At 65.5% G+C, this 54,103-nt stretch carries 56 protein-coding genes (2 of these 56 only partly in view); 26 read left to right on the top strand and 30 right to left on the bottom strand.

Annotation, left to right across the window (positions count from 1 at the left end):
• The 6 genes in view from nuoL to BLQ85_RS11420 are tightly spaced (at most 30 nt apart) and all read left to right on the top strand, a layout consistent with a single transcriptional unit that may run on beyond the window.
• On the top strand, window positions 1-1,462 hold the 3' portion of the coding sequence (gene nuoL / locus BLQ85_RS11445) for an NADH-quinone oxidoreductase subunit L (RefSeq protein ID WP_074577069.1). 563 nt of this gene lie to the left of the window's left edge; the window shows 1,462 of its 2,025 coding nt (coding positions 564-2,025); its start codon lies off the left edge, out of view; its stop codon occupies window positions 1,460-1,462.
• A gap of 30 nt (window positions 1,463-1,492) precedes the next feature.
• Window positions 1,493-2,968 (top strand): NADH-quinone oxidoreductase subunit M, encoded by a 1,476-nt coding sequence (locus BLQ85_RS11440; protein WP_074577066.1) that lies wholly within the window; start codon window positions 1,493-1,495, stop codon window positions 2,966-2,968.
• 27 nt (window positions 2,969-2,995) lie between these two features.
• On the top strand, window positions 2,996-4,498 hold the full coding sequence (gene nuoN, locus BLQ85_RS11435; RefSeq protein ID WP_074577064.1) for an NADH-quinone oxidoreductase subunit NuoN: 1,503 nt from the start codon (window positions 2,996-2,998) through the stop codon (window positions 4,496-4,498).
• Window positions 4,495-4,797 (top strand): DUF2818 family protein, encoded by a 303-nt coding sequence (locus tag BLQ85_RS11430; RefSeq protein WP_074577062.1) that lies wholly within the window; start codon window positions 4,495-4,497, stop codon window positions 4,795-4,797. Before nuoN ends, BLQ85_RS11430 begins: the two co-directional genes overlap by 4 nt.
• Window positions 4,794-5,414, top strand: a complete 621-nt coding sequence (locus BLQ85_RS11425; protein WP_074577060.1) for an NUDIX domain-containing protein — start codon at window positions 4,794-4,796, stop codon at window positions 5,412-5,414. The genes BLQ85_RS11430 and BLQ85_RS11425 overlap by 4 nt, the downstream gene beginning before the upstream one ends.
• Before the next feature lie 21 nt (window positions 5,415-5,435).
• Entirely contained in the window at window positions 5,436-5,951 is a 516-nt protein-coding gene (locus tag BLQ85_RS11420; protein ID WP_074577057.1) for a DUF1178 family protein, read from the top strand.
• 4 nt (window positions 5,952-5,955) lie between these two features.
• Here BLQ85_RS11420 and BLQ85_RS11415 read toward each other — a convergent pair whose 3' ends face one another.
• From BLQ85_RS11415 to BLQ85_RS11405, 3 genes are all read right to left on the bottom strand, one after another.
• A complete protein-coding gene (locus BLQ85_RS11415) occupies window positions 5,956-6,447 on the bottom strand; it encodes a hypothetical protein (RefSeq protein ID WP_074577055.1) in 492 nt (163 codons plus the stop codon).
• Window positions 6,447-7,757 (bottom strand): Glu/Leu/Phe/Val family dehydrogenase, encoded by a 1,311-nt coding sequence (locus BLQ85_RS11410; protein ID WP_074577053.1) that lies wholly within the window; start codon window positions 7,755-7,757, stop codon window positions 6,447-6,449. Before BLQ85_RS11410 ends, BLQ85_RS11415 begins: the two co-directional genes overlap by 1 nt.
• Window positions 7,758-7,918: 161 nt before the next feature.
• On the bottom strand, window positions 7,919-9,739 hold the full coding sequence (locus tag BLQ85_RS11405; protein ID WP_074577051.1) for an ABC transporter transmembrane domain-containing protein: 1,821 nt from the start codon (window positions 9,737-9,739) through the stop codon (window positions 7,919-7,921).
• A gap of 119 nt (window positions 9,740-9,858) precedes the next feature.
• On the opposite strand from BLQ85_RS11405, the gene BLQ85_RS11400 reads away from it, so the two are divergent.
• From BLQ85_RS11400 to BLQ85_RS11375, 6 genes are all read left to right on the top strand, one after another.
• The gene (locus BLQ85_RS11400) at window positions 9,859-10,392 is read left to right on the top strand and encodes a MarR family winged helix-turn-helix transcriptional regulator (RefSeq protein WP_074577048.1); all 534 of its coding nucleotides are present in this window, start codon (window positions 9,859-9,861) and stop codon (window positions 10,390-10,392) included.
• An 88-nt stretch (window positions 10,393-10,480) separates the two neighbouring features.
• Complete coding sequence (locus BLQ85_RS11395) at window positions 10,481-11,953, top strand: efflux transporter outer membrane subunit (protein ID WP_074577741.1); 1,473 nt, start codon at window positions 10,481-10,483, stop codon at window positions 11,951-11,953.
• Window positions 11,954-12,011: 58 nt separating this feature from the next.
• A complete protein-coding gene (locus BLQ85_RS11390) occupies window positions 12,012-13,394 on the top strand; it encodes an HlyD/EmrA/EmrK family protein (protein ID WP_074577046.1) in 1,383 nt (460 codons plus the stop codon).
• 77 nt (window positions 13,395-13,471) lie between these two features.
• A complete protein-coding gene (locus tag BLQ85_RS11385) occupies window positions 13,472-15,040 on the top strand; it encodes a DHA2 family efflux MFS transporter permease subunit (protein WP_074577044.1) in 1,569 nt (522 codons plus the stop codon).
• Between the two features lie 137 nt (window positions 15,041-15,177).
• A complete protein-coding gene (locus BLQ85_RS11380; protein ID WP_074577041.1) occupies window positions 15,178-15,666 on the top strand; it encodes a hypothetical protein in 489 nt (162 codons plus the stop codon).
• Window positions 15,667-15,703: 37 nt separating this feature from the next.
• On the top strand, window positions 15,704-16,366 hold the full coding sequence (locus tag BLQ85_RS11375) for a DUF1281 family ferredoxin-like fold protein (protein ID WP_139200954.1): 663 nt from the start codon (window positions 15,704-15,706) through the stop codon (window positions 16,364-16,366).
• 36 nt (window positions 16,367-16,402) lie between these two features.
• On the opposite strand, the gene BLQ85_RS11370 is transcribed toward BLQ85_RS11375, so the two are convergent.
• From BLQ85_RS11370 to BLQ85_RS11345, 6 genes are all read right to left on the bottom strand, one after another.
• Complete coding sequence (locus BLQ85_RS11370; protein WP_254806412.1) at window positions 16,403-16,849, bottom strand: PaaI family thioesterase; 447 nt, start codon at window positions 16,847-16,849, stop codon at window positions 16,403-16,405.
• Between the two features lie 64 nt (window positions 16,850-16,913).
• Entirely contained in the window at window positions 16,914-17,519 is a 606-nt protein-coding gene (locus BLQ85_RS11365; protein WP_074577035.1) for a hypothetical protein, read from the bottom strand.
• A gap of 97 nt (window positions 17,520-17,616) precedes the next feature.
• Complete coding sequence (locus BLQ85_RS11360; RefSeq protein WP_074577033.1) at window positions 17,617-17,910, bottom strand: YciI family protein; 294 nt, start codon at window positions 17,908-17,910, stop codon at window positions 17,617-17,619.
• Between the two features lie 39 nt (window positions 17,911-17,949).
• Window positions 17,950-19,056 carry a lipocalin-like domain-containing protein gene (locus BLQ85_RS11355; protein ID WP_083336834.1) on the bottom strand — a complete coding sequence of 369 codons (1,107 nt, stop codon included), beginning with the start codon at window positions 19,054-19,056 and terminating at the stop codon, window positions 17,950-17,952.
• Window positions 19,057-19,064: 8 nt separating this feature from the next.
• Window positions 19,065-20,147: a PLP-dependent cysteine synthase family protein gene (locus tag BLQ85_RS11350; RefSeq protein WP_074577029.1), complete on the bottom strand. Its 1,083-nt coding sequence runs from the start codon at window positions 20,145-20,147 to the stop codon at window positions 19,065-19,067.
• Between the two features lie 42 nt (window positions 20,148-20,189).
• Window positions 20,190-20,456 (bottom strand): DUF1127 domain-containing protein, encoded by a 267-nt coding sequence (locus BLQ85_RS11345; RefSeq protein ID WP_074577027.1) that lies wholly within the window; start codon window positions 20,454-20,456, stop codon window positions 20,190-20,192.
• Between the two features lie 135 nt (window positions 20,457-20,591).
• Between BLQ85_RS11345 and BLQ85_RS11340 the strand changes: the two genes are divergently transcribed.
• Window positions 20,592-21,485, top strand: coding sequence for a LysR family transcriptional regulator (locus BLQ85_RS11340; protein ID WP_074577024.1), 894 nt, complete (start codon window positions 20,592-20,594; stop codon window positions 21,483-21,485).
• 8 nt (window positions 21,486-21,493) lie between these two features.
• Here the strand turns inward: BLQ85_RS11340 and BLQ85_RS11335 are convergent, their stop codons facing one another.
• On the bottom strand, window positions 21,494-22,168 hold the full coding sequence (locus BLQ85_RS11335) for a glutathione S-transferase family protein (RefSeq protein WP_074577022.1): 675 nt from the start codon (window positions 22,166-22,168) through the stop codon (window positions 21,494-21,496).
• A 21-nt stretch (window positions 22,169-22,189) separates the two neighbouring features.
• Window positions 22,190-22,615: a DoxX family protein gene (locus BLQ85_RS11330; protein WP_074577020.1), complete on the bottom strand. Its 426-nt coding sequence runs from the start codon at window positions 22,613-22,615 to the stop codon at window positions 22,190-22,192.
• A 100-nt stretch (window positions 22,616-22,715) separates the two neighbouring features.
• Here BLQ85_RS11330 and BLQ85_RS11325 point away from each other — a divergent pair, with 100 nt between their 5' ends.
• Window positions 22,716-23,606 (top strand): LysR family transcriptional regulator, encoded by an 891-nt coding sequence (locus tag BLQ85_RS11325; protein WP_254806411.1) that lies wholly within the window; start codon window positions 22,716-22,718, stop codon window positions 23,604-23,606.
• A 13-nt stretch (window positions 23,607-23,619) separates the two neighbouring features.
• Here BLQ85_RS11325 and BLQ85_RS11320 read toward each other — a convergent pair whose 3' ends face one another.
• From BLQ85_RS11320 to BLQ85_RS11310, 3 genes are all read right to left on the bottom strand, one after another.
• Window positions 23,620-23,859, bottom strand: a complete 240-nt coding sequence (locus BLQ85_RS11320) for a hypothetical protein (RefSeq protein WP_074577016.1) — start codon at window positions 23,857-23,859, stop codon at window positions 23,620-23,622.
• Window positions 23,860-24,060: 201 nt separating this feature from the next.
• Window positions 24,061-24,525 carry a hypothetical protein gene (locus tag BLQ85_RS11315; RefSeq protein ID WP_074577013.1) on the bottom strand — a complete coding sequence of 155 codons (465 nt, stop codon included), beginning with the start codon at window positions 24,523-24,525 and terminating at the stop codon, window positions 24,061-24,063.
• A gap of 183 nt (window positions 24,526-24,708) precedes the next feature.
• Complete coding sequence (locus BLQ85_RS11310) at window positions 24,709-27,258, bottom strand: FtsX-like permease family protein (RefSeq protein ID WP_139200953.1); 2,550 nt, start codon at window positions 27,256-27,258, stop codon at window positions 24,709-24,711.
• Window positions 27,259-27,408: 150 nt separating this feature from the next.
• On the opposite strand from BLQ85_RS11310, the gene BLQ85_RS11305 reads away from it, so the two are divergent.
• Window positions 27,409-28,380 (top strand): threo-3-hydroxy-L-aspartate ammonia-lyase, encoded by a 972-nt coding sequence (locus BLQ85_RS11305; protein ID WP_074577739.1) that lies wholly within the window; start codon window positions 27,409-27,411, stop codon window positions 28,378-28,380.
• A gap of 316 nt (window positions 28,381-28,696) precedes the next feature.
• A complete protein-coding gene (locus tag BLQ85_RS11300) occupies window positions 28,697-29,233 on the top strand; it encodes an AP2 domain-containing protein (protein WP_074577008.1) in 537 nt (178 codons plus the stop codon).
• 19 nt (window positions 29,234-29,252) lie between these two features.
• Here BLQ85_RS11300 and BLQ85_RS11295 read toward each other — a convergent pair whose 3' ends face one another.
• From BLQ85_RS11295 to mutL, 8 genes are all read right to left on the bottom strand, one after another.
• Window positions 29,253-29,900 carry an ABC transporter ATP-binding protein gene (locus BLQ85_RS11295; protein WP_074577006.1) on the bottom strand — a complete coding sequence of 216 codons (648 nt, stop codon included), beginning with the start codon at window positions 29,898-29,900 and terminating at the stop codon, window positions 29,253-29,255.
• A gap of 238 nt (window positions 29,901-30,138) precedes the next feature.
• Window positions 30,139-31,596: a mechanosensitive ion channel gene (locus BLQ85_RS11290; RefSeq protein ID WP_074577004.1), complete on the bottom strand. Its 1,458-nt coding sequence runs from the start codon at window positions 31,594-31,596 to the stop codon at window positions 30,139-30,141.
• Between the two features lie 104 nt (window positions 31,597-31,700).
• Window positions 31,701-32,618: a tRNA (adenosine(37)-N6)-dimethylallyltransferase MiaA gene (gene miaA / locus BLQ85_RS11285; RefSeq protein WP_254806428.1), complete on the bottom strand. Its 918-nt coding sequence runs from the start codon at window positions 32,616-32,618 to the stop codon at window positions 31,701-31,703.
• Window positions 32,619-32,674: 56 nt separating this feature from the next.
• A complete protein-coding gene (locus BLQ85_RS11280) occupies window positions 32,675-33,919 on the bottom strand; it encodes a multidrug effflux MFS transporter (RefSeq protein ID WP_083336832.1) in 1,245 nt (414 codons plus the stop codon).
• Between the two features lie 54 nt (window positions 33,920-33,973).
• Window positions 33,974-34,327: a hypothetical protein gene (locus BLQ85_RS11275; protein WP_074576998.1), complete on the bottom strand. Its 354-nt coding sequence runs from the start codon at window positions 34,325-34,327 to the stop codon at window positions 33,974-33,976.
• 24 nt (window positions 34,328-34,351) lie between these two features.
• Window positions 34,352-35,530 (bottom strand): ammonium transporter, encoded by a 1,179-nt coding sequence (locus BLQ85_RS11270; RefSeq protein WP_254806410.1) that lies wholly within the window; start codon window positions 35,528-35,530, stop codon window positions 34,352-34,354.
• Window positions 35,531-35,864: 334 nt separating this feature from the next.
• Window positions 35,865-36,707 carry an alpha/beta hydrolase gene (locus BLQ85_RS11265; protein WP_074577737.1) on the bottom strand — a complete coding sequence of 281 codons (843 nt, stop codon included), beginning with the start codon at window positions 36,705-36,707 and terminating at the stop codon, window positions 35,865-35,867.
• Between the two features lie 95 nt (window positions 36,708-36,802).
• Complete coding sequence (mutL, locus tag BLQ85_RS11260) at window positions 36,803-38,722, bottom strand: DNA mismatch repair endonuclease MutL (RefSeq protein WP_074576996.1); 1,920 nt, start codon at window positions 38,720-38,722, stop codon at window positions 36,803-36,805.
• Window positions 38,723-38,829: 107 nt separating this feature from the next.
• Between mutL and BLQ85_RS11255 the strand changes: the two genes are divergently transcribed.
• The 5 genes from BLQ85_RS11255 to BLQ85_RS11235 are packed head-to-tail and all read left to right on the top strand — an operon-like array spanning window position 38,830 to window position 43,095.
• Window positions 38,830-39,504, top strand: a complete 675-nt coding sequence (locus tag BLQ85_RS11255; protein WP_074576993.1) for a hypothetical protein — start codon at window positions 38,830-38,832, stop codon at window positions 39,502-39,504.
• A 41-nt stretch (window positions 39,505-39,545) separates the two neighbouring features.
• A complete protein-coding gene (locus BLQ85_RS11250; protein ID WP_074576991.1) occupies window positions 39,546-40,190 on the top strand; it encodes a VTT domain-containing protein in 645 nt (214 codons plus the stop codon).
• A gap of 30 nt (window positions 40,191-40,220) precedes the next feature.
• A complete protein-coding gene (locus tag BLQ85_RS11245; RefSeq protein ID WP_074576989.1) occupies window positions 40,221-41,228 on the top strand; it encodes a PfkB family carbohydrate kinase in 1,008 nt (335 codons plus the stop codon).
• Window positions 41,229-41,287: 59 nt separating this feature from the next.
• Window positions 41,288-42,607, top strand: a complete 1,320-nt coding sequence (locus BLQ85_RS11240; protein ID WP_074576987.1) for an aromatic ring-hydroxylating dioxygenase subunit alpha — start codon at window positions 41,288-41,290, stop codon at window positions 42,605-42,607.
• Complete coding sequence (locus BLQ85_RS11235; RefSeq protein WP_083336829.1) at window positions 42,604-43,095, top strand: aromatic-ring-hydroxylating dioxygenase subunit beta; 492 nt, start codon at window positions 42,604-42,606, stop codon at window positions 43,093-43,095. The genes BLQ85_RS11240 and BLQ85_RS11235 overlap by 4 nt, the downstream gene beginning before the upstream one ends.
• 47 nt (window positions 43,096-43,142) lie before the next feature.
• On the opposite strand, the gene BLQ85_RS11230 is transcribed toward BLQ85_RS11235, so the two are convergent.
• The 3 genes from BLQ85_RS11230 to tsaE form a co-directional block, all read right to left on the bottom strand.
• Window positions 43,143-43,355 carry a glycine zipper 2TM domain-containing protein gene (locus BLQ85_RS11230; protein ID WP_074576984.1) on the bottom strand — a complete coding sequence of 71 codons (213 nt, stop codon included), beginning with the start codon at window positions 43,353-43,355 and terminating at the stop codon, window positions 43,143-43,145.
• Window positions 43,356-43,553: 198 nt separating this feature from the next.
• The gene (locus BLQ85_RS11225; protein ID WP_074576982.1) at window positions 43,554-44,942 is read right to left on the bottom strand and encodes an N-acetylmuramoyl-L-alanine amidase; all 1,389 of its coding nucleotides are present in this window, start codon (window positions 44,940-44,942) and stop codon (window positions 43,554-43,556) included.
• The gene (gene tsaE, locus BLQ85_RS11220) at window positions 44,939-45,457 is read right to left on the bottom strand and encodes a tRNA (adenosine(37)-N6)-threonylcarbamoyltransferase complex ATPase subunit type 1 TsaE (protein ID WP_074576980.1); all 519 of its coding nucleotides are present in this window, start codon (window positions 45,455-45,457) and stop codon (window positions 44,939-44,941) included. Before tsaE ends, BLQ85_RS11225 begins: the two co-directional genes overlap by 4 nt.
• Window positions 45,458-45,472: 15 nt before the next feature.
• Here tsaE and queG point away from each other — a divergent pair, with 15 nt between their 5' ends.
• Both queG and BLQ85_RS11210 read left to right on the top strand, forming a co-directional pair.
• Window positions 45,473-46,525, top strand: a complete 1,053-nt coding sequence (gene queG, locus BLQ85_RS11215; RefSeq protein ID WP_175456115.1) for a tRNA epoxyqueuosine(34) reductase QueG — start codon at window positions 45,473-45,475, stop codon at window positions 46,523-46,525.
• A gap of 45 nt (window positions 46,526-46,570) precedes the next feature.
• Window positions 46,571-46,924 (top strand): hypothetical protein, encoded by a 354-nt coding sequence (locus tag BLQ85_RS11210; RefSeq protein ID WP_074576975.1) that lies wholly within the window; start codon window positions 46,571-46,573, stop codon window positions 46,922-46,924.
• Window positions 46,925-46,948: 24 nt separating this feature from the next.
• Here BLQ85_RS11210 and BLQ85_RS11205 read toward each other — a convergent pair whose 3' ends face one another.
• The 3 genes from BLQ85_RS11205 to BLQ85_RS11195 all read right to left on the bottom strand — a co-directional run bounded on the left by BLQ85_RS11205 (window position 46,949) and on the right by BLQ85_RS11195 (window position 49,285).
• Complete coding sequence (locus BLQ85_RS11205) at window positions 46,949-47,683, bottom strand: J domain-containing protein (RefSeq protein ID WP_074576973.1); 735 nt, start codon at window positions 47,681-47,683, stop codon at window positions 46,949-46,951.
• 50 nt (window positions 47,684-47,733) lie between these two features.
• Window positions 47,734-48,204 carry a hypothetical protein gene (locus BLQ85_RS11200; protein WP_074576970.1) on the bottom strand — a complete coding sequence of 157 codons (471 nt, stop codon included), beginning with the start codon at window positions 48,202-48,204 and terminating at the stop codon, window positions 47,734-47,736.
• A 175-nt stretch (window positions 48,205-48,379) separates the two neighbouring features.
• Complete coding sequence (locus BLQ85_RS11195; protein WP_074576968.1) at window positions 48,380-49,285, bottom strand: AEC family transporter; 906 nt, start codon at window positions 49,283-49,285, stop codon at window positions 48,380-48,382.
• A 113-nt stretch (window positions 49,286-49,398) separates the two neighbouring features.
• Between BLQ85_RS11195 and BLQ85_RS11190 the strand changes: the two genes are divergently transcribed.
• The 3 genes from BLQ85_RS11190 to BLQ85_RS11180 all read left to right on the top strand — a co-directional run bounded on the left by BLQ85_RS11190 (window position 49,399) and on the right by BLQ85_RS11180 (window position 52,379).
• Window positions 49,399-50,379, top strand: a complete 981-nt coding sequence (locus BLQ85_RS11190) for a tripartite tricarboxylate transporter substrate binding protein BugE (protein WP_074576965.1) — start codon at window positions 49,399-49,401, stop codon at window positions 50,377-50,379.
• 75 nt (window positions 50,380-50,454) lie between these two features.
• Window positions 50,455-51,357 (top strand): site-specific tyrosine recombinase XerD, encoded by a 903-nt coding sequence (gene xerD / locus BLQ85_RS11185; RefSeq protein ID WP_074576963.1) that lies wholly within the window; start codon window positions 50,455-50,457, stop codon window positions 51,355-51,357.
• A gap of 35 nt (window positions 51,358-51,392) precedes the next feature.
• Complete coding sequence (locus tag BLQ85_RS11180) at window positions 51,393-52,379, top strand: Bug family tripartite tricarboxylate transporter substrate binding protein (protein WP_074576961.1); 987 nt, start codon at window positions 51,393-51,395, stop codon at window positions 52,377-52,379.
• An 80-nt stretch (window positions 52,380-52,459) separates the two neighbouring features.
• Here the strand turns inward: BLQ85_RS11180 and BLQ85_RS11175 are convergent, their stop codons facing one another.
• Both BLQ85_RS11175 and BLQ85_RS11170 read right to left on the bottom strand, forming a co-directional pair.
• On the bottom strand, window positions 52,460-53,746 hold the full coding sequence (locus tag BLQ85_RS11175; RefSeq protein WP_175456104.1) for a class I SAM-dependent methyltransferase: 1,287 nt from the start codon (window positions 53,744-53,746) through the stop codon (window positions 52,460-52,462).
• 101 nt (window positions 53,747-53,847) lie between these two features.
• Window positions 53,848-54,103 carry the 3' portion of a ferritin-like domain-containing protein gene (locus BLQ85_RS11170; protein ID WP_074576959.1) on the bottom strand. The gene runs 557 nt beyond the window's last position, so 256 of the gene's 813 nt are visible here — the last part of the coding sequence; its start codon lies beyond the right edge, outside the window — the gene reads right to left on this strand; its stop codon occupies window positions 53,848-53,850.

Raw genomic sequence — 54,103 nt, 5'->3', positions numbered from 1 at the left:
CTTCGGCTTCATCCTCGGCATTGGCCTGATCGCCGCCTATGCCGGCACGCTGAATTACGCCGAAGCGTTTGCCAAGGCCGATGAACTCTCCAAGCTGACGTTCCCGGGCACCGGCTGGATGCTGGTCACCGTGGTCTGCATCTGCCTCTTCATTGGTGCCATGGGCAAGTCGGCGCAGTTTCCGCTGCATGTCTGGCTACCCGACTCCATGGAAGGCCCGACCCCGATCTCCGCGCTGATCCATGCTGCCACCATGGTGACGGCCGGCATCTTCATGGTGGCGCGCATGTCGCCGCTGTTCGAACTCAGCGACACCGCGCTGAGCTTCGTCATGGTGATAGGCGCCATCACGGCCCTGTTCATGGGCTTTCTCGGCATCATCCAGAACGACATCAAACGCGTGGTCGCGTATTCCACGCTGTCGCAGCTGGGTTACATGACGGTGGCGCTGGGCGCTTCCGCTTATTCCGTCGCGGTGTTCCACCTGATGACGCATGCCTTCTTCAAGGCGCTGCTGTTCCTGGCGGCTGGCTCGGTCATTATCGGCATGCACCACAACCAGGACATCCGCTGGATGGGCGGCGTGCGCAAGTACATGCCCGTCACCTGGATCACTTCGCTGCTGGGCACGCTGGCCCTGATAGGCACGCCCTTGTTCGCGGGTTTCTATTCCAAGGACAGCATCATTGAAGCCGTGCATGAGAGCCACCTGGCGGGTGCCGGCTTCGCCTACTTCGCGGTGCTGGCGGGCGTCTTCGTGACGGCCTTCTACTCCTTCCGCCTGTATTTCCTGGTGTTCCACGGCAAGGAGCGCTTCGACCAGAATCCCGACGCGCACCACCATGGCCACGACGACCACGGCCACCATGGCGAGCACCATGCGCCGCACGAGTCCCCCTGGGTGGTGACGGTGCCGCTGATCCTGCTGGCGATTCCGTCGGTGGTCATCGGTTTCATGACGATTGAGCCCATGCTGTACGGCGGATTCTTCAAGGACGCCATCTTCGTGAACCTCGAAAAACACCCCGCCATGGAAGAGCTCAAGCAGCTGTTCCACGGACCGGCGCAGATGGCCTTGCATGGGCTGATGGCGCCGCCGTTCTGGCTGGCCCTGTCGGGCTCGGTGCTGGCCTGGTATATGTACATGGTCAACCCGGCCCTGCCGGCCGCGATCAAGCGCATGTTCATGCCTGTGTTCACGTTGCTCGACAACAAGTACTACTTCGACTGGTTCAATGAAAACGTGCTGGCCCGCGGCACCCGCCTGCTCGGCACCGCCCTCTGGAAGGGCGGCGACCAGAAGCTGATCGACGGCGCGCTGGTCAACGGTTCGTGGAAGCTGGTCGGCTGGGTTTCCGGCGTGGTGCGCCGGCTGCAGTCCGGCTACATCTACCACTATGCCTTCGGCATGATTGTTGGCGTGTTTGTGTTGATGACGTATTTCGTCTGGCTCAATCGCTGATCAGTTCAACAAAATCAAGGAAGAACAAGAATGGGTTTGTTGAGTCTTGCGATCTGGACACCGATTGTTTTTGGTGTAGTTCTGCTGGCGCTGGGCCGTGACGAGCAGGCGCGCAGCGTTCGCTGGGTCGCGCTGATAGGCGCGGTCGTCAGTTTCCTGGTCACGCTGCCTTTGTACGGCGGCTTCGAACTGGGTACCTCGGCCATGCAATTCGTGGAGAAGGGCAGCTGGATCCAGCGCTTCAACGTCAACTACCACCTGGGTGTCGACGGCATCTCGCTGTGGTTCGTGCTGCTGACGGCCTTCATCAACGTGGTGGTCGTCATCGCCAGCTGGGAAGCCATCACCACGCGCGTGAACCAGTACATGGCCTCCTTCCTGATCCTGAGCGGGCTCATGATCGGCGTGTTCTCGGCGCTGGACGGCATCCTGTTTTACGTGTTCTTCGAGGCCACGCTGATCCCGATGTACCTGATCATCGGCATCTGGGGCGGCCCCAACAAGATTTACGCGGCTTTCAAGTTCTTCCTCTACACCTTGCTCGGCTCGCTGCTGATGCTGGTGGCGCTGATCTACCTGTACAACAAGTCGGGCGGCAGCTTCGACATCCTGACCTGGCACAAGCTGCCGCTGGGCGGGACTATACAGACGCTGCTGTTCTTCGCCTTCTTCGCGGCCTTTGCCGTCAAGGTGCCTATGTGGCCGGTCCACACCTGGCTGCCCGACGTGCACGTCGAGGCTCCCACGGGCGGCTCCGCCGTGCTGGCGGCCATCATGCTGAAGCTGGGCGCTTACGGTTTCCTGCGTTTTTCCATGCCTATCGCCCCGGACGCTTCGCATGAATGGGCCTGGCTGATGATCGCGCTGTCCTTGATTGCCGTCGTCTACGTGGGGCTGGTGGCCCTGGTGCAACAGGACATGAAAAAACTGGTGGCCTACTCGTCGGTGGCCCACATGGGTTTTGTCACGCTGGGCTTTTTCATCTTCAACGACCTCGGTGTTTCCGGCGGCCTGGTGCAGATGATTGCCCACGGCTTTGTCTCGGGCGCGATGTTCCTGTGCATAGGCGTGCTCTACGACCGCGTCCATTCGCGTGAGATCGCCAGCTACGGCGGCGTGGTGAACACCATGCCCAAGTTCGCGGCTTTTGCTTTGCTGTTCGCCATGGCCAACTGCGGCCTGCCGGCCACGGCCGGTTTTGTCGGCGAGTGGATGGTGATCCTGGGCGCCGTGAAGACCAACTTCTGGATAGGCGGTGCCGCGGCGACCGCGCTCATTTTCGGCGCGGCCTACACCCTGTGGATGTACAAGCGCGTTTACCTGGGCCCCGTGGCCAATGAGGACGTCAAGGCGCTCACCGACATCAACAGCCGCGAGTTCCTGATGCTGGCCCTGCTGGCCATTGCCGTGCTGTACATGGGCATCTATCCCAAGCCCTTCACGGACGTGATGAACACGTCGGTCGCCGACCTGCTCAAGCATGTCGCAGTCTCCAAGCTGAACTGAAGCCGGCCCCAACTACAAAGAATTCAGATGATAGACAAACTCTCCTGGATCGCGGTTTATCCCGAACTCATACTCCTGACCATGGCCTGCGTGATCGCGCTGGTGGACCTGGGCGTCAAGACGCCGCAGCGCACGCTCACCTATGTGCTCACCCTGCTGACGCTGGCCGTGGTGGCCGCCATGGAAGCCGCCTACGCGGTGGGCGGGCAGACTTTCTACGGTTTCGGCAACATGGTGGTCGTTGATCCCATGGGTGGCTGGCTCAAGTGCTTTGCCTGCATCACGCTGATGATCACGCTGGTGTACGGCCGGCCTTACGCCGCGGACCGCGAGATGCTGCGCGGCGGCGAATTCTTCACGCTGAGCCTGTTTGCGTTGGTGGGCATGTTCGTCATGATCTCGGGCCACAACTTCCTGGTGATCTACATGGGCCTGGAGTTGCTGACGCTGTCCAGCTACGCGCTGGTGGCCCTGCGCCGCGACAACGCCATCGCCACCGAAGCGGCCATGAAGTATTTTGTGCTGGGCGCGCTGGCCTCGGGTTTCCTGCTGTACGGCCTGTCCATGCTCTACGGCGCGACCGGCTCCCTGGACCTCAACGACGTGTTCAACGCCATCGCCAGCCGCCAGGTCCGCCACCAGGTGCTGATTTTCGGCCTGGTCTTCATCGTGGCCGGCCTGGCCTTCAAGCTCGGTGCCGTGCCTTTCCACATGTGGCTGCCCGACGTTTACCAGGGCGCGCCCACGGCGGTGACGCTGCTGATAGGCGGTGCGCCCCAACTCGCGGCCTTCGCGATTTGCATACGCCTGCTGGTCGAGGGCCTGCTGCCGCTGGCGATCGACTGGCAGCAGATGCTGGCCCTGATGGCGATAGGCTCGCTGCTGGTCGGCAATCTGGCCGCCATCGCCCAGTCCAACCTCAAGCGCATGTTGGCCTTCTCGACCATTTCCCAGATGGGTTTCCTGCTGCTCGGCCTGCTGGCCGGCGTGGTCAACGGCAACCAGCTCAACACCGAGTCCGCCTACAGCGCGGCGATGTTCTACGCCCTGACCTATGTGCTCACCACCCTGGGCGCCTTCGGCATCATCATGCTGCTGGCGCGCGCCGGCCATGAGTCCGAGGACATCGTCGACCTGGCCGGCCTGAACCAGCGCAGCCCCCTCTACGCGGGTGTGATGGCCATCTGCATGTTCTCGCTGGCCGGCCTGCCGCCGCTGGTGGGCTTTTATGCCAAGCTGTCTGTCCTGCAGGCGCTGGTTTCGTCGCAACAAGCCAGCTACATCGCATTGGCCGTGTTTGCCGTGGTTATGTCTCTGGTCGGCTCCTTCTACTACCTGCGCGTGGTCAAGGTCATGTACTTTGACGCGCCGCTGGCCCACAACGCCCAGCCGGTTTCCGGACCGACGGACGCCAAGGTGGTGCTGGCGATCAACGGCGCGATGATCCTGATCCTGGGCATGTTGCCCGGCGGCCTGATGACGCTGTGCTCCCAGTCGATCAGCAGCATCGTCAAGTCCCTGGGTTCATGACACAAACGGCTTCGGTCTGGCTGGTGGTGTTGCTGGCCCTGCTGGCGGCCAACCTGCCTTTCGTCAGCAACCGCCTGTTCGCGGTCTACGCCCTCAAGCAGCCCAAGAACCTCGCCATCCGGCTGGGGGAGATGGTCGTCTGGTATTTCCTCATAGGCGGCCTGGGCCTTTACCTCGAGCAGCGCGGTGGCCAGATCGCACCGCAGGGCTGGGAGTTTTACGCCATCACCGGCGCGCTCTTCATCACCTTCGCCTTTCCGGGTTTCACTTGGCGCTACCTGTTCAAGCACCGGTCATGAAAAAAGCCGCGGTACCGGGCGACCCTGAAGCCGGCAAGCCGGCCGATGCGCATCTTGTGGAGACCCGGCTGGCTTCCACGGAAATCCTCAAGGGTAATTTCCTCCACGCCATGCGCGACACGGTCAGCCTGCCCGACGGCACGCAGGCGACGCGCGAATACATCATCCACCCCGGCGCCGTGATGATCGTGGCCCAATGCGACGACGGTCGCCTGGTGCTGGAGCGCCAATACCGCTACCCGGTGCAGGCCGTCATGGTCGAGTTCCCCGCGGGCAAGCTGGACCCGGGTGAAGCCTCGCTGGCCTGCGCGCAGCGCGAACTGCTCGAGGAAACCGGCTACACCGCGCGCGAGTGGGCGCGCGCCGGTGTGTTGCACCCGGTGATCTCCTATTCAACCGAGTTCATCGACATCTGGTTCGCGCGCGGGCTGGCACAGGGCCCGCGCAAGCTCGACGCCGGCGAATTCCTCGATGTCTTTACCGCCACGCCCGCCGAATTGCTGGCCTGGTGCGCGAACGGGCAGGTGACCGATGCCAAAACACTGACGGGCGCGCTGTGGCTGCAAAACGTGCTGTCGGGCGCATGGGCTTTGGACTGGCAGCCCGCCATTGCCTGACGCCCCGGCGATAATCCGCCCATGAAGGTCCTGAATCTCCAGTGTTCGCACCAGCATGTATTTGAAGGCTGGTTTGCGTCCGAAGACGATTTCCAGAGCCAGCTGTCGCGCGGCCTGGTCGAGTGCCCGCTGTGCGCCGACAAAAGCGTGCAAAAACTCCCAAGTGCACCGCGCCTGAACCTGGGCGGCCGCCAGGACCCGGATGCGTCCGCAAAACAGTCCCCATCGCCTTCCACCACCGTGAATGCGCAGGAAGACGCTGCGGGGCGCAACGTGGCCGCCGTCGCGGGCGCACCGGCCGGCGCCAGCCAGGCGCAGCAGGCTGCATTCCTGCAGGCCCTGCGCCATGTACTGGCCAATACCGAGGATGTGGGAACGCGTTTTGCCGACGAGGCACGGCGCATGCACTACGGCGAGCAGGAAGCGCGCAGCATACGCGGCCAGACCAGCGTGCGCGAAGCCGTCGAGTTGCTCGAAGAAGGCATTGAGGTCATGCCCTTGCCGCTGCCGGCGGCGGTCAAGGAAACGCTGCAGTAGCAGCTCAGCCGGGCACTGCCATCCGGCGCCGCCGCACCATACGGCTCGCCGCATAAAGCCCCAGGGGGATGGCGACAAAATGCGGCCAGATGAAATAGGCCGGCTCATAACTGACCCAGCTGAACGGGCTTTCGCCGACGGCCATGGAGTCCAGGGTGCCTGTCACGACAACATAGAGCAGCCATGGCAGGCTGCTGATCGTCACCAGGGCGAGCGAGGTGTTTTTGAGCAGCCTGTAGACCATATTGCCGGCCGCCACCGCGAGCAGGAACATCGGCAGGTGGCGTATGGCGATCAGCGCGAAGGCGGCGCGCAGGTTTTCGTCTTCATAACTTTGCACGCTCCACCGCGCGATGGCCGGGCCGTCAAGCAAAGGCCCCAGCAGCGCCGCGAGGACCGCCACCAGGGCCCCCAGAAACAGCGCGGCCGCGGGCCGGCGAAAAGCGGCCATCGCGGGCCGTCCGTCGCCGGGGCCGTCGGGCGCGCCGTTGTCCATCAGGGGTAGAGGCCGCGCAGCTCGCGCGTGTGCAGTATGCGTTTGCAGGCCACGATAAAGGTCGCGGTGCGCAGGCTGACCTTCTGGTCTTGCGCCACATGCCAGACGCCGGCGAAAGCGTCCTTCATGATCTTGACCAGGCGCTTGTTGATTTCTTCCTCGTCCCAGAAGAAGCTGGAGAAATCCTGCACCCATTCAAAGTAGCTGACCGTCACGCCGCCGGCGTTGGCGATCACGTCCGGCAGCACCAGGATGTTGCGGTCGTGCAGGATGTCGTCGGCGGCCGGCGTGGTCGGGCCGTTCGCGCCTTCGATGATCATGCGCGCCCTGATGCGGCCGGCGTTGGCTTCGGTGATCTGCTGCTCGAGCGCGGCGGGGATCAAGATGTCGCACTCAACGTCCCAGAACTTGTCGTTGGCGATGACTTCGGCCTCTTGGAAACCGGCGACGCTGCCGTTGGCTTCCACATGCCGGAGCAGGGCCGGCACGTCCAGGCCGGCTTCGCGGTAAATCGTGCCGCCGTGGTCCTGCACCGCCACCACGCGTGCGCCGGTTTCGGCAAACAGCTTGCCCGCCACGCCGCCCACGTTGCCGAAGCCCTGCACCGCGATGCGCGAGGTCGCGATGTCCAGGCCTATGTGCTTGGCCGCTTCCACGCCCACGGTGTAGACGCCGCGGCCCGTGGCTTCACGCCGGCCCAGCGAACCGCCCAGGTCCACCGGCTTGCCGGTGACCACGCCGGTCGAGGTGGAGCCGGTGTTCATTGAGTAGGTGTCCATCATCCAAGCCATGATCTGGTCGTTGGTGTTGACGTCGGGCGCCGGGATGTCCTTGTTGGGGCCGATGATGATGCCGATCTCGCTGGTGTAGCGGCGCGTCATGCGCTCGAGCTCGCCACGCGAGAGCTTCTTGGGATCCACGCGTATGCCGCCCTTGGCGCCGCCGTAAGGCACGTTGACCGCCGCGTTCTTGACGGACATCCAGGCCGACAGGGCCATCACTTCCGACAGCGTGACGTCCTGGTGGAAACGCACGCCGCCCTTGCCGGGGCCGCGCGAGACGTTGTGCTGCACGCGGTAGCCCTCGAAGTGGGCGACGGTGCCGTCGTCCATGTGGATGGGCACGTCCACGATCAGCACGCGCTTGGGGCGCTTGAGGGTCTCGGCCCAGCGGGCCAGGCTGCCCAGGTGGGGGATGACGCGGTCGACCTGCTGCAGGTAATTGCCCCAGGGGCCGAGGTTGTCGGCCTGGAGGTAGGAGGGCAGGGGGTGGGAGCCCGCGGGGACGGGGCCGGATGAGGCGTGCGACATGAAAAAACTCCTTGTGGGATTTCTTGGTGAAACTCAGTGCACGGAGCTTAAAAGCCCGCTCCCGAATAGTCCAAGGCATTGTGCACCACGATCTATGCAAATAATGCATATCGCCGGGCTTGAATTCAGCCGCCGGGCCCGGGCGGGCGGCGCGGCCGGCTTCATACCGTGAATTGCAGGGCGGCCAGCCGCGCGTAGACGCCGCCACGGGTCACCAGTTCGGTGTGGGTTCCCTGTTCCACCAGCCGGCCGTGGTCCAGCACCAGGATGCGGTCGGCCTGCTGCACGGTGGCCAGGCGGTGGGCGATCACCAGCGTGGTGCGGCCCTTCATGGCCGACTCCAGCGCCGCCTGCACCATGCGTTCGCTTTCGGCGTCCAGCGCGCTGGTGGCTTCGTCGAGCAGCAGCAAGGGCGAGTTTTTCAGCATGGCGCGCGCGATCGCGATGCGCTGGCGCTGCCCGCCCGACAGCCGCACGCCGCGCTCGCCCAGAAAGGTGTCGTAGCCCTCGGGCAGGGCCGTGATGAACTCGTGCGCGAAGGCGGCTTTTGCGGCGGCGCGGGTCTCCTCGTCGCTGGCCCCGGGCTTGCCGTAGCGGATGTTTTCGAGCGCGCTGGTCGAGAAGATCACCGCGTCCTGCGGCACGATGCCTATGCGCTGGCGCAGGTCCTCCAGCGCCATGGCGTCCGTGCGCACGCCGTCAAGTTCTATGCGGCCCGAAGCCGGGTCGTAAAAACGCAGCAGCAGCTGGAACACCGTGCTCTTGCCCGCGCCGCTGGGCCCGACGATGGCCACGGTTTCACCGGGTGCCACGCTGAGGCTGAAGTCGCTGAGCGCGGCCTGCGCAGGGCGCGAAGGGTAGTGAAAGTTCACCGCCTCAAACCGGATGGCGCTGCCCGCTTGCGTCAGCCGGGCCGGCACAGGCTGGGCCGGCGAGCTGACGGGCGAGCGCGAGGCCAGTAGCTCCATCAGCCGCTCCGTCGCGCCCGCCGCGCGCAGCAGGTCGCCATAGACTTCGCCCAGCACCGCCGAAGCGCTGGCCAGGATGATCACGTAGACCACGGTCTGGCCCAGGTGGCCCGCCGTGATGTCGCCGCGCATCACAGCCTGCGTGCCTTGGTACAAGCCCCACAGCAGGGCCGCCGAGGTCGCGATGATGATGAAGGCCACCAGCACCGAACGCGCCCCGGCGCGGCGCACGGCGGTGTTGAAGGCCCGGGTGGTCGACTGGTCGAAACGCCCGGCTTCGCGCGCCTCGGCCGTGTAGCTTTGCACCACGGGAATCGCATTGAGCACCTCGGCGGCGATGGCGCTGGAGTCGGCCACGCGGTCCTGGCTGGCGCGCGAGAGCTTGCGCACGCGCCGGCCGAACCACACCGAGGGCGCGACGATCAGCACCAGCACGCCCAGCACCTGCACCATCAGATAGGGGTTGGTATAGACCAGCATGCCCAGCGCGCCCACGCCCATCACGGCATTGCGCAGGCCCATGCTCAGCGACGACCCCACGACGGTCTGCACCAGCGTGGTGTCGCCGGTCAGGCGCGACAGCACCTCGCCGGTCTGCGTGGTCTCGAAAAACTCCGGGCTTTGCCGCAATACATGGGCATAGACCGCGTTGCGCAGGTCGGCCGTCACGCGCTCGCCCAGCCAGCTCACCATATAGAAACGGCCCGCTGAAAAAAGCCCCAGCGCGGCGGCCACGGCAAACAGCTCGAAGAAATGCGTGCGCAAGGCCATCAGCTGCTCACCTTTGCCGGCCGGGCTGAAGCCGCCGTCGATCAGGCCGCGCAAGGCCAGCGGGAACACCAGCGTCGCTACCGCGGCCAGTACCAGGAAGACCGCGGCCAGCAGGATGCGGCCGCGATAGGGGGCGAGGAAAGGCAGCAGGCCGGAGAGTGAACGGGGTGAGCCTTTGGTGCCGCTGGCACTGGGGGAGAGGGATAAAGAAGGGGAGGAAGGGGAAACAGAGCGGGTGGCCATGCCGCGAGTTTAGTCATAAAGCGCTTAACAGATTGCCTTAACAAAGGCATCCCAGGCAAAAGAAGCCTGCACAAACACAGCCTTGACATTATTTGTCTAGGCATGTATTATTCGAACCCATGAATGCCAAATCCCCCCGCCCGGAAGCTCCCGGCCCCGCACTTTGCGGCGTACCGGCCGAGTTTTACTGTGCGAACGACTACGACGCAGGCCAAAGCACCGGCTATTTGATGCGCCAGATCATCAACAGCGTCTCCCAGCAGGTCGCGCGCGAGCTCGAGCCCCAGGGCCTGACCAACGCCCAATGGGTGCCCATGCTCAAGCTCTACCTGGGCAAGGCCTCCACCGTGGCCGAACTGGCGCGCCAATGCCAGCTCGATGCCGGCTCCATGACCCGCCTGCTCGACCGGCTCGAAGCCAAGGGCTTTTGCCGCCGCATCCGCTCCAGCGACGACAGGCGCGTGGTGAACATCGAGCTCACGCCCGAAGGCCGCGAAGCCGCCAAGGAAATCCCCGCCGTGCTCAGCCGCGTGCAGAACGCCCACCTGGCCGGCTTCTCGGTCGAAGAATGGCAAAACCTCAAAGGCTATCTGCGCCGCATCCTTGAAACCGCGCACACCCTCCAAGCAGCGAATGAACAACATGACAAATAACACCTGTGACTTTCCCCGGGCCTCGGCCCCCGGCGTGACGCCGGGCAATGCCGGCCAAAACCTGCCGGTCTGGCGGGCATCCTTTCGCATGGCCCTGGTGGCCGCCGCCAGCGTGGTGGCCGTGGGCCTGATGGCGACCGGCCTGACCGGCTGCGCCGACATGTCCGGCATCACGCCACAAGCGAGCCTGCGCGACGCGCCTTCGCTGGGCCTGAAGGCCAACCCAGACTCCGGCGCGCAGGCCACGGCGCAGGCGCCGCTGGTCGCCGAGTGGTGGCGCGACTTCGGCGACGAGCAGCTCAACACCCTGGTCGCGCAAGCCCTGCAAACCAGCCCCAGCCTCAAGCTCGCGCAGGCCCGTCTGGCGCGCGCGCAGGCCGTGATCGAGGTGGCCGACGCCGCCACCTTGCCGCAGCTCACCGGCCAGCTGGACCTGACCCGCCAGCGTTATACCGCCAACGGCGCGGTGCCGCCGCCGCTGGCCGGCTCCATCCGCGAAAGCGGCACGGCCCAGCTCAATGCCAGCTGGGAGCTGGATTTCTTCGGCAAAAACCGCGCGGCACTCGACGCCGCGCTGGGCAGCGCCAATGCCGCCGAGGCCGACGCCCAGGCCGCGCGCCTGCTGCTGGCCAGCAATGTCGCGCGCAGCTACTTCCAGCTGATGCGCCTCAATGAACAGGCCAACGTGGCGCGCCGCACCCTGGCGCAGCGCGAGGAAACCCTGAAGCTGGTGCGCGACCGCGTCGACGCCGGCCTGGACACCCGCCTCGAACTGCGCCAGAGCGAGGGCGGCCTGCCCGAGGCCCGCCTGCAGCTCGAAACCCTGCTCGAGCAGATGGCGCTCACGCGCAATGCGCTGGGCGCGCTGGTCGGCCAGCCCGACGGCGCCGCGGCGCTGGCACCGTCCGCGCAAGCCGCGATCAAAAATGTCGCGGTGTCCGCCACCATCCCCGCCGACCTGCTGGGCCGCCGCGCCGACATCGCCGCCGCGCGCTGGCGCGTCGAGGCTTCGTCCAAAGATGTGGCCAACGCCAAGACCCAGTTTTATCCCAACATCAACCTCGTCGCCTTCGCCGGTTTTTCGAGCATAGGCCTGGGCAACCTGCTCGACTCGGGTAGCCGGCAGTGGGGCGTGGGCCCGGCGCTGCGCCTGCCGATTTTTGACGCGGGCCGGCTGCGCGCCAACCTGCGCGGCAAGACCGCCGACCTTGATGCCGCGGTCGAGAGCTACAACGCCGCCGTGATCGACGCGGTGCGCGACGTCGCCGACCAGGTGGCTTCCTCGCAGGCCATTGTTCGCCAGCAAACCGAGCAGCGCGCCGCCCAGGACGCCGCCGAAAGCGCTTACGACATCGCCGTGCAGCGCTACAAGGCCGGCCTGGGCAACTACCTCAATGTGCTCACGGCGGAAACCAGCGTGCTGGCCCAGCGCCGGCTCGCGGTAGACCTCTCGGCCCGTGCGCTGGACACGCAGGTCGCGCTGATACGCGCACTGGGCGGTGGCTACACCCCCGGTCAGTCGGTGCCCGCTGAACGCCAGGCAGCCCTCGCCACTCACTGAACCGCTTCAGACGATCAACCAATAGCAATACCTCAATACATAACAGCAGGTCACAAACATGAGCGCTACTGAATCCTCCAATCCTTCGGCTTCCACATCTTCCCCAACGCCCGCACCCGCCGGCAACCCCAAGCGCAAAAAGGCGCTGACCGCATTGGCCGCCGTCGTGGTGGTCGCCGGCCTGGGCTGGGCCGCCTATGAATACCTGGTGGCCAGCCATTACGAGTCCACCGACAACGCCTATGTGCAGGGCAATGTGATCCAGATCACGCCGCAGATCGGCGGCACCGTCATGGCCATCATGGCCGACGACACCGACTTCGTGAAAGCCGGCCAGGCCCTGGTGCAGCTGGACCCGGCCGACGCCAAGGTCGCGCTGGAGCAGGCCGAGGCCGCGCTGGCCCAGGCCGTGCGCCAGGTGCGCACGCTTTATGCCAACAACGGCACGCTGGCCGCGCAGATTGCCTTGCGTGACGCCGATGTGGTCAAGGCGCAAAGCGACATCGCGCGCGCCAATGACGACCTCAATCGCCGCCAGTCGCTGACCGGCAACGGCGCCGTCTCCAAGGAAGAACTCAACCACGCCCAGACGCAGCTGGCCACCGCCAAAAGCGCGCTGGCCGCCGCGCAGGCCGGTGTGACCGCCGCGCGCGAGCAGCTCGCCAGCAACCAGGCCTTGACCGAAGGCACCAGCATCGAGCAGCACCCCAGCGTGCAGGTGGCCGCCGCCAAGGTGCGCGAAGCCTACCTGGCCACGCAGCGCGCCGGCCTGCTCGCGCCCGTCGACGGTTACGTCGCCAAGCGCACCGTGCAGCTCGGCCAGCGTGTGGCCGCCGGCACGCCCATGATGTCCATCATCCCGCTCAAGCAAGTGTGGGTTGACGCCAACTTCAAGGAAGTGCAGCTGCGCAATATCCGCATAGGCCAGCCGGTCACGCTGGTCGCCGACCTGTACGGCAAGAAGGTCGAATACAAGGGCTCCGTCGCGGGCCTGGGCGTCGGTACCGGCGCGGCTTTCGCGTTGCTGCCTGCGCAGAACGCCACCGGCAACTGGATCAAGGTGGTGCAGCGCGTGCCCGTGCGCATCGCGCTGGACGCCAAACAGCTGGCCGAGAACCCGCTGCGTGTGGGTCTCTCCATGGAAGCCGAGGTCGATGTGAGCAACAAGGACGGCAAGACCCTGGCCGACGCGCCGCGCGACGCCGCCCTGGCGCACAGCCAGACCTATGGCGCGCAGGACGACGCGGCCGACAAGGATGTGCAGCGCGTGATTGCCGCCAACACCGGCAAGGCTGCCGTGAAGTCGGCCAAGGCCGCCAACGCGGCCAAGCCGGCGCCGCAGCCGGGCGGTGCAGCTTTGCCGGCCCAAGCCGTCGGCGATGCCCAGACCCTCGCATTCAGCCACACGCTGTCGCTGGCCGGCAACCGCACGGCGCCTTAAGCCGCTCAGCCCAAGCACGCGCAACCGCGGTCAACCCCCATCGCGGTTTCCACCCGCTCTTTCTTCGCAAGGCATTCATGGCTTCCGCACCTGCTTCCGCCTATATCCCACCCCCGCCGCTGACGGGGTCGGCGCGCCTCTGGGGCACGCTGGCCCTGTCGGCCGCGACCTTCATGAACGTGCTGGACACCTCCATCGCCAACGTGTCGCTGCCCGCCATCGCCGGTGACCTGGGCGTGAGCCCCAACCAGGGCACCTGGGTCATCACCAGCTTCGGCGTGGCCAACGCGATTGCCGTGCCGCTCACCGGCTGGCTGTCGCAGCGCTTCGGCCAGGTGCGCCTGTTCACGGCCAGCGTCATGCTGTTTGTGCTGACCTCCTGGCTGTGCGGCCTGGCGCCCAACATGACCACGCTGATCTTTTTGCGCGTGCTGCAGGGCCTGGTGGCCGGGCCCATGATTCCGCTGTCGCAGGCGCTGCTGTTGTCGAGCTACCCTAAAGCGCTGGCCGGGCTGGCCATGGCGCTATGGTCCATGACCACGCTGATCGCGCCGGTGATGGGGCCGCTGCTGGGCGGCTGGATCACCGACAACATTTCCTGGCCCTGGATTTTTTACATCAACATTCCCGTCGGCTTCGGCGCGGCCTTCATCACCTGGAGCATCTTCCGCAAACGCGAAAGCCCCACCAAAAAGCTGCCCATCGATTCCGTGGGGCTGGCGCTGCTGGTAGTCTGGGTCGGCTCGCTGCAGATCATGCTCGACAAGGGCCAGGAACTCGACTGGTTCCACTCCGGCGAGGTCATCGCGCTGGGCATCATCGCGCTCGTCGGCCTGGCGGCCTTTGTGATCTGGGAGCTCACCGAAGAGCACCCGGTGGTGGACCTCACGCTGTTCAAGAAGCGCAACTTCTGGGCCGGCGCGCTTGCGCTGTCGGTGGGTTACGGCCTGTTCTTCGGTAACGTGGTGCTGCTGCCGCTGTGGCTGCAGCAGTACATGGGCTACACCGCGACCCAGGCCGGCATGGTGCTGGCGCCCGTGGGGGCTTTTGCCTTGCTGCTGTCGCCCGTGGTCGGCAAGAACATCGCCAAGGTCGACCCGCGCCGCTTCGCCGCCTTTGCCTTCATGGTGTTCGCGCTGGTGCTGTGGATGCGTTCGCACTTCAACACCCAAGCCGACTTCCAGACCATCATGATCCCGACCATCATCCAGGGCGTGGCCATGGCCTTCTTCTTTATTCCGCTGGTCACCATCACGCTGTCGGGCATCGCGCCCGAGAAGATCCCTGCGGCGTCGGGCCTGTCCAACTTCGTGCGCATCACGGCAGGTTCCTTCGGTACCTCGATTGCCACCACCATCTGGCAGGACCGCGCCGCCATGCACCATGCGCAGATCAGCGAATACGTGAACCAGGGCAGCAGCGCCACCAACAGCGCCCTCAATGGTTTGGCCGGCGCCGGCCTCACGCCCGAGCAGGCCCTGGGCACCCTCAACCGCCTGGCCGACCAGCAGGCTTATATGCTCGCGGCCAACGACGTGTTTTATGTGTCGGCGCTGATCTTCCTGCTGTTGATTCCACTGGTGTTTTTGACGCGGCATACCAAGGCCGGGGCGGGGAGTGCGGACGCGGCGGCTGGGGCGCATTGAGTTACGGCTCGGTCGATTAAAAAAAGGCGCTTTGGGCGCCTTTTTCTTTTGCCATCAAATCAGTCGCTGCTTACACTCGCTCTTATTGGCTTTCAGGCCAGCCGCATTTATCCATCACCTGATGAAAGCATGAACTTATGCGAATCGCCATCCATTTCATCGCTGCTGCGATCTTGGCGCTTGCTTCGCCCTATGTGTTCGCCACATCCGGCCAAGTACCGAAGGCCGCTGCGGCAAACATGGCGGTTGTACGCGCGGAGTTTGGTCTCTTCAATTTGCCTGGCTCCGGTAAACCTGCTTTCGTTGCGACCCGGAAAGTTCCGCTTGTTCCTGGCCAAATCTATGGCTGGGTTGTGACGGTGAATCCGACCCAGGAGGAGGTGAGCTGGCGGGAGGAATTTACGCTTCCGGGGAAACCGGTTACATGGGGCGGGCCGGATCCCAATGCATCGCAAACCATTTCATCGGACCGGAAGACCTCGGTAAAAGAGGGGAAAGTGGTTCCGGATCGCGGCGTAATTGCCAATACCTGGACGGTGGCTCCGGGGGATCCCCAGGGACGCTACGTCATTCGGGTTTTCATTGGGAATCGCCTGGCCCGGACGTTTGAGTTTGATGTCAAGTGAGTTCTAATCGCTCGGTCAATCCGGACCTCAGGCTGCCATGTCAGACGCCGTTTTTGTTGTACTGCAACTAAAAGGGGATACCGACTCGCTGGATTCTTGCCGCGATGCGCATTTCAGCTCGGGATCGTTTGATTTCAACTCAGTGATCCGGATGCCGCCGGAGCTCGAGATTGAAGAAAGCAGCTCGGTGACGACGGGTTACGACGCGCTCTTCGGTGACTGGACCGAGCCCGCAAAGTACTGGACCTGGAAGGAGGCTGCCGCGAAGTTGGGCCATCCTTTTCCGCTCGAATCGCGCGAGCAGTTGCTTGCCTGCATTCGCAGCCTCGAGTGTGCTGAGATGTATTTGGCACCGGCGCGCCAGTACAAGGAAAACATCGAGAAGTACGGTTATGGGTCCTGGTACGGCTGGTGCAAGAAACATTGGGGTTCGAAGTGGAACGCCGAAGATTCGAAAGTTGACGCGGCGCCTGATGGGATCACTGTTCGCTTCACCGCCGCGTCAGCCTTTCCGAAACCACTCGTCAAGGCATTGTCGAAGAAATGGCCGGTACTCGAAATCCGGGTGCAGTATGTCGATGAGCATCTGCGTTGGGGGGGTGACTATGTTCTCAAGGCGGGCCGGGAACTTCAGAAACTGAAGCGCTCGCCGGCAGACATACTCAAAGAGATCCGGAGGAATGCTGGGGACGGGATCTGACAGTTTCCGCGGCAGCTGTGTACTCGCGCAGTTCTGTCAGGCGCTCAAAGCCAGGGGGCTGGGCGATGCTTCCACCGGCACCAGAATCGCGTTGCCGGTAGCCACCAGCAGCAACTCCCCGCTGTCCTGCTCGGCAAATAGCTCCGCATTCGCAAACACTTGCTTGCGCCCGGCCTTCACCACGTGCCCGCGCGCCACAAAGCTTAGTCCCACGGCGGGTGCCAGGCAGTTCACCGAAAAATGCGAGGCCAGCACGCGGCCCGACACGGTGGCGGCCGCATAACCGCAGGCCGTGTCCAGCATCGCGCCAATCAGGCCCGCATGCAGATAGCCGGCGTACTGGCCCATGTCTTCCTCGCGCCAGGCCATGCGTATCTCGGCCTCGCCGGCCGCGGCGTGCACAACCTCAAAACCGGCCCAGCGGTTGAAGGAGGCGGTCTGGTTCACCGCCTGCAGGGTGTGGAGCAAGGTGGAGTCCGTCATGGCTGGAAATATAGGACGGACAGTGGCGCGGCGCTGTAGCGCGGGTGACAGGCCCGTGGCAGCGTTACCGGCCCGTCAAAGCGAGATAAGCCTCTCGCGTCTCGGGCGACACCGATGCCACGAGCTGCTCATGCGAGGTCTTGTGCCGCACCATCATGCGCGCCGAGGCCACGGCCTTGGACTTGCAGAACCAGTGGCAGCTGTGCTGCATCAGGAACAACTCGGCCGACATCGTGAAGGCCTTGTCCTTGGGTGTACGCTGGGCGCTGTTTTCCGCCGCGCGCAGAATGCCCTGGGCGTGGACCGCCAGCATTTTCCGCATGTCGAAGCTCAGGCCCGGCAGCAGCTTGGTCGCGAAGGGGAACGTGATCGGCAGCTTGCTGGTGCGCGCCTCCACTTCATCGACCTTGGAAAAGCCCGCGGCAAAAAGGGTGAACTGCTCGCACAGCTTGAGCTCGGAGCCGGCGAGCTGGTTCCAGACCTGTTCGCGCCGCTCCGGTTCTTTCTCGCCCAGGGCCCGCAGGTAGCCGTCGGTCAGGGTCTCCATCAGTTTTTCGATCTGGTACTGGCCCAGGTGGCTGCCCAGCAGGGCAATGCGCCGGCGCTCTTCCGACAGTTTGAGGATGTAGACGACTATGGCGACGCAAGTCACCAGCGTGAAAAATTCCATTGTTGTTGGGGCTTAAGGAGTGGGGCCTGTGGGGCAACTCCACAGTGTAGTCACCCTGCCCGAAATCCTGGCTGTCGTAGGGACAAAGTGCAAGCTGTTACAGCACGACCTGCTTGTCAGCCAAGGCCTTGCCCCAAGTCAACAACCGATAATTCCGGTGCGCGGGCACGTAATAAGGATCGTTTTCCACAAGCTCTGCGGCACGTTCCCGAGATTCAACCTCCAGCACCCAGAGCCCACCGACAAAGCCGCCACCCGGTGCTTCACGCAAGCCGCCGGCGGCCAGGATCTCGCTTTCATGTGTGCGTAGATAAGCCAGGTGCAGCGGCTCGCGTTCCCGGCGTACGGCCAGCATCCCGGGTGTGTCGTCAAAGATGGCTACCCAACGCATGGACTTTCTCCTGTTGAAATTTGAAAAGAGATAGCGAATTCACATCCGCAGCGGTTGCGCATACCCCGTCATTTCCAGATACCCCATCCCAACCAGTTTGCCGTTGCTGTCGATCAGCTCACTCAAACCTTCCCAATAAATGGAACCTGTGGATTGGCGGCTGTCGAGTTCCTGGTTGTCGATGACGGCCCGCACGGTATAAAAATCGGCGGGGGTGCGGACTATCCATTCCACCGGGTAGGTGGTTTGCGTCAGCGGGCTTTTCCAGTGGCGCACGGGCTTGAAGATGACTTCGCCGCGGCTGAAGCTGTACAAGCCGCCCTTGGGCGAGCGGAAGGAGCCGCCGTCCCACAGCGTGCCGCCGTCTTTGCCACGCAGCCGGAAGGCGGTCAGGGCGCTGCCGTCGGTCAGGTTCATGCCTATCCAGTCCCAGCCCGCGGCCTCGGGGTGCAGGATTTCCTCGCTCCACTCGTGGTCCAGCCAGGCCTTGCCGCTCACGGCAAAATCCTGGCCTTTGAATTGCACGGTGCCGCGTGTGGCCAATTGCGGCTGGCTGTAGTAGTAGCTGGCCTGTTTTTCATCAGGCCCTTTGCGCGACAGGCCTTGTTTTCCCTGCAGCAGCACCTCCTGCGTTTCTTCAAACGCCAGCTTGAGCGCGAAGTCGCTGGACGGCAACTCCGCGAGGTACTTGCCGCCTTGGGCTTTGAGCGACCAGTCGCGCAGCTTGAGGTTCATGTCGCGTTCGCTGGCCGTGGCGATGCCAAAGCCGTCGCGCGCGATGCGCTGGTCGTGCCAGAGTTTTTTGCCCTGCAGGTCGGTCAGGGCGGCGTGGGCAAAGAGCAGCTGTTTGGCGGCGAATTTCGAGGCCATGCCCTGGGTGGCGTCCACGCGCGAACGGAAAAAAGTGAGCTGGAAACCGAATGTCCGCTTGCCTGCTTCGGTGCTGGCCTGGCCCGTGATGTACCACCACTCGGTGCGAAATTCTGGGTGGGCGCCGCGGTCGCGCGGAAACTCCAGGGTTTTGGCGGGCAAGGCTTGGGCTGGATGGGTGATGCCGCCCCAGCCGGCCAGCGCGGCGCCGGCCAGCAGCAGGCCGCGCCTGGGCAGCAGGGCGGGCAGGGTGTGCATGGGCGGCGGCAAGGGCATGGGTTTCTTCAGGCGGCAGCCGCGGGCCGCAGCAGCCTGGCGACCTGCGCCTGGGCGGCCGTGCAGTCGCCGATGGTCCCGGCCACCCATTCGGCGTTGTAGTAAGTCGGCAGGTAGCGCTCGCCCGAGTCGCACAGCAGCGACAGGATGGAGCCTTGCTCGCCGCGCGCCAGCATCTCGTGCGCCAGCGCCAGCATGCCGACCAGGTTGGTGCCGGTGGACGGCCCAACCCGGCGGCCCAGCAGCTGCGATAGCGCCTGCATGGCGGCGATCGAGTCCACATCGGCGACTTCCACCATGCGGTCTATCACCGTGCGGATAAAGCTGGCCTCCACGCGCGGCCGGCCTATGCCCTCGATGCGCGAGCCCGCGCCGGTCAGGCCCGCGTCGCCGCTGCGGTGATAAGCGGCAAAGACCGAACCCACCGGATCGGCCACGCAGAGCCGGCTGTCGTGGCGCTGGTAACGCACGTAACGGCCTATGGTGGCGCTGGTGCCGCCCGTGCCAGCGCCCACCACAATCCAACGCGGCACGGGATGCCTTTCGCGCGCCATCTGGCTGAACATGCTTTCGGCGATGTTGTTGTTGCCGCGCCAGTCGGTGGCGCGCTCGGCATAGGTGAACTGGTCCATGTAGTGGCCGCCGGTTTCCCGAGCCAGCCTGCGCGCTTCGTCGTAGACCTGCGCGGCGCTGTCCACCCAGTGGCAGCGTCCGCCGTAAAACTCGATCTGAGCGACTTTTTCGGGTGAGGTGCTGCGCGGCATCACCGCGATAAAGGGCAGGCCCAGCAGGCGCGCGAAGTAGGCCTCGCTGACCGCGGTGGAACCGCTTGAGGCCTCGACGATGGTCGAACCTTCATGGATCAGGCCGTTGCACAGCGCGTACAAAAACAGCGAACGCGCCAGCCGGTGCTTGAGGCTGCCGGTCGGGTGCGTGGATTCGTCCTTGAGGTAGAAATCGATGCCGCGCGCGGCGAACTCCGGCAGCGGCAGGGGAATCAGGTGGGTGTCGGCGCTGCGCTGGTAGTCGGCTTCAATGCGGACGACGGCGGCACTGAGCCAGGAGCTGCTGGGTGTTTGGGGGGCGGCCATGGCCCCGATTCTCGCAGCAAGCAAGGCCCTGGTGGCCGGCTTTTAATGCCGGCTGGCCCTCCAGGATGAGGGCTCGCCGAACAGGGCCGGGATCTCGCTGCGGCCTATGCCCAGGTCGTTCAGTTCATGGCTGCTCATGGCCATCAGCTCGTCCCGCTGCAATCGGCGTGGCGTCGGTGCGCCGCCGCGCGATGGCCTGAACCAGGCGCCACCAATCCTGCACAGCGCCGCCGCCAGGCCCGCGAAGCGCTGCAGTCCCGCTGTGAGGCTGAATCCCGGTGAGACGGTGGGAATGGTGGCGGCAGGCATGGGGTGCTCCTTGGGGTATGAGGGTGTGGATGAAGCCAAGCGCCCATGGTGCAATTTATTCTGGTATTGTGGAAGTTGAGTTTTCTGATCAAAACTATCAGTATTCCTGATGAAGCATGTTGTGAGGCGTCTTTCATGCGTGAATTGAACCTGGACCAGCTGCGCACCCTGGTGGCCATTACCGACCTGGGCACTTTTTCGGCCGCCGCGCAGGGCCTGCACCTGGCGCAGCCCACCGTGAGCCTGCACGTGAGCGAACTCGAAAGCCGCCTGGGCACGCCGCTGGTGGTGCGCGGCGGGCGCAAGGTCGAGCCCACGCCGGCCGGCGCTGTGCTGGTGGAGCGGGCCCGCCGCCTGCTGCGTGACGCCGACGATGCGGTCGATGCGGTCAAGCGCCATGTCGAGGGCCGCGCCGGCCGCGTGCGCCTGGGCAGCACCACCGGGGTGCTGGTCTACTTCTTGCCGCAGGTGCTCAAGGCCATGGAGCTGGCCCATCCCGACATCGACGTCGAGGTCAGCATCCTGGGTTCGGCCGATACCCTGGAGCGGCTGGCGCAGGGCACGCTGGACGTGGGCTTGGTCGCCACGCCCCCGCCCGCGCAGCGCGGCATGGTGATCACGCATTGGCGCAGCGACCCGATGATGGCTTTTGTGCCCAGGCGCTGGAAGGCGCCGAAACACGCCACGCCGGCCTGGCTGGCCGGCAAGCCGCTGATCTTCAACGAGACGCCCACCCATATGTACCGCATGACCATGGCCTGGTTTGCCGATGCGGGCTTCACGCCGCGCGCGCGCATCGAGCTCAATTATTCCGAGGCCATCAAGAGCCTGGTGGCTGCCGGTTACGGCGCCGCCGTGCTGCCCCGGGAAGAATCGCAGGAAGAGTCCCATGTGCGGCACGACGTGCAACTGCTGCCGCTCAAGCCCGCGCTGGTGCGGCACACGGCCATGGTGCATCGGCCGCCGGAGGCACTGGACGGCGCCACGCGCAACCTGCTCAAGATACTGGCGAATTTCCGCCAGGCCTAGGACCTTTGCTAAGCCGTGGCGACTCCTTCCATTCGCCGCGAAAGCTCGGAGCCGCGCCGGCGCAGGAACTGCGTGAGGGCGGCCGCATAGTCGCCGCGCACGGCCTGCCGCACGGAGGGCCGCTGCGCCAACGCGGCGCGCCAGGCGAGCACCTTGGGCGTAGCGTCAAAAAAGCCGGTTTCACCCAGCGCCTCAAAGACGTCGAAATAGCGGAACACCGGGCCGAAGACCGCATCGACGATGCTGAAGGCCTCGCCTGAAAAGAAAGGCCCCCGCGCCGGCAGCACGGCCTCCAGCTGCGCTAACCTGGCGGCCAGTTCTTCGCGCCGGCTTTGCAGGGCAGCGGCATCGGGCGCGTTGTAAAAGGCGGCGATGGTGTTCAGGACGCTGGAGCCGAACTCCATCCACGCCCGGTGCTGCGCGCGCTGGAGCGCATCGCCCGGGTGCAGGCGCGGCAGCAGCGTGTCGTCCAGGTATTCGCAGATCACGGCGGATTCAAAAACCGCGTCTTCGTCCACCAGCAGCACCGGCGTCTTGCCCAGCGGCGAGACGGCCTTGAACCAGTCCGGTTTGTTGGCAAGGTCCACATCGCGGCGCTCAAAGGCCACGCCTTTCTCAGCGAGCACGATGGCCGCGCGCTGGACGTAAGGGCATAGCGTGTGGCTGATCAGGGTGAGTGTCATGGTGTGGACTCCTGATGCGCTTCAGCGGGGCGCCAGCAACTGGCTGCGGCGCGCGGCCCAGGCGCCGTCGCCGAGCAGCCATTGCGCCAGCGAGGCCACCAGCAGGAACAGCGGGTATTCCCAGCCGCCCTTGGGGCTGGTGAACACCCAGCCGTTGGGCCAGTGCACCCAGACCACGACCGCCAGCACAGGTGCCAGCAGCAGCGAGGCCTGGCGGCCGTAAAAACCCAGCAGCAAGGCCGCGCCGCCGGCCAGCTCGGCCGCGACCACGGCATAGGCCATAAAGCCCGGCAGGCCGACCGACTCGAAGAACTGCGCCGTGCCGGGCAGGGTGAAGACGAAAATTTTCAGCAGCGCGTGGGTGATCCACATGGTGCCCAGCGCGATGCGCAGCAGCGTGGCGCCGTGGCTGGCGGCGAGGTTTTCAGCCGAAGAGGTGGTGCTCATGGTGCGGTGCCCGGTCAAGGGCGGGAGTTGAAGGAGTCGCTACTTTATGTTTGCAGGAAAGCAAAGTAAATTAGCAACTATGAAAACATCCATTGCAAAAATGCAATACGCTTTGACGGCCTACGACCTGCAAACCCTGCTGGCGCTGGTGCGCGGCGCCACGCTGGCCGAAGCCGCGCGGCGGCTGGGCGCCGATGCCTCCACCGTGTTCCGCTCGGTGCAGCGGATCGAAAAAAACCTGGGCCAGCGCCTGTTCGAGCGCTCCCGCCTTGGCTACCTGCCGACCGAGCCCATGCTGGGCCTGGTGCCGCATGCCGAGCGCATAGAGGCCGAGCTCGAAGCCGCGCGCGCCGGCGCCCAGCACCCGCATGAAGGCGTGGCCGGCCGGGTGCGGCTCACGACCACCGACGCCGTGTTGCGCGGGCTGGTGTTGCCTTCGCTCAAACCGCTGCTGGCGCAGCACCCGCTGCTGCAGCTGGACCTGCGAACCGGCAACGAGCTGGCCAGCCTGAGCCGGCGCGATGCCGACCTGGCCCTGCGCGCCACACGCAAGCCGCCCGACCACCTTGTGGGGCGCAAGCTGGGCACGGTGCGTTTTGTGCTGTGCGGCCTCAAGGCGCAGGCCAGGGCCTTGTCGGCGGGAAAGAAGCCTTCAGCGCTGGACGCGCTCGCCGGCTTTGACTGGATAGCGCCCGATGAAGCCCTGCCCGAACATCCCTCGGTGCTGTGGCGGCGCAAGCAGCTGCCCAAGGTGACACCGCGCCACTATGCCGACGGTATCGTGGCGGTGATGGATGCGATCAAGGCGGGGCTGGGGGTGGGCATTGTGCCGGTGTTCATGCTGGCCGGTGAGCCGGCGCTGGTGCCGCTGGGCGACACGCTGGAAGGCTGTGAGTCAGATCTGTGGCTGCTGGCGCATGCCGAGTCGCGCCACCTGCGAAGGATTGCGGTGGTCTACGATCATTTCGCGGCCAGCGTGCGGCTGGCCTGAGCTGTTCGCAAAATCAAAACGACTGGCTGGCGCTGGAAGAGCCGGAAGTGCGGAACACGACTTCGCCGCTGGGGATGTGGACCACGCGCACTTCCTGGCGGGTGGGGTCGGCGACGCTTTTGACGGCGACGGCGACCGCCAGGGAGTAGTCCGCAAAAACATGGTTGGAACTGCTGGGCGGCAACAGGCTGCCCTTGACCGGGTCCACGTTTTCAATGCGGTAGTCATGTGGCGGTGCTTTGACGGATGCCATGGTGAAGACCTCTTTGAAGTGATTTCGGTTTTGGGGGATATGGCCTCCATGGTAGGAGCGCAGGGCGGCGCTGTGATGACAATTGCGGGACAAAAACGTGACCATGCGTAAGCAAAAGAAAGCGCCTTCACCTGAAGGCGCTTGCATTGGCAAAAACTAAGCCGATGGGTTTGCGGCCCGCCCTGCCACTAATCCTTTAGTTCAGTGCAGGCCCTGGCCCGGGCTGCGCTCCGACAGCTCCAGCTTCTTCATTTCGACGGCCACCGACTTGAGCATTTCCAGCGAGGCTTCCGGCGTCTGAACGATGCCCAGCCAGCCGAAAAGGTGGTGCCGCAGGAACAGCAAAATCTTGCCGGTCAGCGGGTCGCAGGCCACCCAGTGGCGCGGGGTGTAGCAGGGCTCCAGCGCGCACAGCGGCGGGCAGTCCAGCGGGTAGGGCGGATCCAGCTCGGCGCGCAGGCCGGCCAGGTCCGTCACCAGGTCTTCAAGCTCCTCGGCCTGCAGCGTGAGCGGCTGCGCCATCTCCAGCGTGACGCTGCCATCCTCGTTGCGCACGGCCAGCAGGCCGTGGGCGAGCCGCGTTGCCATGTGCGGCGGCCGCTGGCCGGCCGCGCCGGTATGGGGGTTGGCGTGGGAGGCGGGATTGGCGTTCGGGGTGGTGCTCATGGCGTGCTCCCGTGCGTGAGGGGATGACAGAAGGGGGCGAATGTGACCGGGTGTTGGGCCGGGCGCATGGGAACCAGTGTGCGGCGCGGCAGGGCCGGGCGGCGTGGGAAACCGGCCTTGCGCGCTGTAGGACGGCGCGGTGGCATGCCCCCAGCCGCACTCCCGACGAAGCGCGGCTGTGGCCTACCAGTCTTCCTTGACCGCCAGCACCGCATCCTTGCCGGCCGCGGCGCGCCCGGCCAGCCACGCGGTCAATGTGCCCGCCACCATCACGGCCGCGCACAGCAGGCCCAGGCGCAGCCAGGGCGCCATCAGGTCCATGGTCCAGTGAAAGCTTTGTGGGTTCACCACGTAGACCAGCACGGTGGAAACCGCCAGCCCGAGCGTGAGGCCGGCCAGCGCGCCTATCAATGTCCAGGCCGCGCCTTCGCCGGCCACCACGGCCAGGATCTGCCGCCGCGTCAGGCCCAGGTGCGCCAGCAGGCCGAACTCCTTGCGCCGCGCCAGCACCTGGGCACTGAAGCTGGCCGCCACACCGAAAAGGCCTATGGCAATCGCCACCGCCTGCAGCCAGTAGGTGACCGCGAAGCTGCGGTCGAAAATCCGCAGCGAGGTCGCCCGCAGCTCGCTGACCGAGGCCAGCTCCAGCAGCGCGCCCGCGCCCGACTGCCGCTCGGCCAGCGCGCGCACCGATTGCTGCACCTGGGCATCGCCCGCGCTGCCGTCCAGCCACAGCGCCAGGTCGTTGGCGCGCCGGTCGCCGCTCAGGCTTTCGAAGTCGGTCCTGGCCATCGCAATGGCGCCGAACTGGCGCGCATAGTCGCGCCAGACGCCGGCCACATAAAACGGCGGCGCCGCTGCGCCGGCGGCCGTGACACCCAAAGACTGCGAGAGCGGACGAAAGACCGTGCCCGGCTGCGCGCCATACAGGTCGACCATGGGCTCGCTCACATAGATGCCGATATGCCCAGGTGGCACCGGCAGCAGCCGGCCCACCAGCGGCAGCGCGCTGGCCGGGTCGTCCAGCGGGCGCGCGATCAGGGTGACGGCCGGCCTGGCCGGGTCCAGCAGCAGTTGCACGGTGCGCGCCGCGCCCACGCGCGCCACCCCGGGCAGGCGGCTTAGCGCCTCGACGAATTCCGGCGAAAAATAGGCGGTGTCGCTGGCCGAGCTGCCCAGCGCCGTGCGCACATAGAGGTCGGCCGGCAGTACCACGTCCAGCCAGCGGGTGACCGATTCGCGAAAGCTCGCGACCATCACCGTCAGCGCCACCGCCAGGCTCAGCGAGGCCACCACACCGCTGACGGCCACGGCCGCGCTTTCGCGCACGCGGCGCGCGCGCTCCACCGCCAGCATCGGCAACAGGTGATGGGCGACATGGGGGCCGAGCCTGTCGTACAGCAGCGCGATCAGCCAGGGCAGGGCTGTGATGCCGCCCACCAGCAGCAGGCCCACGGACACATAGGCCGCCAGCGGAATGCCGAACAGCGGCGGCACCAGCGCCAGCAGGCCGCCGGCGGCGACCAGGGCAATGCTGAGCCAGTGGCCCTTGCCGGCGCCGGCGCTGGCGCCCAGGCCCTTGAGGGTTTGCGCAGGCGGCAGCTTTTGCGCGGCTCGCGCCGGCCACCAGCCGCCCACGGCCGCGGCCAGCACGCCCAGCGAACCATAGGTAAAAGCCGCGGCGCCATTCCACTGCAGGCTGGGCGCGACACCGGAAAAATAGCCGCCGCCCAGGTCACCGCCCAGCAGCCGTAGCGCCAGCGCGGCCAGCGCCGTGCCCAGCGCGATGCCCAGCATGCTGCCGGCCAGGCCCAGCAGCACAGATTCGGCCAGCACCAGCCGCAGGCGCTCGCGGCCGGTGAGGCCCAGCACGCCCAGCAGCGCAAACTGCTGCGCGCGCTTGGCCACGCTGAGCGAGAGCACCGAGAAAACAAGAAAAGCACCGGTGAACAGCGCCACCAGCGCCAGCACCGTGAGGTTGACGCGGTAGGCACGCGAGAGCCTGCTCACGCGTTCGGCCGCATCGCCCGGCGCGGTGGCCGTGATGCCGGTCGGCAATTGCAGCGAGGCGATAAAGCCTTGCGCCGCGGTGCCGGGCTTGAGCCGCACGTCGATGCGCGAGAGCTGGCCGACCTTGCCGAACAGGTCTTGCGCGGCGGCGATGTCCATCACGGCCAGCGGCCCGCCGCCCGCACCCACTGTGCCGGCCACGCTCACGCCGCGCAGTTCGAGGCCGCTTTGCAGGCGCAGCGAAGACCCGCCGAACAGCTGCCGCGCGGCCGGATTCAAAAACGCCGTGCCGGGGGCGAACAGCGCGAAGCGGTCCGCGTTCGACGCGGGTACGGGCATCAGGGCTGGTGCCATGGCGCCGACTGCCAGCACGTCCACGCCCATGATGCGCAGCGGCAGGCGCTCGGTCTTGCCGGTCGCGGTTTGTGTGGCCGCGTAGGTGTTGATCTCCAGCACCGGGCTGGCCAGGGCGACCCGCGGGTCGGCGGCCACGCGCTGGTAAAGGCTTTCGTCAAAGCCGCCCTGCACGGCGCGCAGCTCCAGGTCGGGCTGGCCGTTGACCGCGCGCACTGCCTGGGAAAACTCGCTGAGCGCCGAGGCATTGATCAGCTGCACCGAAAACGCCAGCGCCACACCCAGCATCACCGCCGCCACCGCGGCGGCATTGCGCCAGGGATGGTGTTTCAATTCCCGCCAGGAGAAGCTAAAGAGCAAGGCGCGCATGGGCTTCATTGTGCTTCAGCGCCGCAAATGCAGTGCCAGCCGGCATCTGTACCGGTACAGAAAGGGCTCGCCTGTTGCTGCCGGGAAAACACTGCCTTCGTTTAAGCTAGGCCCTGAATTTTCCGTCCTGACATGAAAGCCTGCTCCACCATGCAACTCCCCACCTACGACGACGTTATAGCCGCCGCCGCGCGCATTGAAGGCCATGCGCACCGTACACCCGTGCTGCAATCGGCCACCGCCCAGGCTCGCTGGGGTGCCGAATTCTTCTTCAAATGCGAAAACTTCCAGCGCATGGGCGCCTTCAAGTTTCGCGGCGCCTTCAATGCGCTGTCGAAGTTCGACGCGGCTCAGCGCAAGGCCGGGGCCATCGCGTTCTCGTCCGGCAACCACGCACAGGCCGTGGCGCTGTCGGCACGCATGCTGGGCATGCCGGCGGTGATCGTGATGCCGCAGGACGCGCCCGCCGCCAAGCTGGCCGCCACGCGCGGCTACGGCGCTGAAGTGGTGCTCTACGACCGTTTTACCGAAGACCGCGAGGCGCTCACCCAAGGCCTGGCCGCCGAGCGCGGCATGACGCTGATCCCGCCTTACGACCACCCCGATGTGATCGCCGGACAGGGCACGGCCGCCAAGGAACTGTTCGAGGAAACCGGCGCGCTGGACCGTCTCTACATCTGCCTGGGCGGCGGCGGCCTCACCAGCGGCTCGGCCCTGGCGGCGCGCGCGCTGGCACCGACATGCAAGGTCTACGGCGTGGAGCCCGAAGCCGGCGACGACGGCCGGCAATCGCTGCGCGCCGGCCGCATCGTGCGCATCGCCACACCCAAAACCATCGCCGACGGCGCGCAAACCCAGTACCTGGGCGAATACACCTTCGGCATCATCCGCCGCGACGTGGACGACATCCTCACCGTGAGCGACGCGCAGCTGGTGGAGGCCATGCGCTTTTTCGCCGAGCGTATGAAGATGGTGGTGGAGCCAACCGGTTGCCTGTCCTTTGCCGGCGCCTGCAAGGCGCTGGAAGAAAAACCGCCCGCCAAGGGCGAGCGCATAGGCGTCATCGTGAGCGGCGGCAACGTCGACCTGGCGCGCTACGCGGAGCTGCTGGCCGCGCGCTGAGCCGCCGCAAGGGCACGTGCGCGGGGCTTTGCCCTGGGCGGCCGGTGCCCGATTTTTTTCTGGTTTGCCTGTTGTCCGGGACGCGGTCGCGCGTGTGCCTTGCTGTACGCGCTCGGGCTTGAACGCGGTTTTAGTACGGAAAATCCAACAAACAATAGCCGCGCCAGGACAATGTCCGTGGGTCTGCCGGGTGAGTTCGCATACGGTTCAGGGTCTTTAAAAAAGTGCTTCATCGAAGTGCTTCTCCCATTTGGCCCCATGGCCTGAACCCAGTGCGGCAGACCCGACCATGTTTAGAACCGACCCTCAAAACCCTTTGCGCCGCATCACCCGCGTCGAATCCGATCGCGAAAGAAGCTGGCGAGTCACGGTCCGCCGCTATGGGCAGACCATTGCCAGGACGTTTACCGACCTCTGCTACGGCGGCAAGCGCAAATCGCTCGCCGCGGCCAAGATTTACCGGGACGCGCTGGAAGCGCACATCGCCACGTTTGACGCGGATCATCGCCTCTGGCGCCGCACGCAGAAAAACAAAGGCAATTCATCGGGAACGGTAGGCGTGGCGCGCTACCTGGCGCCTCCCAAAGTACCGGGCGGCCCGCCCGCGCCCTATTGGCAGGCTTTCTGGCTGGATGAGCTGGGCAAGCGCCAGAGCAAGGTCTTTCGGGTGGGCGCCCATGGCGAGAGAGAGGCCAGGCGGCTTGCCCTGCAAGCGCATGCCCAGGGCCTGGCCGAGGTGCATGCCGCCTTCCAGCGCAAGGCACGACTGGAGCCCCAGAACAGCAAGCTTGGCAAGGAACATGAGTTCCTTCTTTTTGCCGCCGCCTTCGCCGCTGAATCCTTGCGGCCCTGAAGCCCGGCCGCCAGGGATTTCAGCCGGCGCGTATGCCGTCTGCGTTCAGGTGCAGTATGCGGTCGGCGCGCGCGGCGGCGGCTTCCGAGTGCGTGACCAGCACCAGTGAAGCGCCTTGCCCGCGTGTCTGTGCGATCAGCGCGTCCATCACGCGCGCGGCGGTGGACGGGTCCAGATTGCCCGTGGGTTCGTCGGCCAGCAGCAGGCTGGGCTTGTGCACCAGCGCGCGTGCAATGGCCACGCGCTGCAGCTGGCCGCCGCTGAGCTGCTGCGGCAAGCGGCCACCCAGGCCGGCCAGGCCCACGGCTTCCAGCATGGTCTCCACTCGGGCCGCGTCGGGCTGCTCCAGCAGCAGCAAGGGCAGCGCCACGTTTTGCGCCACGTCCAGGTGCGGCAGCACATGGAAAGCCTGGAACACAAAACCCACATGGCGGCGGCGCAGCAGCGCGCGTTCGTCGTCGCCGAGCACGCCCAGGTCCTGGCCCTTGAGCTGCACCGAGCCCTCATCCCAGCTGTCCAGCCCGGCCATGCAGTTGAGCAACGTGGACTTGCCCACGCCCGATTCACCGACGATGGCGACGAACTCGCCGGGCGCGACATCCAGCGAGACGTCGCTGAAGACGGGGGTGTCCAGATAGCGTTTGGCGAGGTGGCGGACTTGGAGCATGGGGTTATCGTACCCCCCCCGCCCAGGCTCACTGCGTGTAGCCTGTCCCCCCCTCAAGGGGGCGGCGCCTGGGGCCGGCGAAGCCGGACCCGCGGCCCCCACTGGTAAATACCCAGCACTGGTTACGTTAATGAACTCTTAAACCCAGCCGGGGCCGCGGAACCGGCTTTGCCGGGCCGCAGGCGCAGCGGCCCCCTCGGGGGGCAGGGAGCTACACGAAGTGCGCGACCGTGGGGGCCTACTCTTTCCAGCGCTCGAGCCAACGCTCCATCAGCTTGCCGGCGGCTTCGCGCCCGCCCAGCCCGAAGGACAGCGCCACTGCGACGGCTACCGAGCCCAGCGTGAGGCCGAAGGCCAGGTGCACGATTTCGTTGGCGATGCCCATGGCGCGCAGGCCCATGGCGATCACCAGCCCCAGGATGGCTACGCGCGCCACGCCGGCCAGCCCGGCCGTGTGCTTGCCGCTGGCCTTCTGGATGGCGTCGAAGGCGAGGTTGGAAATCCAGAAGCCCACGGCCAGGATGGCGCCGCCCAGCACGATGTCGGCGCCGAAGCGGATGAAGGAGGCCACCATGACGCCCACCTGCTCGAAGCCGAGCTGGCCGGCCGCTTCGGTGGCGGCAAACAGCATGGCAAAAAACATCAGCAGGGTGGAGGCCAGGCGCGAGGGCCGGCCCGCGCCGGACAGCAGGCGCTGCACGCCCATTTTTTGCGGCAGGTTGTCGGCACCGGCGCTTTCCAGCAGGCTGGCGAGCAGGCGCGAGGCAAAACGCGCCACATACCAGGTCAGCAGCAAAATCACCGAGGCGGCCACGATGCGCGGCACGGCCGCGAACATCAGGCTGAGCATCTGCGAGGCCGGCCGCGAAATGGCTTCTATCCTGAGCGCGTCCAGCGCCGCGATCAGCGAGGGCACGAAGACGAAGATGAAAACCAGCGTGCCGGCCAGCGCCGACAGGCGTATGGAGCCGTCCAGGCCTATGTGCTGGTTGATGCGGTCGGCGCCGGCGGCGGCCAGCAGGTTGCTGACCAGGCCGCTCAGCACCCGGCCCACCACATAGCCGACCCCCGCGATCAGCAATGCCGCGAAGGCGCTGGGCACCATGCCGAGCACCTGGTTGAGCATCAGCGTCACGGGCTCCAGCAGGGCGTTGAGTTCAAAGGCCTTGAGGATGGCCGGCAGCAGCATCAGGATGACCAGCCAGAACAGCACATTGCCGACGTTGTGGCTCATGGGCGCCATGCCGGCCTCGCTGGAGAGCTTTTCGTCCAGCGTGGTCAGCGCCAGCGCGCGGGTGGCCAGCGCGCGCAGCACGGTGGCCAGCAGCCAGGCCAGCAGCGACAGCACCACGCCGGCAAGCAGCTTGGGCAGGTAGCCGATGATGTCGCTCATCATGCTGGCGAAGGGGTTGGTCAGCAGCGACAAGTCCAGCACATTGAGGACCGCGATCAAGGTGGCCAGCAGCACCAGCCAGAACACGCCCGCCGCCACCGGCGACTCGGCGTCCATCTGCACGCCCGAGCTTTCCTCGATGCGGACGTTGACCTTGAGCAGCCTCAGCAGGCGCCGCACGGCCGCGCGCGCGGCCACGGCCAGCAGCCAGCCCAGCGCCAGCACGGCGACGGCGCCCAGGATTTGGGGAATGTGTGCGCCCAGGCTGGCTTGCAGGGCGTTGGCAAAGGGTGACAGCTCCATGATGCGCTCTCCTTGTTGTTGTGACACTTCAGGCAGGCGAGACGGGTGCGCTTGTTACCCCGGGGGGCAGGCGCGCCCCATTCTTGCAGCTATGGATGCGGCGATCAAGCCGGGCGTGTCGGGCGTGTGGCGGCCGCATCCAGGCTTTGCGCGATGGCTTGCAGCACCTGTGCGACCGGTTGCCCGCCATCGCAGGCCACCACCAGGCGCTGCGGCATGGAGCGCAGCCAGGTGATCTGGCGCTTGGCCAGCTGGCGTGTGGCGAAAACACCCCTGTCGCGAAGCTCCGCCATCGGGTAGTCGCCGTCCAATGCTTCCCAGGCCTGGCGGTAGCCGACGCAGCGCATGGACGGCAGGTCGCGGTTCAGGTCGCCGCGCGCGCGCAGGGTTTTGACTTCCTCGATGAAACCGGCCGCCAGCATGGCGTCAAACCGCTGGGCGATGCGTTCATGCAGCCAGGCACGGTCTTGCGGTTCCAGCGAGATCAGGGTGAAGGCTTCGGCGGCACCGCTAACGGCGGCGGATTTTCTGGCCGCGCCTTGCGCATGGAAAAAAGAAAGCGGCCGGCCCGAGACGCGGAACACCTCCAGCGCGCGCGAGATGCGCTGCGAGTCGTTGGGCGCCAGCCGTTCGGCCGTAGCCGGGTCCACGCGCGCGAGTTCGGCGTGCAGCGCGGGCCAGCCGTGCGCGGCGGCCTCGTCGGCCAGCGCGGCGCGCACGGCGGCATCGGCCTTGGGCATGTCGTCCAGGCCGTCGAACAAGGCCTTGAAATACAGCATGGTGCCGCCCACCAGCAGCGGCAGCTTGCCGCGCGCCCGGATGTCCGCGATCAGGCGGCCGGCGTCGGCCACGAATTCGGCGGCGCTGTAGGCCTGCAGCGGGTCGCGGATGTCGATCAGGTGGTGCGGCACGGCCGCGAGTTCATCACGCGTGGGTTTGGCCGTGCCTATGTCCATGCCGCGGTAGACCAGGGCCGAGTCGACGCTGACGATCTCGGCCTCGTGGCGCTGCGCGATCGCCATCGCGGCGGCCGTCTTGCCCGACGCGGTGGGGCCGGCAATGCAGATGCAGGGAAGGCTCACGTCTTTCTCGCGGCGGCCTCATGCGCCGGCTCGCCGTATTTGCGCACCACCGTCCAGGCCGTCGTGGCGATCAAGACGCTCCAGAACCAGACGCCATGCGTCAAGGGCCGCACCGTGCCGTCCATGTGGGTGCCCAGCCAGCCGCCCATGCCGAAGGCCACCAGCATCATCAAAAAGCCGTTGAGCGCCGAAGCCGCGCCGGCCGCCTGCGGGAAGGGGCCGACCGCGCCGCTCTGGCCGCAGGGCTGGTGCACGCCGTGGCCCAGCATGAAGAGGTAGTAGGGCAGCATGATGGCCCAGACGTTTTGCACGCCGGCCCAGGCCAGCACGCCCATGGTGGTGCCGCCCGTCAGGCTCAGGCAGGCGGCAATCGCGACGGAGCGGCGCACGCCGAAGCGCGGCAGCAGGCGCCGGCAGATGAAGGTGCCGGCAAGGTAGCAAAAACACATGGAGAACATCACCAGGCCGTAGCCTGTCTTGCTCAGGCCCAGCACCCGGATGAAGACGAAGGAGGACGTGGCCAGGAAGGTAAACAGCCCGCCGTAGGAGGCCGCCGTGAGGGCCGAAAAAGCCAGGAAGGTGGGATGGCGCAGGATGGTGAGCCAGGTGCGCAGCAGGGTTCCGGGGCGCAGCGCCAGCGGGTTTTTCTGCGCCAGCGATTCCTCAAAACGCAGGCCGACCAGGGCCAGCGTGGCCGCGCCGAACACGGCCAGCGCCGCCAGCGCGACGCGCCAGCCATAAAGCTCGGACAGCAGGCCGCCCAGCGGCGCGCTGACGCAGGCCAGCACGCCCAGGCCACTCAGGCCCTTGGACATGACACGCGCACCTTCCAGCGGCTGGTACAGGTCGCGCACGATGGCACGCGCGCACATCACCACCGCGCCCATGGCCGCGCCCTGGACGACGCGCCAGGCAATCAGCAAAAGCATCGAGGGCGCGAAGGTGCTGCCGACCGAGGCCAGGGTGTAGGCCGACAGGCCCCACAGCAAGATGGGCCGGCGGCCGAAGCGGTCGGACAGCGGCCCCCAGATCAGCTGCGAGGAACCGAAGGCCAGCAGCAGCGCGCTCAGCGTGAGCTGGGCCTGCGACATGGGCGCGGCGAAGCCTTCGGTGAGCGCGGGCAGGGCCGGCAGGTAGAGGTCGGTGGTGACGGGCTGTATGCCCAGCAGCATTGAGAGGATCAATACGACCAGGCCGGCCGGCATGGCAGGCGCCGGGGTCTTCGAAACGGAAACATCCATTCAACTGAGCGTATCAGACAAACGCCCGTGTGGCAGCGCAGCCGCCACCGCGTTTCAGCGCAGGCCCGACTTGTACCGGGCGATGGCCTTGGCCCGGAGGTCTTCGCTGATTTCCGTTTCGCTTGCTGCGGATGCGGCCGGCAAGGCTTCGGCCGCGCCGGAAGCGCTTGGCGGCAAAGGTTCACTGCCGCGAGGGCCGAAAATCTTGGTCTGCGCATAAGCGGCATAGCCGCGCAGGCGCTCGTCCTTGCTTTTCAGTGCCTCTTGAATGACTTCGGTGGCGTAGGGCAGGTCGTGCAGGAATTGGTGGACGTTCAGTGAGCGTCCGAACTCCCGCTTCATGGGAATAACCATGCGCACTGCGTAGGTCATGAGGTCGGAATCCGGCGGATTCATGGTGAGCTGCATGCTGTACTGTGTTGATTCAGGAGCTCAGGCGCCTGAAATCATTTCACCGTGCTGGGCGAGGTCCAGCCCCAGTTGTTCCTCTTCCGCGGTCACGCGAAGGCCGGCCAGGGGCTTGACCACCAGCAGGATCAGCCAGGTCATGATGGCCGCGTAGGCCGCAACGGCGCAGGCTCCCATGAGATTGGTCAGCACGGTTGCGGTGACGGGCGCAATTTCCTTGAGCGCAAAGACCGGCGTCAGAACCGTGCCTATGAAACCGCCCACGCCATGCAGCGCAAACACATCGAGTGAGTCATCGATCCCTGTCGCGCGTTTGAAACGGGTCACCGCGAGGAAACAGCCGACACCCGCCACCGCGCCCAGCACCGATGCGCCGAGGACGCCGACAAAACCGGATGCCGGCGTGATGCCGACCAGGCCGGCAATGGCGCCTGTTGCCATGCCCAGCACGCTGAATTTACCGCGCTGGACATATTCGCAGATGCCCCACATGAACCCGCCGACGCAGGCAGCCACCTGGGTGGCCAGCAAGGCACCTACGGCGCGTGAACTGGCCTCGAAAGCCGAGCCTGCGTTAAAGCCAAACCAGCCGGCCCACAACAGCCCTGCGCCGATGATCGTCACCAGCAGGTTGTGAGGCACCATGGGCTCGGTCCCGAAGCCCTTGCGCGGCCCCACCACCTTGGCCGCGACCAGGCCGCTGGCCCCCGCGGCGATGTGCACCACCGTACCGCCCGCAAAGTCCATATGGCCCATGCTGGCGAGCCAGCCGGTGGGCTGCCAGATCCAGTGCGCCACGGGAGCGTAGACCAGGATGGTCCAGAAAGCCGCGAAGAAAATGGTGGCGCTCAGGCGCATGCGCTCGACGGTGGCCCCGATGATCAGCGCGAAGGTGATGATGGCGAATGCCAGCTGGAACATGAAAAAAGCGGATTCCGGGACGGTGGGGGCCGAAAGGTGTGCACCGACCTTGGCGCCCAGCAGCCCATCGCTAAGCGCGCGGCTCATGTCCCCAATCCAGGGATTGCCGGGCGTGAATGCAAGTGAGTAGGCAATGCCCGCCCATACCAGCGTGACGACCGTTGTGGCCGCAAAGGTGTGCGCCACGATGGACAGGGCATTTTTGGCCCGCATCATTCCGCTGTAGAACAGCATGATGCCCGGAATGGTCATCAGCAGCACCAGCACGGTCGAGATCAGCATCCATGCCGTGTCCGCCCCGTTAAATTTTGCGAGCGCGGGCATCGCCGTGGTTGCGGCTGTTTGGGCGTGCAGGGGGGCTGATGCCAATAGCGGCGGGACAAGAGCCAGCAAGTTGAAGGCAGGCAACCTGCGGATTACCAGGATTTGGCGCATAGATCCCTCTCGATTTTTGGAGTTTTCGAAAAGGGATGTTACATGCAGCTACATGTTGTGTGTAAGTTAAAAATACCTATTTTTTGGAAAATATTGCCTGATCTACAGTGTTAGTACCACTTTTTGACGAAAATTTTGGTGGCGGCCACGTGTCGCAGACCGCCGAGTTCTTCCCGCGGGCTTATTTCAGGTCGAACAACTGCGTCAGCGCTTGCCGGTACTGCGGCAGCCCGACCAGGTTGGCATTGTGGTGTGAACCGCCCGGCACAAGCACGAACTGCTTGGGTTGCGCAGCGGCGTCATAGAGCTTGCGCCCCAGGTCGGGCAGTATCAACCGGTCCTCGTCGCCATGCACCACCAGCAGCGGCGAGCCTATCTTGTCCACCTTGCGCACGGCCTCAAAGCGCTGGGTGATCAGCAGCGACACCGGCATCCAGCCCCACTGGGAGCTGCTCACCACGTCGGCAATCGAGGTGAAAGTGCTCTCGACGATGGTGCCGCGCTCGTCGCTGACTTCGGTCGCCAGGTTGATGGCGATGGGCCCGCCCAGCGAGTGGCCGAAGATGTAGCGCGGCCGGTCCGGGTATTTTTTCGCCAGCCAGTCCCAGGCGGCACGAGCGTCTTCATAGGCGGATTTTTCGGAAGGGAGCTCCTGCGTGCTTTTGCCGAAGCCGCGGTAGTCGATGGCCAGCACCGAAAAGCCGAGCTCCTGCATGCGGCGCATGCGCGGCGCGGAGCCGGTGACGTTGTAGCGCGCGCCGTGCAGGTAGAGCAGCACCGGCGCCTTTGCAGACTCGGGCCTGTCGCTGTCCAGCCAGAGGCCGTGCAGGCGGACCGGGTGGTCGCCGGCGGCGGTGTAGTCTATCCAGACATCGTCCATGCCCACCGCCGCGGCTGCACCGCCGCTCCAGGTACGGTCGCTGGGCTGGAAGATCCAGGCGCGCTGCTTTTCGTCGAGGGTGGCGCAGCCGGCCAGCAGGGCCAGCGCCGTGCCGAAGCTTGCGAAAAGATGCCAGCGTTTCATGGTCATGACTGAGTACACCGCGTCCCAAAAGTTCTGGACGCTGGTGTTTCCCCTAGATGTAACAGCCCGCGCGTGCAATCCTCACGTTCTTGGCGCTAACGCCCGCGCAAAAAGAGCGAGTCCAGTTCCTTGATGCTGACCTGGCGCCAGGTCGGCCGGCCGTGGTTGCATTGGTCGGAGCGCTCGGTGGCTTCCATCTGGCGCAGCAGGGCGTTCATCTCGTCCAGCGTGAGCTTGCGGTTGGCGCGCACAGCGCCGTGGCAGGCCATGGTCGACAGCAGCTCGTTCTGCGCGCGCTGGATCACGGTACTGGCGTCGTGCTGCGCCAGTTCGGCCAGCACGCTGCGCGCCAGCTCCACCGCGTCGCCCTGCGCCAGGCTGGTGGGCACGGCGCGCACCGCCAGGGTCTTGGGCGAAAAAGGCGTGATCTCCAGGCCCAGCGTTGCCAGGGTCTGGGCGCAGGCCTCGGCCGTGGCGACTTCCTGCGGGCTGGCGGCAAAGGTGGCGGGGATCAAGAGCGGCTGGCTGGCCAGGCTGGCGCCTTCGCCGCCGTCCATCTGGGTTTTCAGGCGCTCGTAAACAATGCGCTCGTGGGCCGCATGCATGTCCACGATGACCAGGCCCTGGGTGTTTTCGGCCAGCACGTAAATGCCCTGCAACTGGGCAATCGCGCGGCCCAGCGGCCAGTCGCCGGGAGGCAGAGGGGTGGCATCCGCGGGGGGGGCCGCGCCGTTGATGGGTGCGGGCGCCGGGGCATACGAAGAAGCTGGCGCCAAACCGCCGTTTGCCTGCATGCGGCCTTCACCGGGCTGCACCTGCACCGGCCACATGGCCTCAAAATCGGAAACCCGGCTACCGCCGTTGCCGGCGAAATTCATGGCGGGTTGCGCCCATCCCTGGCGTGAAAAAGCCTGCTGCCCTGCGGAAACCTCCGCGGGCACCACTGTGGCCGCGGCGAGGGCCGCATCGGCGGTGGCGGAGGAGCGCGGAATCGCCAGCGCGTTTTCGGTCGCATGGCGCACCGCCTGGTGCACCTCGCGGCTGTCGCGAAAGCGCACCTCTATCTTGGTCGGGTGCACGTTCACGTCCACGCGGCTCGGGTCTATCTCGACATACAGCGCATAGACCGGCTGGCGGTGGCCGTGCAGCACATCCTCATAGGCGCTGCGCGCCGCGTGCGTCAGCACCTTGTCGCGCACATAGCGGCCGTTGACATAGGCGAACTGCTGGTCGGCGCGCGAGCGGGCGGCATCGGGAATGCCGGCCACGCCCCAGACACGCACGGCGGGCCGGCCGTCATGGCGCAGGGCCGAACTTTCGTAATTCACAGTGACCGACTGCTCGACGAACTCGCTGCCCAGCACATCGGCCAGGCGCTGCTCGTGGGCCTTGTCGCCGCTGGCGGCGCGCCACTGCTCCACGAGTTTTCCTTCGTGCCAGATGGCAAAGCCGACGTCGGGCCGCACCAGCGCGTGGCGGCGCACGGCTTCTATGCAGTGGGCCAGTTCGGTGGCGTCGGTTTTGAGGAATTTGCGGCGTGCCGGCGTGGCGTAAAACAGCTCGCGCACTTCCACGCTGGTGCCGCGGCTGCGCGCGGCGGGCTTGAGTTCACCGGTGCGGCCGTCCAGCTGCCAGGCGTGCTCGCTGTCGGCTGTGCGGGACAGCAGGCTCATGTCGGCGATGGAATTGATGGCGGCCAGCGCCTCGCCGCGAAAGCCCATGGTGCCCACGGCTTCGAGGTCCTGCAGCGAGGCGATCTTGCTGGTCGCGTGGCGCCTCAGGGCCACCGGCAGTTCCTCGCGCGGAATACCCAAGCCGTCGTCCTCGACCAGGATCAGCCGCACGCCGCCGGCCAGCAGGCGCACCGTGACCTGGGTGGCGCCCGCGTCCAGCGCGTTGTCCACCAGCTCGCGCACCACCGAGGCCGGCCGCTCCACGACTTCGCCGGCGGCAATCTGGCTGATCAGTTCATCGGGCAGTTCGCGAATGGGGCGGCGGGTGGTGGCAAGGCTCATGCAGGGATTTTAGGGTGTCACCCATTTTTCAGCCGGAAGCCGGACGCAAGCCCTGCGGGCCGCGCGGCCTGTAATATTCTGTTTCCGATTTCTCCATGCTAAAAATCATGCCCTTCAAAATCCCCAGTTTTGCGGTCCTCGCAACCCTGCTGCTGGCGGGACCAGCCGCCATGGCTCAAGCCGCGGGCGCTCCCGTATGCGTGCACGACGAAAGCGTCAAAGAGCGCTTTTTGCCTGTGGAACTGCTGACCGGCAACCCAATGACCGAGACGCGCGAACTGGTTTTTGCGCCGGTGGATCGGGTCTACCCCTTTGTGGATGAACTGCCCGACGGTTCGCTGGGCAAGGGTGAAGCCGCGCTCAAGGGCCCGATGTCCTGGGAAGGCCAGGGCGGCACGGTGTACGAGGTTTACGAACGCAAGGTGCCCAGGGCGCATGAGCGTTTTGCGTTGACGCCGGACCGCACGGCCATAGGCCGCGTCTACGACCAGCGCTTCGGCAATGCGACCAACGAGGGGAAGTTCCCGGTGGGCATGTGGTCGCAGGGCCAGGTGCGGCGCTATAACACGACTTATTTTTCATCGCGCGGCACGCGCAATGAAACCTCGTCCGTCGAGATCGAAAAGCTCTCATGCACCTATGAAGGCATACCCGGAGCCGTGCAGTACGGCTGGAAAACCACCGGAACCCTGGCTTACGGCTATGGCGGCCTGAGTTACGGCTATATCTACGCGCCCGGCAAGGGCCTGGTGCATGTGATGACGCGAACCGGCGGCCGCTGAGCCGCCAAAGCCGGGCCGGCGCACCTGTCAGAATCGGGGGCATGGAACTAGCCGCCTTTCTCATCGATTTCATTCTTCACGTCGACAAGCACCTGGAAGCCTTCGTCACCAGCTACGGTGCCTGGGTTTACGCCTTGTTGTTCATCATTATTTTTGTGGAAACCGGCGTGGTCGTCATGCCTTTCCTGCCGGGCGACTCGCTGCTCTTTGTGGTGGGCGCCATGTGCGGCGTGGGCCTGATGAGCTTTCCGCTCGCGGTGGGGCTGCTTTTTGTTGCGGCCGTGCTGGGCGACCAGTGCAATTACTCCATAGGGCGGTTCCTGGGGCCCAAAGTCTTCCAGTGGGAAAACTCGCGCTGGTTCAACAAAAAAGCGTTTGACCAGGCCCACGCGTTTTATGAGCGCTATGGCGGCATCACCATCATCGCCGCGCGTTTCATGCCTTTTCTGCGCACCTTCGCACCTTTTGTGGCCGGGGTGTCGGAGATGACGCGCAGCAAATTCACGCTGTTCAACCTCGTGGGCGGCGCCCTGTGGGTGGGCGGCATCGTCACAGTGGGCTATTTTTTCGGCAACATTCCTTTCGTCAAAACCCATCTCGACAAGATCATCTGGGCCTTGATCCTGGTGCCCGGCCTGATCGTTATTTTTGGCGCCTGGAAATCCAGGCGCAAGGCCGGCGCCTGAAGCGCCTTTGCGGCCGGCAGGAAGACCTGAATGAGCATCACTCCCCCGGACCTTGCCGCGGTGCAGGTGGCGACCGCCGGCGAGGCGCTGATTGACCTGATTGCCCAATCGGACGGACGTTATGAAGCCTGCCCGGGCGGCGCGGTCTTCAATTTGTCGCGCGCATTGGCGCTGCAGGGCGTCAATACCCTGTACCTCAACCCTTTGTCGCGCGATCGTTTTGGCCGCCAGCTGGCCGCCACGCTGGCCGGTGATGGTGTGCGGCTGGCTTGCCCGCAACCCGTGCCACAAAGCACCTCGCTGGCCGTGGTGGGGCTGGATGACACCGGCCATCCCGATTACGCTTTTTACCGGCAGGATGTGGCGGACCGCGCGGTCATAGCGGACAGCCTGATCCAGTCATGCCATCGCGTTCCCGCGCTGCAGATGGTGTGCACCGGCGCTTTGGCCCTTGCACCCGAGGATGCCGGCCGCTACCTGCCATGGATGCGTGCCCAGCACCAGGCCGGCAGCGTGGTGGTGGTGGATGCCAACCTGCGGCCGTCGGCCATGCCGGACCTGCAGGCCTACAGGCGCAACGTGCACGCCGCGCTGCAGCACGCCGATGTGGTCAAGGTCAGCGATGAAGACCTGGAAAACCTGCAGGTGCCCGGCGCGGATGCCGTTGCCCGGGCGCGGCATCTGCTGGACGTGAGCGGTGCGGCCTTGCTGGTTCTGACCCTGGGGTCGCAGGGGGCTTGCCTGTTGGCGCGCGACGGTCGGCAGTGGCGCGCCCGCGAATCCAGGCCATTGGCGGTGGTGGATACCGTGGGCGCGGGCGACTGTTTTCTTGCCGGTTTCATGGCTGCCTTGCTCGCACGGAAAACCGGTGCGGGCGGCGCCCGTGCCCTGCTGACGCTACCCGACGACGCTGGGCACAGCTTGTTGGCCCATGCCGTGGCCAGCGCCAGCTTGTGTGTCATGCGGCGCGGCTGCGTGCCTCCGACCGGGCCGCAGGTGCGGGCCAGGGTTGAGCAGGCCAGCTGCCTGTTTGACTAACAGCTCGGGCCGATGCCACACATAAAAAAATCAGGGAAAAACGACCCGAAGACACACAGATGAACGCACCTCAAACCCCGTCACGCTGGGGCGAGCCCGGCTCCAGCCGCGTCCCTTTCTGGGCCTACACCGACGCCCAGCTTTACCAGCGCGAGCTGGAGAAGGTTTTTTACGGCGCGCACTGGTGCTACGTGGGGCTTGAGGCCGAGATTCCCAACGTCGGCGACTACAGGCTCAGCCACGTGGGCGAGCGCCAGGTGCTGATGGTGCGCGACCGCATCGCGCCCAAGGACCGCGCCACCGACCATGGCATACGTGTGGTGGAAAACCGCTGTGCCCACCGCGGCGTGCGTTTTTGCCAGAACCCCCAGGGCAATGCGCGCAGCTTTGTCTGCCCCTACCACCAGTGGACCTACAAGCTCAACGGCGACCTCGCGGGCCTGCCTTTCAAGGACGGCGTGAAGGAGGGCGACTGCGTCAACGGCGGCATGCCGGAAGGTTTTGACCTCAAGGATCACGGCCTCACCAAGCTGCGCGTGGCGCTGCTGCACGGCCTGGTGTTCGCCACTTTCAGCGAAGACACCGAGCCGCTCGAGGACTACCTGGGCCCGCAGCTCATGCCCTGGCTGGACCGCATCTTCAAGGGCCCCGAGGGCGCGCGCAAGCTGACCCTGCTGGGTTACAACCGCCAGCGCATTCCGGGCAACTGGAAGCTGATGATGGAGAACATCAAGGACCCTTACCACCCCGGCCTGCTGCACACCTGGTTCGTGACCTTCGGCCTGTGGCGCGCCGACCAGAAAAGCCGCATGGTGATGGACGCCGAGGGCCGCCATGCGGTGATGATTTCGCGCCGCAACGAAGGCGGGCAGAACGCGGCCGTGACCGAGGGCGTGAGCTCCTTCAAGGCGAACATGGCGCTGCACGACGACCGCCTGCTGGACGTGGTACCCGAGCCCTGGTGGAAGGTCGCCGACCCGTCCAACCCGGGCAGCGACATCACGCCCACCGTCACCATGATCACGCTGTTTCCCAGCCTGATCATTCAGCAGCAGGTCAATTCGCTGAGCACCCGCCATATCGTGCCGCGCGGCCAGGGCGAATTCGATTTCATCTGGACGCATTTCGGCTTTGCCGACGACACGCCCGAGATGACGCAGCGCCGCCTGCGCCAGGCCAACTTGTTCGGCCCCGCGGGTTTTGTCAGCGCCGACGACGGCGAGGTGATCGAGTTCAGCCAGGCGGGCTTTACCCAGGCCGGCGAGGGCGCCACGCTGTGCGAACTGGGCGGCACGGGCACCGAGATGACCGAGCACATGGTCACCGAAACCCTGATCCGCAGCATGTATGCCTACTGGAAGAAAGTCATGGAGCTATGACGGCGATCGAACAAATGCAGCGCCTGCTGCTGCAAATGCAGGTGGACCGGCTTAACGCGGACTACGCGGCGGCACTCGATGAAAAGCGCTTTGAGGAATGGCCGGAATTTTTCGTGGAAGACGGCCGCTACAAGGTGCAGGCCCGCGAGAACTTCGACCGCGGCCTGCCGCTGGCGTTGATGGCGCTGGAAAGCCGCGGCATGATGAAGGACCGGGTGTACGGCGTCACGCAGACGATTTACCACGGGCCGTATTACACGCGCCACGTCGTGAGCCCGGCGCGCATCCTCTCGCAGGAGGGTGGCACCATCCGGGCCGAGGCCAACTATGCGGTGTTCCGCACCAAGCCGGGCGGCGTGAGCGAGGTCTACAACGTGGGCCGTTATATCGACGAGCTCACGCAAAAAGACGGCTCGCTGAAATTCAGGAGCCGTCTTTGTGTGTACGACAGCGAGATGATTCTCAACTCGCTGATCTACCCGGTATGAGTACGTCTGGGGCTTAAACCAGGCGCTTGAACTGGGCGGGTGCGGGGTCAGCGTTTTTTGCCGACCTCGTTACCGATCAGCGCACCTGCGGCCGCGCCGCCCACGGTGCCCAGGGTGCTGCCGAAGACGGCATTGCCCACCAGGCCGCCGGCCACGGCGCCAACGCCGGTGCCTATCTGCGCATTGGTCGGGCTGGTGCTGCAGCCTCCCAGGGCTATCAGTGCCGCCACCGCGACCGGGATCATCAGTTTCGTATTCATGTTGTGTGCCTTTGCTAGGAGTTCCAGGCTCTTGCTTCTTGCCGCGGGCTTCAGCGTGTGAAAGAGCCCCGGCCTTGCCTGTGGCTTCAATGTAGGAGGGCCGCTACCACAAGGCTGTAGGAGAAGGTCGCCGCGAGCTGTCGGCTCGCTGCGGCCTTTTGTATTCAGTTTTGGCGCATAGACGCGCCAAGGGGATGGTTAGACGGCGCGGTTGCGCGCCAGCGGTGGATTGCGCGCGAAGTAGCGGGTGATGCCGCGCATCAGGGCATCGGCCAGTTGGACCTGGTAGTCGTCGCTGCGTAGTCTGGCTTCCTCGTCGGGGTTGCTGATGAAGGCGGTCTCCACCAGCACGCTGGGAATGTCGGGCGCTTTCAGGACGGCGAAGCCGGCTTGTTCGACTTTGGGCTTGTGCAGCTTGCCGACGTTGCCGATCTCACCCAGCATGGCGCTGCCGAGCTTGAGGCTGTCGTTGATCTGCGCCGTGGTGCTCATGTCCAGCAGGGCTTTTTGCACCTGTGCGTCCTTGGCCTTGACATTGATGCCGCCCACCAGGTCGGCGGAATTTTCCTTGTCGGCGATCCAGCGCGCCGCGCTGCTGGAGGCGCCTTTCTCGCTGAGCGCGAAGACGCTGGCGCCCTGCGGCCGCGCCGTGAAAAAGGCGTCGGCATGGATGCTGATAAAAAGGTCGGCCTGCACGCGCCGGGCTTTTTGCACGCGCACATGCAGCGGCACGAAGAAGTCGGCGTCGCGCGTGAGGTAGGCGCGCATATTGGGCTGCTGGTTGATGCGGTCGCGCAGGCGGTGCGCGATCTGCAGCACCACGTCTTTTTCGCGCGTGCCGCCGGGGCCGACGGCGCCCGGGTCTTCGCCGCCGTGGCCCGGGTCCAGCGCCACGATGACGAGGCGGTCGGTCTTGCCGTTCTTCACGGTGGCGGCCGCCTCTGGTGCGGGTTTGGCGACGCCCGGGCTTGCCGCCGGACCGGGGGATTTGTCCTTGTCTTTTTCCGCGACGGCCGCCGGCGGTGCAGGCTTGTTGTCAGCCTGCTTGCCCGATTGCCGCGCGATCAGGTCGGCGATAGGGTCGCTGGCCGGTGGCGGCGCGGTACCAGCTTGCCTGTCTGCGAGCTTCTCGGCGATCAGGGCTTCGAGCGGGTCGGCGACCTGCGTCGGATACAGGTCGAACACCAGCCGGTACTGGTAGGCGGCCACGGGCGGCAGGGTGAACACCTGCGGCTGTATGGGTTGCTTGAGGTCTATCACCAGCCGCACCACGCCGGGTGCGTTTTGCCCCACGCGTATACCGGAGATATTTGGGTCGTCGGACTTGACTTTGGCCACCAGCTCGCGCAGCGCCGGAATCAGGTCTATGCCCTCGATGTCCACCGCCAGCCGGGGCGGTTCGGCGACAAAAAACTGCCGGGCCTTGATTTCACCGTCCGACTCGATGGTGAGCCGCGTGTAGTCCTTGGACGGCCAGACGCGCACGGCCACGATGGTGGCGCCGCGCGCGATGTGCTGCACACCCAGCAACAGCACCACGCTGCCCAGTTGCAGGGCGCTGCGGCGGCTCAGCGCGGGGCGCTTCATGCGAGCAGTTCCGCGCCGGTGGGCGTGTGGGCCGTCAGGGTGACGGCGCGGGTGTCGTCCGGCAGCACCTCCAGGCGCAGCAGCAGGTCGGGTTGCGGCAGGTGCGGGCCGGCCTTCTCGGGCCATTCGACGAGCTTGAGGCCGGTGGCCGCGAAGATGTCGCGAAAGCCGGCTTCTTCCCACTCGCGCGGGTCGTTGAAGCGGTAGAAATCGAAATGCCAGATGTTCATGCCGCCATTTTGGCCTGCATCCGGTCCAGCTGTGGCCAATGTGTAAGGCTCGACCACCGCATAGGTGGGGCTCTTGATGCGGCCCTGCACGCCCAGGCTCTTGAGCAGGTGGCGCACAAAGGTGGTCTTGCCGGCCCCCAGGTCGCCCTGCAGTTCAATCAGCGCGCGGCCTATGGCGGGGTGTTTTGCCAGGGCTCGCGCGAAGTCGGCCGTGGCCTCCTCGTCCGGCCAGCTAATGTTTTTTACAATCGGCGGGTGTCCGCCAGCAACGCTTTGAACAGTCATCAGTTCGTTTCTCAAATTCAGGCTTGGGCGCGCGAGCTTGGATTTTCGCAAATCGGCATCGCCGGCGTCGATCTCTCCTCGGCTGAACCCGGATTATCGGCCTGGCTGGCCGCCGGCTTTCACGGCGAGATGCATTACATGGCCGCGCACGGGCTCAAGCGCGCCCGGCCGGCCGAGCTGGTCCCGGGCACGGTGAGCGTCATCACGGCGCGCATGAACTACCTGCCTGCCGCCAGCGCCGCCGCGCCCGGCGAGTGGCAGGCCCTGGAATTCAGTCGCCTGGAGCGTCCCGCCGAGGGCGTCGTGTCGGTCTACGCGCGCGGTCGCGACTACCACAAGATCATGCGCGGCCGCCTGCAAAAACTCAGCGAACGCATCTCGGAGCACGTCGAACAGCTGGGCCACCGCGCCTTCACCGATTCGGCGCCCGTGCTCGAGGCCGAACTCGCGGCCCGCAGCGGCCAGGGCTGGCGCGGCAAGCACACGCTGCTGCTCAACCGCGAAGCCGGCTCCATGTTCTTCCTGGGCGAGATCTACGTCGACATCGCGCTGCCGCCCAGCGAGCCGGTGACGCCGCACTGCGGCAGCTGCCAGGCCTGCATCGATGTCTGCCCCACGCGGGCCATCGTCGCGCCGCACAAGCTCGACGCCAGGCGTTGCATTTCCTACCTGACGATCGAACACGCAGGCCCGATATCGCTGGAACTGCGCGCGCTGATCGGCAACCGCATTTACGGCTGCGACGACTGCCAGCTGATCTGCCCCTGGAACAAATTCGCCCAGCGCAGCGCCTTGCCCGATTTCGACGAACGGCGCGGCCTGACGGGACAGCAACTGGTGACGCTGTTCGGCTGGAGTGAAGAGGCATTTTTGCGTTTCACCGAAGGCAGCCCGATACGGCGCATAGGCCATGAGCGCTGGCTGCGCAATATCGCGGTGGCCATGGGCAATGCGCTGCGTGTGCTTGATGCGGCGGCCGCGCTGCCGCTGCGCGAGGCGCTGCGCGCGCGCGCCGCCGACTGCAGCGAGCTGGTTCGCGAACACATTGAATGGGCCCTGGCCCAATGAGCAAAGACATTCGTTAATATGCCCCGTGCATGAAAGGACACCCCCATGGATCCCACGATTTCAGGTGCGCTGGCTTCGCTGTTCGGCGCGGTCGTCGGCGGCGGCATTACTTTTTTCCTGAACCGCCAGCTGCACAAACACCAGCTGGCGCTGGCGCGCGAGCAGCACAAGACCGAGTTCATGGCCGAGGAGACGGCCCGCCACTTCCTGAGCCACAAGGGCTATACCGACCGCTCCTTTGAAACCCTGCAAATGCACCTGGGCGGGTTTGACGAGGACGAGCTGCGCAAGATCCTGGTGCGGGCGGGGGCGGTACGGGTTTATCGCGAGGATGGGTCGGAGTGGTGGCGCTTGATGAGCCGGATGGGTGAGTTCATCGAGAAGAAGAACGCTTCCTGAGGCCTTCGATCCCGGAAAAACACCTCAGCAGTCGGGGCGCCGGTAGTTCTGGTAGCACAGTTCGCGGATACGGGCTTTGTCCCTGGCAAGGCGCTGTTCTGCCGCCCTGGCCTCGCTTTGTTCGCGTGCTCGGGCCTCATAGTCCTTGCGCTGGGCTTCCCGCTGATCGATGCTGTCCCGCTGTATTTCCCGGTAGCTGCGCTGTGCTTCCGAATAACGTGCGTTGTTGATCGCCCGCTCGCTTTCCTGGCGGAACTGCCGCTCCTGCTGCTCCGCGCGCCTGGCGAGCTGCTGCCGGTTGGCTTCTTCGGCGGCCAGCCGATCCGCTTCTTTCTTTTCCTCTTCGGCCGCTTTGGCTTTCAGTTGAAGTTCCAGCTCGGCCTGCGCTTTTCGCGCGGCTTCCCGCTTGTAGCTGATGTAGTAGCCCGTTGCGAACACCACAAGGACCAGCGCCAGCAGGATTGGCAGGGCACGCACGGGCCATGGAACTTCCGGCTTCGCGCTGGGCACTCTGGCCGTACGCGCAGCCGGCACCGCGTTTGCCTGCGCACTGCTCAGCTTGCGGTCGTGCGCGGCCCGGGACTCCTCGTCACGCAGGATCTGGTGCGCGGTTTTGACCTCAAGGAATTTATCAACGGCTTTCGGGTCTTCCGCAAGCTTGGCGGGGGAGTAAAAACTCTTGGCTTTTTCAAAAGCCGCTTCGATGTCTTCCCGGCTGGCATTTCCCGGCACTCCCAGAACTAGATAGGCGGACTTCATGGGCTTCCTGTTGATTTGGTGTTGTTTCCCCTGCGGCAGGGGGGCTGGATTCAATAGCGGCGCGATGCGCGGTCGGCGGCGAGCCGTGCGTTGCTTTCGGGGTAGCTGGGATATACGGGGTATGCGGACGGGGCGCGGGTCCTGGTGGAGACCTGTTTGTTGTCCATGCACTCCGTCTCGATGGCGGCCCGGATTTCCACGGGGCTGCCTTTTTTGGCAAAAACCGCGGACGCCAAATCCTTTTCCTTGATTTTTTCCAGCCTTGCGATGGGTTTGGCATCAATGCCGGCGTGCAGGCTTTCCAGGGCTTCCTGGCGGGTCCGCGCCTGGATGAAGGGCAGGGCGCGCACGCCCCTGTCGGCGCACTGCGCGTCGGCCGTGGCATTGACCTGTTCCTTGCTGAATGAACCGGCCAGGGAGGAGTATTTTTTCTGGACTTCCGTGTCGCAGGGCTTGTCCTGGAAAGTCGCGCCGCATTTGTACAGGTTCTGGCCGCTGGCGCCCGCAGAGGTCGTGACCATGACCCTCAAGGCTGCGATTGAGCTTCGAATTCCCATCCCTGGTTCCCCTGTCATCGCCTGGCCCTGCGAGCTACAAATTATTACATCAGTATACCCAGCGCCGCGGCGGCAGGCAGGGCCTGGCTGGCGCAACCCCAGGGGGGAGAAAGGCAAACGGGAGCGGGAAACGAATACCTTAGCGCAACACAGCCAATGCAAAGGGCAAGCTCACCACTCCCAGCATGGTCGACAAGGTCACCAAGCCCGCCACATAGCCCCCGTTGTAGCCCATGCGCGCGGCCAGCACATAAGCGCTGGAGGCCGTCGGCAGCGCGGAGAAGGCCAGCAGTATGGTGGTCTGCACCGGCGACAGGCTGAAGGCCTTGGCCAGGCCCAGGGCCACGATGGGCAGCAACAGATGGCGTATCGACAGCACTGCCACCGTCAATGTCCTGGATTGGGCCAGGTGCGCGAACTGCATGCCGGCGCCGGCAGACATCAGGCCCAGGGCCAGGGAGGCGGCACCTATGCGGTTGACGGTGGGCTCCAGCCAGAAGGGGATGTTGAAGCCCAGCAGGTTGGCAAGCAAGCCCGTGGCCGTTGCAACGATCAGCGGGTTGCGCACCAGTTCGCCCATGAAGCCGCGCTGGGCATGCTTTGCCATGGGCCATACCGCGGCGACGTTGAAGAGCGGCACGCAGACGCCGATCAGCACCGCGATCAACTGCAGGCCCTGGGCGCCTGCCAGGCGGTCGGCCAATGCCAGGGCTATGAAGGAGTTGAAGCGAAAGGCCACCTGCGCGCTGGCTGCGTGCTCGCGCGCATCGATGTGGCGGCGCAGCCAGGGCAGGTGCGGCAGGCTGTAGGCCATGGCGATGCCGGCCACGCCCATCAGCAGGCCGGCGCCTATCAGGCTGGAGGCGGCGCCCAGGTCCAGCGGGCTTTTCACGATGGAGTGAAACAGCAGCACCGGAAACAGGAAGTAATAAACCAGGCTCTCCACCTTCTCCCAGACCGTGCGGTTGAGGGCGGTGTAGCGGCACACCAGGTAGCCGCAGACGATGAGGGAAAAGTCGGGGAAAAGAAGCTGGGCGTAGTTCACCGGCCCAAGAATAACCGCAATCCCTTCGGGTTTGCCCTTATGCGTAATCCACAACTGGCGGGATTGGTTCTTGCGATTACCATTTCAGCAGTTTTTACCCTAAGGACCTGAACATGCAACGTCGTTATCTCTTTGCCTACTCCGTGCTGTCCGCGCTTGCGCTGGGCGCGGCTGCGGGCCCCGCATTGGCGCAGGGTTATCCCAACAAGGTGGTCAAGCTGCAAGTGCCTTTCGCGCCCGGCGGCACCACCGACATCGTCGCCCGCGTGATCGCCGAGCCGCTGGGCAAGGCCCTGGGCCAGAGCGTTATCGTCGAGAACAAGGCCGGCGGCGGCGGCGTGGTCGGTGCGCTGGAAATCGCCCGATCCGTTCCGGACGGCTATACGCTGGGCGTGGCCACCGTGTCCACCACCGCGGCCAACCCGGCCATCAACCCCAAGATCCCGTACAACACGCTGACGGACTTCACGCCCATCATCAACATCGCGGCCACACCCAACATCATCGCGGTGCACCCGAGCTTTCCGGCCCGCAACTATAAGGAGTTCCTGGCCGAGCTCAAGAAGAACCCCGGCAAGTACTCCTATTCGTCCTCGGGCACGGGCGGCATAGGCCACCTGCAGATGGAGCTGTTCAAAAGCATGTCGGGTACTTTTGTGACCCACATCCCCTACCGCGGCGCGGGCCCGGCCCTCAACGACACGGTGGCCGGCCAGGTCCCCATGATTTTTGACAACATTCCTTCCGCGCTGCCCTTTATCCAGCAAAAGCGCCTGATCCCCATCGTGGTGGCCGCGCCGCAGCGCCTGGCCGTACTGCCTGACGTGCCGACCTTCAAGGAAGTCGGCCTGGAGCCGGTGAACCGCATGGCCTATTACGGCATCCTGGGCCCCAAGGGGCTGCCCAAGGAAGTCGTCGACAAAGTCAGTGCCGGCGTGAAGAAGTCGCTGGAAGACCCGGCAGTGCGCAAGCGCATCGAAGACACGGGCTCGCTGATCATCGCCAACACGCCCGAGCAGTTCACGGCCCAGATCAAGGCCGAGTTCGAGGTCTACAAAAAAGTGGTGGACGGCGCCAAGCTCAAGCTTGACTAAGCCGCTGGGTTCAATCCCCGGCTAAGCCGCCGCGCGAGAAATTGCGCCGCGGCTTTTTTTGTTATGGTTGCCCCCATGCAAGCACAAAGCCAGTCCAGCATAGACGCGTTCATCGATGCGCTGTGGCTGGAGGACGGCCTCTCGAAAAACACGCTGGCGGCCTACCGCCGGGACCTGTCCTTGTTCGCCGGCTGGCTGGGCGCAAAAGAGCAGGGCGCGCGCGCGCTGGACGCCACGGCCGAGAGCGACCTCAACCGCTATTTTTCCGCCCGGCACGCCGCGACCAAGGCGACTTCGGCGAACCGGCGCCTCACGGTGTTCAAGCGCTACTTCCGCTGGGCGATGCGTGAGCGCCTGATAGACGCGGACCCGACGCTCAAGCTGCAGTCGGCCAAACAGGCGCTGCGGGTTCCCAAGACGCTGAGCGAGGCCCAGGTCGAAGCGCTGCTGGCCGCGCCGGATGAAAACACGCCGCTGGGGCTGCGTGATCGCGCCATGCTGGAGCTGCTGTATGCCAGCGGCCTGCGCGTGAGCGAGCTGGTGGGCCTCAAGACTTTTCACCTGAGCCTCAACGAGGGCGTGCTGCGCGTCATGGGCAAGGGCAGCAAGGAGCGCCTGGTACCCTTCGGCCAGGTGGCGCGGGAATGGATCGTCAACTACCTGGCCGAGTCGCGGCCGGCCATCCTGGGCGGGCAGCAGACCGATGACCTGTTTGTCACCGGCCACGGCAAGGGCATGAGCCGTGTGATGTTCTGGATGCTGGTGAAGAAATACGCGCGCATCGCCGGTATCCATTCGCCGCTGTCGCCCCATACCCTGCGCCACGCCTTCGCCACCCATTTGCTGAACCACGGCGCCGACCTGCGCGCGGTGCAGATGCTGCTGGGCCATGCCGATATCTCCACCACCACGATTTACACCCATGTCGCGCGCGAGCGGCTCAAGGCGCTCCATGCGCAGCATCATCCCCGGGGCTAGAAAATTTTTCCCGCACCTCATCTTTGGAACGCTTTATGCCAGGACTGATTCGACGGCGCCGCGCGGCGGCGCTGCTCATGCTTTTATCGCCGCTTGGGGCCGCCCTGGCCCAGCCGGCCCAGGCCTGGCCGGCGCGCCCGCTGCGCATTGTGGTGGCCTACCCGCCGGGCGGCATCAGCGATGCGGTGGCGCGCGCTCTGGCCGACAAGTTGTCGACCCAGCTCGGCACGCCGGTGGTGGTGGAAAACCGCGCCGGCGCGGGCGGCAGCATAGGCATGGATGCGGTGGCCAAGGCCGCGCCCGACGGCTACACCCTCGGGTTTTCGTCCATCAGCCCGCTGGCCCTGAACCCGCACCTGGGCAAGCAGGCCTATGACCCGGCCCGCGACATCGCCCCGGTTGCCAGCGTGATGTATTCGCCCGTGGTGCTGTTGGCCACGCCGGTCTTTGCGGGCAAGGATTTCAAGGACATGCTGGTGGCGGCCAGGGCAAAACCGGGCAGCCTGCGCTGGTCGACCTCGGGGCTGGCCACGGTGGGCCATCTGGTGCTCGAGCAGGTCAGCCACGGGGCCAGGGTGGAATTCACCCATGTTCCCTACAAGGGCGGCGGCCAGCAGCTCACCGACGCGCTGGGAGGGCAGGTGGAACTGGTTTCGACCAACCTCAGCGGCACCGTGATGCAGCACATCCAGTCGGGCAAGCTGCGGCCGATTGCGGTGGGTGCGCCGGCGCGCGTCGATGCCTTGCCGCAGGTACCGACCTTTGCCGAACTGGGCCTGGCCTCCGCCAACCTGAGCTCGCTGTTTGGGGTGTTCGCCCCGGCGAAGACACCGGCGGAACTGCTGCAGCGGCTCAACACCGAGATCAACCTGGCTTTACGCACGCCCGAGCTGCGCAAAAAGCTGCTCGATGCCGACAATGTCCCAACTGGCGGCAGCGCGGCGGACTTTGCCCGCCAGATCGCCGCCGAGTCGGCCGGCAATGCACGCATCATCAAAGCCGCGAACATCAAGGCCGAGTGATGACGGATGTATTTCACCAGTGGGGGCCGAGGGTCCGGCTTTGCCGGCCCCAGGCGCCGCCCCCTTGAGGGGGGAACAGGCTACACGGAGTGAGCCTGGACGGGGGTGTACATGTAAGTCCGATTGAAGGGGTAGCCGGACTGCGCGCCGGCCAGGGTGGTGTTGTGCACCTCGCCGGATGGCTTGGCGGCCAGCATCTGATGCAGCGAAATCCAGCCCTGCTCGAAGCTCATGGCGCTGCCGGCCAGGTAGAGGCGGTAAGCCCTCAGGGTTTTTTCGGCGCGCTCGGTGCCGCCGTCCTGGGCCAGCACCTGGCGTGCTTCGTCCAGCCTGGCTTCCAGCCCGTCGGACCAGTTCCAGAGTGTGCGCGCGTAGTGCGGGCGCAGGTTTTCGGTGTCCACCATTTCCAGGCCGGCGCGCGACATGTGCTCCAGCACGGCACTGATGTGCATCAGCTCGCCACCCGGGAAGATGTATTTTTCGATGAAGTCGCCCATGCCGGCGCCGAGCTGCCGGTTTTCCAGGCCGCCGGCCGTGATGCCGTGGTTCATGACCAGGCCGCCGGGGGCCAGCAGGCGCATGATTTTCTGGAAGTAGCCCGTCATCTTGGCCTGGCCCACGTGCTCGAACATCCCGACCGAGGAGATCTTGTCGAAAGGCTGGTTTTCGGGCAGGTCGCGGTAGTCGCGCAGCTCCATGCGTACGCGCCCGCCCAGGCCTTTTTCTTCGATCAGTCGCTGCACATGCGCATGCTGGTTTTTCGACAAGGTGATGCCGGTGGCGTCGACGCCGTAGTGCTCGGCAGCCCACATCAGCAGGCCGCCCCAGCCGGCGCCGATGTCCAGGAAGCGCTCGCCGGGCTTGAGCATGAGCTTGCGGCAGATGTGGTCCAGCTTGGCTTCCTGCGCCTGGGCCAGGCTCATGGAGGCATCGCGGTAATAGGCGCAGGAATACACGCGGCGCGGATCCAGCCAGAGTGCATAGAAAGCGTCTGACACGTCGTAGTGGAACTGGATCTGCGCCGCATCCCGGGCATGGGTATGGGCCGTGAGGGACTTGGCATGATGCAGCAGGCTGGACCACCAGCCGGTGTCGCTTTGCACCGGGTTGCCGGGCAGCAGCTTGGTGACCGCGCGCATCACGTCGCGCATGGCGCCCTCAAGCTGGAGCTTGCCTTCGACATAGTCTTCGGCCAGGGCGCCGATCTGGCCGGCCTTGAGGCGGGCAATGCTGGACCAATGGGAAAACGCGAGCTTGACGGGTGCGTTGGCCGAGCCCAGGCGCTGGCCCTGGGGCAACTGAAGGGCCACGTCCGCGGGCAAGCGCGGCATTTGCGATGGAATATCTGGAACCAGGTGCCGGATCATGCGCAAACTCCTTTGCAAGAGAGTTTCGCAGTCTAGCGCCGTTCGAAAATCCTTGCCGCCGTCCTTGTGTAGGAATTCGCCGCGTTTTGAAGACCTTATTCTTAACCCAGCATAGCCAGCTCAGCCTCGTCAAATCCCGCTCGGCGGCGGGCGTCGAGATTCAACGGGCCCTTAAGGCGGGGCGCCTCGTACTGGCGGGCCAGCAGGGCATAGGTCGCGACCGGCTCCAGCCCGCGCTGGGCGCACAGCTGGCGGTACCAGTGGTTGCCGATGGCGACATGGCCGATTTCGTCGCGCAGGATCACGTTCAGGATGTCCACGGCCCGCAGCGCGCCGGGCGTGCCGACCTTGCGCAGC

The sequence above is a fragment of the Polaromonas sp. JS666 genome (assembly GCF_900103405.1).
GTDB lineage: Bacteria > Pseudomonadota > Gammaproteobacteria > Burkholderiales > Burkholderiaceae_C > Polaromonas.
This window is presented reverse-complemented; position numbering and strand designations above follow the sequence as displayed.

What these genes read in the sequence shown, in the direction of transcription:
- BLQ85_RS11440 (WP_074577066.1), top strand. Translation starts at nt 1,493, where the DNA reads ATGGGTTTGTTGAGTCTTGCGATCTGGACACCGATTGTTTTTGGTGTA.
- nuoN (WP_074577064.1), top strand. Translation starts at nt 2,996, where the DNA reads ATGATAGACAAACTCTCCTGGATCGCGGTTTATCCCGAACTCATACTC.
- BLQ85_RS11430 (WP_074577062.1), top strand. Translation starts at nt 4,495, where the DNA reads ATGACACAAACGGCTTCGGTCTGGCTGGTGGTGTTGCTGGCCCTGCTG.
- BLQ85_RS11425 (WP_074577060.1), top strand. Translation starts at nt 4,794, where the DNA reads ATGAAAAAAGCCGCGGTACCGGGCGACCCTGAAGCCGGCAAGCCGGCC.
- BLQ85_RS11420 (WP_074577057.1), top strand. Translation starts at nt 5,436, where the DNA reads ATGAAGGTCCTGAATCTCCAGTGTTCGCACCAGCATGTATTTGAAGGC.
- BLQ85_RS11415 (WP_074577055.1), bottom strand. Translation starts at nt 6,447, where the DNA reads ATGGACAACGGCGCGCCCGACGGCCCCGGCGACGGACGGCCCGCGATG.
- BLQ85_RS11410 (WP_074577053.1), bottom strand. Translation starts at nt 7,757, where the DNA reads ATGTCGCACGCCTCATCCGGCCCCGTCCCCGCGGGCTCCCACCCCCTG.
- BLQ85_RS11405 (WP_074577051.1), bottom strand. Translation starts at nt 9,739, where the DNA reads ATGGCCACCCGCTCTGTTTCCCCTTCCTCCCCTTCTTTATCCCTCTCC.
- BLQ85_RS11400 (WP_074577048.1), top strand. Translation starts at nt 9,859, where the DNA reads ATGAATGCCAAATCCCCCCGCCCGGAAGCTCCCGGCCCCGCACTTTGC.
- BLQ85_RS11395 (WP_074577741.1), top strand. Translation starts at nt 10,481, where the DNA reads ATGGCCCTGGTGGCCGCCGCCAGCGTGGTGGCCGTGGGCCTGATGGCG.
- BLQ85_RS11390 (WP_074577046.1), top strand. Translation starts at nt 12,012, where the DNA reads ATGAGCGCTACTGAATCCTCCAATCCTTCGGCTTCCACATCTTCCCCA.
- BLQ85_RS11385 (WP_074577044.1), top strand. Translation starts at nt 13,472, where the DNA reads ATGGCTTCCGCACCTGCTTCCGCCTATATCCCACCCCCGCCGCTGACG.
- BLQ85_RS11380 (WP_074577041.1), top strand. Translation starts at nt 15,178, where the DNA reads ATGCGAATCGCCATCCATTTCATCGCTGCTGCGATCTTGGCGCTTGCT.
- BLQ85_RS11375 (WP_139200954.1), top strand. Translation starts at nt 15,704, where the DNA reads ATGTCAGACGCCGTTTTTGTTGTACTGCAACTAAAAGGGGATACCGAC.
- BLQ85_RS11370 (WP_254806412.1), bottom strand. Translation starts at nt 16,849, where the DNA reads ATGACGGACTCCACCTTGCTCCACACCCTGCAGGCGGTGAACCAGACC.
- BLQ85_RS11365 (WP_074577035.1), bottom strand. Translation starts at nt 17,519, where the DNA reads ATGGAATTTTTCACGCTGGTGACTTGCGTCGCCATAGTCGTCTACATC.
- BLQ85_RS11360 (WP_074577033.1), bottom strand. Translation starts at nt 17,910, where the DNA reads ATGCGTTGGGTAGCCATCTTTGACGACACACCCGGGATGCTGGCCGTA.
- BLQ85_RS11355 (WP_083336834.1), bottom strand. Translation starts at nt 19,056, where the DNA reads ATGCCCTTGCCGCCGCCCATGCACACCCTGCCCGCCCTGCTGCCCAGG.
- BLQ85_RS11350 (WP_074577029.1), bottom strand. Translation starts at nt 20,147, where the DNA reads ATGGCCGCCCCCCAAACACCCAGCAGCTCCTGGCTCAGTGCCGCCGTC.
- BLQ85_RS11345 (WP_074577027.1), bottom strand. Translation starts at nt 20,456, where the DNA reads ATGCCTGCCGCCACCATTCCCACCGTCTCACCGGGATTCAGCCTCACA.
- BLQ85_RS11340 (WP_074577024.1), top strand. Translation starts at nt 20,592, where the DNA reads ATGCGTGAATTGAACCTGGACCAGCTGCGCACCCTGGTGGCCATTACC.
- BLQ85_RS11335 (WP_074577022.1), bottom strand. Translation starts at nt 22,168, where the DNA reads ATGACACTCACCCTGATCAGCCACACGCTATGCCCTTACGTCCAGCGC.
- BLQ85_RS11330 (WP_074577020.1), bottom strand. Translation starts at nt 22,615, where the DNA reads ATGAGCACCACCTCTTCGGCTGAAAACCTCGCCGCCAGCCACGGCGCC.
- BLQ85_RS11325 (WP_254806411.1), top strand. Translation starts at nt 22,716, where the DNA reads ATGCAATACGCTTTGACGGCCTACGACCTGCAAACCCTGCTGGCGCTG.
- BLQ85_RS11320 (WP_074577016.1), bottom strand. Translation starts at nt 23,859, where the DNA reads ATGGCATCCGTCAAAGCACCGCCACATGACTACCGCATTGAAAACGTG.
- BLQ85_RS11315 (WP_074577013.1), bottom strand. Translation starts at nt 24,525, where the DNA reads ATGAGCACCACCCCGAACGCCAATCCCGCCTCCCACGCCAACCCCCAT.
- BLQ85_RS11310 (WP_139200953.1), bottom strand. Translation starts at nt 27,258, where the DNA reads ATGCGCGCCTTGCTCTTTAGCTTCTCCTGGCGGGAATTGAAACACCAT.
- BLQ85_RS11305 (WP_074577739.1), top strand. Translation starts at nt 27,409, where the DNA reads ATGCAACTCCCCACCTACGACGACGTTATAGCCGCCGCCGCGCGCATT.
- BLQ85_RS11295 (WP_074577006.1), bottom strand. Translation starts at nt 29,900, where the DNA reads ATGCTCCAAGTCCGCCACCTCGCCAAACGCTATCTGGACACCCCCGTC.
- BLQ85_RS11290 (WP_074577004.1), bottom strand. Translation starts at nt 31,596, where the DNA reads ATGGAGCTGTCACCCTTTGCCAACGCCCTGCAAGCCAGCCTGGGCGCA.
- miaA (WP_254806428.1), bottom strand. Translation starts at nt 32,618, where the DNA reads ATGGCGATCGCGCAGCGCCACGAGGCCGAGATCGTCAGCGTCGACTCG.
- BLQ85_RS11280 (WP_083336832.1), bottom strand. Translation starts at nt 33,919, where the DNA reads ATGGATGTTTCCGTTTCGAAGACCCCGGCGCCTGCCATGCCGGCCGGC.
- BLQ85_RS11275 (WP_074576998.1), bottom strand. Translation starts at nt 34,327, where the DNA reads ATGCAGCTCACCATGAATCCGCCGGATTCCGACCTCATGACCTACGCA.
- BLQ85_RS11270 (WP_254806410.1), bottom strand. Translation starts at nt 35,530, where the DNA reads ATGCTGATCTCGACCGTGCTGGTGCTGCTGATGACCATTCCGGGCATC.
- BLQ85_RS11265 (WP_074577737.1), bottom strand. Translation starts at nt 36,707, where the DNA reads ATGAAACGCTGGCATCTTTTCGCAAGCTTCGGCACGGCGCTGGCCCTG.
- mutL (WP_074576996.1), bottom strand. Translation starts at nt 38,722, where the DNA reads ATGAGCCTTGCCACCACCCGCCGCCCCATTCGCGAACTGCCCGATGAA.
- BLQ85_RS11255 (WP_074576993.1), top strand. Translation starts at nt 38,830, where the DNA reads ATGCCCTTCAAAATCCCCAGTTTTGCGGTCCTCGCAACCCTGCTGCTG.
- BLQ85_RS11250 (WP_074576991.1), top strand. Translation starts at nt 39,546, where the DNA reads ATGGAACTAGCCGCCTTTCTCATCGATTTCATTCTTCACGTCGACAAG.
- BLQ85_RS11245 (WP_074576989.1), top strand. Translation starts at nt 40,221, where the DNA reads ATGAGCATCACTCCCCCGGACCTTGCCGCGGTGCAGGTGGCGACCGCC.
- BLQ85_RS11240 (WP_074576987.1), top strand. Translation starts at nt 41,288, where the DNA reads ATGAACGCACCTCAAACCCCGTCACGCTGGGGCGAGCCCGGCTCCAGC.
- BLQ85_RS11235 (WP_083336829.1), top strand. Translation starts at nt 42,604, where the DNA reads ATGACGGCGATCGAACAAATGCAGCGCCTGCTGCTGCAAATGCAGGTG.
- BLQ85_RS11230 (WP_074576984.1), bottom strand. Translation starts at nt 43,355, where the DNA reads ATGAATACGAAACTGATGATCCCGGTCGCGGTGGCGGCACTGATAGCC.
- BLQ85_RS11225 (WP_074576982.1), bottom strand. Translation starts at nt 44,942, where the DNA reads ATGAAGCGCCCCGCGCTGAGCCGCCGCAGCGCCCTGCAACTGGGCAGC.
- tsaE (WP_074576980.1), bottom strand. Translation starts at nt 45,457, where the DNA reads ATGACTGTTCAAAGCGTTGCTGGCGGACACCCGCCGATTGTAAAAAAC.
- BLQ85_RS11210 (WP_074576975.1), top strand. Translation starts at nt 46,571, where the DNA reads ATGGATCCCACGATTTCAGGTGCGCTGGCTTCGCTGTTCGGCGCGGTC.
- BLQ85_RS11205 (WP_074576973.1), bottom strand. Translation starts at nt 47,683, where the DNA reads ATGAAGTCCGCCTATCTAGTTCTGGGAGTGCCGGGAAATGCCAGCCGG.
- BLQ85_RS11200 (WP_074576970.1), bottom strand. Translation starts at nt 48,204, where the DNA reads ATGGTCACGACCTCTGCGGGCGCCAGCGGCCAGAACCTGTACAAATGC.
- BLQ85_RS11190 (WP_074576965.1), top strand. Translation starts at nt 49,399, where the DNA reads ATGCAACGTCGTTATCTCTTTGCCTACTCCGTGCTGTCCGCGCTTGCG.
- xerD (WP_074576963.1), top strand. Translation starts at nt 50,455, where the DNA reads ATGCAAGCACAAAGCCAGTCCAGCATAGACGCGTTCATCGATGCGCTG.
- BLQ85_RS11180 (WP_074576961.1), top strand. Translation starts at nt 51,393, where the DNA reads ATGCCAGGACTGATTCGACGGCGCCGCGCGGCGGCGCTGCTCATGCTT.
- BLQ85_RS11175 (WP_175456104.1), bottom strand. Translation starts at nt 53,746, where the DNA reads ATGATCCGGCACCTGGTTCCAGATATTCCATCGCAAATGCCGCGCTTG.